Origin of the sequence: Pseudomonas sp. UBA5666 (genome assembly GCF_002420785.1) — a bacterium.
In the GTDB taxonomy this organism is placed as follows: domain Bacteria; phylum Pseudomonadota; class Gammaproteobacteria; order Pseudomonadales; family Pseudomonadaceae; genus Aquipseudomonas; species Aquipseudomonas fulva.
The window spans coordinates 48,137-104,310 of sequence record NZ_DIIQ01000005.1 but is presented as its reverse complement, the minus strand read 5'-3'; the positions used below and the strand labels follow the sequence as shown (position 1 = coordinate 104,310).

Annotated in this window: 54 protein-coding genes and 2 pseudogenes (1 of these 56 cut by a window edge); 33 read left to right on the top strand and 23 right to left on the bottom strand. The window is 60.3% G+C overall.

The annotated features are described in order from the left end of the window. A protein-coding gene (locus tag B2Y33_RS04035; RefSeq protein WP_069553525.1) for a site-specific integrase crosses the window boundary here: on the bottom strand, window positions 1-845 show its 5' portion. It extends 394 nt beyond the left edge of the window; the window shows 845 of its 1,239 coding nt (coding positions 1-845); it begins with the start codon at window positions 843-845; its stop codon lies off the left edge, out of view. Window positions 846-1,284: 439 nt separating this feature from the next. On the opposite strand from B2Y33_RS04035, the gene B2Y33_RS04030 reads away from it, so the two are divergent. Then, a complete protein-coding gene (locus tag B2Y33_RS04030) occupies window positions 1,285-1,497 on the top strand; it encodes a YebG family protein (RefSeq protein WP_181074086.1) in 213 nt (70 codons plus the stop codon). Between the two features lie 37 nt (window positions 1,498-1,534). Here B2Y33_RS04030 and B2Y33_RS04025 read toward each other — a convergent pair whose 3' ends face one another. Beyond that, window positions 1,535-2,554 carry a Glu/Leu/Phe/Val dehydrogenase family protein gene (locus B2Y33_RS04025; RefSeq protein WP_027914413.1) on the bottom strand — a complete coding sequence of 340 codons (1,020 nt, stop codon included), beginning with the start codon at window positions 2,552-2,554 and terminating at the stop codon, window positions 1,535-1,537. Between the two features lie 123 nt (window positions 2,555-2,677). Between B2Y33_RS04025 and B2Y33_RS04020 the strand changes: the two genes are divergently transcribed. Beyond that, the gene (locus B2Y33_RS04020) at window positions 2,678-3,484 is read left to right on the top strand and encodes a SirB1 family protein (protein WP_206405965.1); all 807 of its coding nucleotides are present in this window, start codon (window positions 2,678-2,680) and stop codon (window positions 3,482-3,484) included. A 159-nt stretch (window positions 3,485-3,643) separates the two neighbouring features. Further along, on the top strand, window positions 3,644-3,985 hold the full coding sequence (locus B2Y33_RS04015; RefSeq protein ID WP_027914411.1) for a hypothetical protein: 342 nt from the start codon (window positions 3,644-3,646) through the stop codon (window positions 3,983-3,985). A 40-nt stretch (window positions 3,986-4,025) separates the two neighbouring features. Here the strand turns inward: B2Y33_RS04015 and maiA are convergent, their stop codons facing one another. The 3 genes from maiA to hmgA are packed head-to-tail and all read right to left on the bottom strand — an operon-like array spanning window position 4,026 to window position 7,265. After that, entirely contained in the window at window positions 4,026-4,655 is a 630-nt protein-coding gene (gene maiA / locus B2Y33_RS04010) for a maleylacetoacetate isomerase (protein ID WP_206405966.1), read from the bottom strand. A 12-nt stretch (window positions 4,656-4,667) separates the two neighbouring features. Further along, window positions 4,668-5,960 carry a fumarylacetoacetase gene (fahA, locus tag B2Y33_RS04005; RefSeq protein ID WP_206405967.1) on the bottom strand — a complete coding sequence of 431 codons (1,293 nt, stop codon included), beginning with the start codon at window positions 5,958-5,960 and terminating at the stop codon, window positions 4,668-4,670. Between the two features lie 3 nt (window positions 5,961-5,963). After that, complete coding sequence (hmgA, locus tag B2Y33_RS04000) at window positions 5,964-7,265, bottom strand: homogentisate 1,2-dioxygenase (RefSeq protein WP_206405968.1); 1,302 nt, start codon at window positions 7,263-7,265, stop codon at window positions 5,964-5,966. Window positions 7,266-7,434: 169 nt separating this feature from the next. On the opposite strand from hmgA, the gene B2Y33_RS03995 reads away from it, so the two are divergent. After that, a complete protein-coding gene (locus B2Y33_RS03995; protein WP_206405980.1) occupies window positions 7,435-8,217 on the top strand; it encodes an IclR family transcriptional regulator in 783 nt (260 codons plus the stop codon). 250 nt (window positions 8,218-8,467) lie between these two features. On the opposite strand, the gene B2Y33_RS03990 is transcribed toward B2Y33_RS03995, so the two are convergent. Together B2Y33_RS03990 and B2Y33_RS03985 are read right to left on the bottom strand one after the other, a co-directional pair. Then, window positions 8,468-9,370, bottom strand: coding sequence for an alpha/beta fold hydrolase (locus tag B2Y33_RS03990; RefSeq protein ID WP_028687625.1), 903 nt, complete (start codon window positions 9,368-9,370; stop codon window positions 8,468-8,470). A 224-nt stretch (window positions 9,371-9,594) separates the two neighbouring features. Next, window positions 9,595-10,050: a flavodoxin gene (locus B2Y33_RS03985; protein ID WP_028687624.1), complete on the bottom strand. Its 456-nt coding sequence runs from the start codon at window positions 10,048-10,050 to the stop codon at window positions 9,595-9,597. Between the two features lie 111 nt (window positions 10,051-10,161). Here B2Y33_RS03985 and B2Y33_RS03980 point away from each other — a divergent pair, with 111 nt between their 5' ends. From B2Y33_RS03980 to B2Y33_RS03955, 6 genes are all read left to right on the top strand, one after another. Next, window positions 10,162-10,590, top strand: coding sequence for a PAS domain S-box protein (locus tag B2Y33_RS03980; RefSeq protein WP_027914404.1), 429 nt, complete (start codon window positions 10,162-10,164; stop codon window positions 10,588-10,590). 58 nt (window positions 10,591-10,648) lie between these two features. Further along, window positions 10,649-11,266 (top strand): hypothetical protein, encoded by a 618-nt coding sequence (locus B2Y33_RS03975; RefSeq protein ID WP_206405969.1) that lies wholly within the window; start codon window positions 10,649-10,651, stop codon window positions 11,264-11,266. 172 nt (window positions 11,267-11,438) lie between these two features. Next, window positions 11,439-11,999, top strand: coding sequence for an antibiotic biosynthesis monooxygenase (locus B2Y33_RS03970; protein ID WP_059183330.1), 561 nt, complete (start codon window positions 11,439-11,441; stop codon window positions 11,997-11,999). Window positions 12,000-12,032: 33 nt separating this feature from the next. Then, window positions 12,033-12,770, top strand: coding sequence for a dihydromonapterin reductase (folM, locus tag B2Y33_RS03965; RefSeq protein WP_027914402.1), 738 nt, complete (start codon window positions 12,033-12,035; stop codon window positions 12,768-12,770). 9 nt (window positions 12,771-12,779) lie between these two features. Beyond that, a complete protein-coding gene (locus B2Y33_RS03960; RefSeq protein ID WP_027914401.1) occupies window positions 12,780-13,076 on the top strand; it encodes a DUF1244 domain-containing protein in 297 nt (98 codons plus the stop codon). Further along, window positions 13,069-13,410, top strand: a complete 342-nt coding sequence (locus B2Y33_RS03955; RefSeq protein ID WP_110607116.1) for a HopJ type III effector protein — start codon at window positions 13,069-13,071, stop codon at window positions 13,408-13,410. Before B2Y33_RS03960 ends, B2Y33_RS03955 begins: the two co-directional genes overlap by 8 nt. Before the next feature lie 102 nt (window positions 13,411-13,512). On the opposite strand, the gene fabV is transcribed toward B2Y33_RS03955, so the two are convergent. Then, complete coding sequence (gene fabV, locus B2Y33_RS03950) at window positions 13,513-14,724, bottom strand: enoyl-ACP reductase FabV (RefSeq protein WP_027914399.1); 1,212 nt, start codon at window positions 14,722-14,724, stop codon at window positions 13,513-13,515. A gap of 287 nt (window positions 14,725-15,011) precedes the next feature. Here fabV and B2Y33_RS03945 point away from each other — a divergent pair, with 287 nt between their 5' ends. Then, the gene (locus B2Y33_RS03945) at window positions 15,012-16,190 is read left to right on the top strand and encodes an acetyl-CoA C-acetyltransferase (RefSeq protein ID WP_206405970.1); all 1,179 of its coding nucleotides are present in this window, start codon (window positions 15,012-15,014) and stop codon (window positions 16,188-16,190) included. A gap of 67 nt (window positions 16,191-16,257) precedes the next feature. Here B2Y33_RS03945 and B2Y33_RS03940 read toward each other — a convergent pair whose 3' ends face one another. Beyond that, window positions 16,258-17,130, bottom strand: coding sequence for a 5-methyltetrahydropteroyltriglutamate--homocysteine methyltransferase (locus tag B2Y33_RS03940; RefSeq protein WP_042139756.1), 873 nt, complete (start codon window positions 17,128-17,130; stop codon window positions 16,258-16,260). A gap of 228 nt (window positions 17,131-17,358) precedes the next feature. On the opposite strand from B2Y33_RS03940, the gene B2Y33_RS03935 reads away from it, so the two are divergent. After that, window positions 17,359-18,843 (top strand): methylenetetrahydrofolate reductase C-terminal domain-containing protein, encoded by a 1,485-nt coding sequence (locus tag B2Y33_RS03935; protein ID WP_206405971.1) that lies wholly within the window; start codon window positions 17,359-17,361, stop codon window positions 18,841-18,843. Here B2Y33_RS03935 and yjiA read toward each other — a convergent pair. The 3 genes from yjiA to B2Y33_RS03920 form a co-directional block, all read right to left on the bottom strand. Next, entirely contained in the window at window positions 18,803-19,780 is a 978-nt protein-coding gene (yjiA, locus tag B2Y33_RS03930; protein WP_206405972.1) for a GTPase, read from the bottom strand. The genes B2Y33_RS03935 and yjiA overlap by 41 nt on opposite strands. 144 nt (window positions 19,781-19,924) lie before the next feature. After that, on the bottom strand, window positions 19,925-20,122 hold the full coding sequence (locus B2Y33_RS03925) for a YbdD/YjiX family protein (RefSeq protein ID WP_023534469.1): 198 nt from the start codon (window positions 20,120-20,122) through the stop codon (window positions 19,925-19,927). A 13-nt stretch (window positions 20,123-20,135) separates the two neighbouring features. Continuing rightward, a complete protein-coding gene (locus B2Y33_RS03920) occupies window positions 20,136-22,202 on the bottom strand; it encodes a carbon starvation CstA family protein (protein WP_288632765.1) in 2,067 nt (688 codons plus the stop codon). A gap of 212 nt (window positions 22,203-22,414) precedes the next feature. Here B2Y33_RS03920 and B2Y33_RS03915 point away from each other — a divergent pair, with 212 nt between their 5' ends. The 3 genes from B2Y33_RS03915 to B2Y33_RS03905 all read left to right on the top strand — a co-directional run bounded on the left by B2Y33_RS03915 (window position 22,415) and on the right by B2Y33_RS03905 (window position 25,356). Beyond that, on the top strand, window positions 22,415-23,149 hold the full coding sequence (locus B2Y33_RS03915) for a lytic polysaccharide monooxygenase auxiliary activity family 9 protein (RefSeq protein ID WP_206405974.1): 735 nt from the start codon (window positions 22,415-22,417) through the stop codon (window positions 23,147-23,149). A 61-nt stretch (window positions 23,150-23,210) separates the two neighbouring features. Then, on the top strand, window positions 23,211-23,576 hold the full coding sequence (locus tag B2Y33_RS03910; protein ID WP_027914394.1) for a PilZ domain-containing protein: 366 nt from the start codon (window positions 23,211-23,213) through the stop codon (window positions 23,574-23,576). A 262-nt stretch (window positions 23,577-23,838) separates the two neighbouring features. Beyond that, a complete protein-coding gene (locus tag B2Y33_RS03905) occupies window positions 23,839-25,356 on the top strand; it encodes a nucleobase:cation symporter-2 family protein (RefSeq protein WP_027914393.1) in 1,518 nt (505 codons plus the stop codon). 62 nt (window positions 25,357-25,418) lie between these two features. On the opposite strand, the gene radA is transcribed toward B2Y33_RS03905, so the two are convergent. Beyond that, window positions 25,419-26,789, bottom strand: a complete 1,371-nt coding sequence (gene radA / locus B2Y33_RS03900; protein WP_023534442.1) for a DNA repair protein RadA — start codon at window positions 26,787-26,789, stop codon at window positions 25,419-25,421. 179 nt (window positions 26,790-26,968) lie between these two features. On the opposite strand from radA, the gene mscL reads away from it, so the two are divergent. After that, on the top strand, window positions 26,969-27,379 hold the full coding sequence (gene mscL / locus B2Y33_RS03895; protein ID WP_023534347.1) for a large-conductance mechanosensitive channel protein MscL: 411 nt from the start codon (window positions 26,969-26,971) through the stop codon (window positions 27,377-27,379). Window positions 27,380-27,457: 78 nt separating this feature from the next. On the opposite strand, the gene B2Y33_RS03890 is transcribed toward mscL, so the two are convergent. After that, window positions 27,458-28,234, bottom strand: coding sequence for a ferredoxin--NADP reductase (locus B2Y33_RS03890; RefSeq protein WP_197874394.1), 777 nt, complete (start codon window positions 28,232-28,234; stop codon window positions 27,458-27,460). Window positions 28,235-28,439: 205 nt separating this feature from the next. Here B2Y33_RS03890 and B2Y33_RS03885 point away from each other — a divergent pair, with 205 nt between their 5' ends. Both B2Y33_RS03885 and B2Y33_RS03880 read left to right on the top strand, forming a co-directional pair. Beyond that, window positions 28,440-29,147, top strand: coding sequence for an autoinducer binding domain-containing protein (locus B2Y33_RS03885; protein WP_027914391.1), 708 nt, complete (start codon window positions 28,440-28,442; stop codon window positions 29,145-29,147). 97 nt (window positions 29,148-29,244) lie between these two features. Continuing rightward, window positions 29,245-30,369, top strand: coding sequence for a methyltransferase (locus B2Y33_RS03880; protein WP_206405975.1), 1,125 nt, complete (start codon window positions 29,245-29,247; stop codon window positions 30,367-30,369). Between the two features lie 75 nt (window positions 30,370-30,444). Here the strand turns inward: B2Y33_RS03880 and B2Y33_RS03875 are convergent, their stop codons facing one another. The 3 genes from B2Y33_RS03875 to B2Y33_RS03865 are packed head-to-tail and all read right to left on the bottom strand — an operon-like array spanning window position 30,445 to window position 33,056. Continuing rightward, complete coding sequence (locus B2Y33_RS03875) at window positions 30,445-30,597, bottom strand: DUF2474 domain-containing protein (protein WP_033695023.1); 153 nt, start codon at window positions 30,595-30,597, stop codon at window positions 30,445-30,447. Window positions 30,598-30,608: 11 nt separating this feature from the next. Beyond that, window positions 30,609-31,616 carry a cytochrome d ubiquinol oxidase subunit II gene (gene cydB / locus B2Y33_RS03870; protein ID WP_027914389.1) on the bottom strand — a complete coding sequence of 336 codons (1,008 nt, stop codon included), beginning with the start codon at window positions 31,614-31,616 and terminating at the stop codon, window positions 30,609-30,611. 3 nt (window positions 31,617-31,619) lie between these two features. After that, on the bottom strand, window positions 31,620-33,056 hold the full coding sequence (locus tag B2Y33_RS03865; RefSeq protein WP_027914388.1) for a cytochrome ubiquinol oxidase subunit I: 1,437 nt from the start codon (window positions 33,054-33,056) through the stop codon (window positions 31,620-31,622). Window positions 33,057-33,411: 355 nt separating this feature from the next. Here B2Y33_RS03865 and B2Y33_RS03860 point away from each other — a divergent pair, with 355 nt between their 5' ends. The 6 genes and pseudogenes from B2Y33_RS03860 to B2Y33_RS23135 all read left to right on the top strand — a co-directional run bounded on the left by B2Y33_RS03860 (window position 33,412) and on the right by B2Y33_RS23135 (window position 40,366). Continuing rightward, entirely contained in the window at window positions 33,412-34,632 is a 1,221-nt protein-coding gene (locus B2Y33_RS03860) for an MFS transporter (RefSeq protein ID WP_027914387.1), read from the top strand. A 201-nt stretch (window positions 34,633-34,833) separates the two neighbouring features. Further along, window positions 34,834-36,129: an NCS2 family permease gene (locus tag B2Y33_RS03855; RefSeq protein WP_027914386.1), complete on the top strand. Its 1,296-nt coding sequence runs from the start codon at window positions 34,834-34,836 to the stop codon at window positions 36,127-36,129. After that, entirely contained in the window at window positions 36,126-37,211 is a 1,086-nt protein-coding gene (trmA, locus tag B2Y33_RS03850; RefSeq protein ID WP_197874396.1) for a tRNA (uridine(54)-C5)-methyltransferase TrmA, read from the top strand. The genes B2Y33_RS03855 and trmA overlap by 4 nt, the downstream gene beginning before the upstream one ends. A 148-nt stretch (window positions 37,212-37,359) precedes the next feature. Beyond that, a complete protein-coding gene (gene ypfJ / locus B2Y33_RS03845) occupies window positions 37,360-38,241 on the top strand; it encodes a KPN_02809 family neutral zinc metallopeptidase (protein ID WP_027914384.1) in 882 nt (293 codons plus the stop codon). A 205-nt stretch (window positions 38,242-38,446) separates the two neighbouring features. Further along, window positions 38,447-39,511, top strand: a pseudogene (locus tag B2Y33_RS23140) (methyl-accepting chemotaxis protein); the annotation flags it as partial. Further along, window positions 39,503-40,366: a methyl-accepting chemotaxis protein gene (locus B2Y33_RS23135; protein ID WP_371259666.1), complete on the top strand. Its 864-nt coding sequence runs from the start codon at window positions 39,503-39,505 to the stop codon at window positions 40,364-40,366. The pseudogene B2Y33_RS23140 and the gene B2Y33_RS23135, both read left to right, overlap by 9 nt. 132 nt (window positions 40,367-40,498) lie before the next feature. On the opposite strand, the gene ggt is transcribed toward B2Y33_RS23135, so the two are convergent. From ggt to B2Y33_RS03825, 3 genes are all read right to left on the bottom strand, one after another. Next, the gene (gene ggt / locus B2Y33_RS03835; protein WP_027914382.1) at window positions 40,499-42,166 is read right to left on the bottom strand and encodes a gamma-glutamyltransferase; all 1,668 of its coding nucleotides are present in this window, start codon (window positions 42,164-42,166) and stop codon (window positions 40,499-40,501) included. A gap of 110 nt (window positions 42,167-42,276) precedes the next feature. Then, window positions 42,277-43,182 carry a LysR family transcriptional regulator gene (locus tag B2Y33_RS03830; protein WP_111475203.1) on the bottom strand — a complete coding sequence of 302 codons (906 nt, stop codon included), beginning with the start codon at window positions 43,180-43,182 and terminating at the stop codon, window positions 42,277-42,279. Window positions 43,183-43,264: 82 nt separating this feature from the next. Beyond that, a complete protein-coding gene (locus B2Y33_RS03825; RefSeq protein ID WP_206405976.1) occupies window positions 43,265-43,855 on the bottom strand; it encodes an NAD(P)H-dependent oxidoreductase in 591 nt (196 codons plus the stop codon). A 155-nt stretch (window positions 43,856-44,010) separates the two neighbouring features. On the opposite strand from B2Y33_RS03825, the gene B2Y33_RS03820 reads away from it, so the two are divergent. Further along, entirely contained in the window at window positions 44,011-44,325 is a 315-nt protein-coding gene (locus tag B2Y33_RS03820) for a putative quinol monooxygenase (RefSeq protein WP_023534467.1), read from the top strand. Here the strand turns inward: B2Y33_RS03820 and B2Y33_RS03815 are convergent. Further along, a complete protein-coding gene (locus tag B2Y33_RS03815) occupies window positions 44,315-45,079 on the bottom strand; it encodes a sulfite exporter TauE/SafE family protein (RefSeq protein ID WP_206405977.1) in 765 nt (254 codons plus the stop codon). The two genes, B2Y33_RS03820 and B2Y33_RS03815, sit on opposite strands and share 11 nt — an antisense overlap. Window positions 45,080-45,156: 77 nt before the next feature. Here B2Y33_RS03815 and B2Y33_RS03810 point away from each other — a divergent pair, with 77 nt between their 5' ends. The 7 genes and pseudogenes from B2Y33_RS03810 to B2Y33_RS03780 all read left to right on the top strand — a co-directional run. After that, complete coding sequence (locus B2Y33_RS03810; RefSeq protein ID WP_049696529.1) at window positions 45,157-46,044, top strand: LysR substrate-binding domain-containing protein; 888 nt, start codon at window positions 45,157-45,159, stop codon at window positions 46,042-46,044. A 113-nt stretch (window positions 46,045-46,157) separates the two neighbouring features. Beyond that, window positions 46,158-46,763, top strand: a complete 606-nt coding sequence (locus tag B2Y33_RS03805; RefSeq protein ID WP_027914376.1) for a CDP-alcohol phosphatidyltransferase family protein — start codon at window positions 46,158-46,160, stop codon at window positions 46,761-46,763. 30 nt (window positions 46,764-46,793) lie between these two features. Then, window positions 46,794-48,548 carry a bifunctional alpha/beta hydrolase/class I SAM-dependent methyltransferase gene (locus B2Y33_RS03800; RefSeq protein WP_206405978.1) on the top strand — a complete coding sequence of 585 codons (1,755 nt, stop codon included), beginning with the start codon at window positions 46,794-46,796 and terminating at the stop codon, window positions 48,546-48,548. Next, complete coding sequence (locus B2Y33_RS03795) at window positions 48,549-48,980, top strand: hypothetical protein (RefSeq protein ID WP_206405979.1); 432 nt, start codon at window positions 48,549-48,551, stop codon at window positions 48,978-48,980. Window positions 48,981-48,990: 10 nt separating this feature from the next. Next, window positions 48,991-49,614 carry a lysophospholipid acyltransferase family protein gene (locus B2Y33_RS03790; protein ID WP_027914373.1) on the top strand — a complete coding sequence of 208 codons (624 nt, stop codon included), beginning with the start codon at window positions 48,991-48,993 and terminating at the stop codon, window positions 49,612-49,614. 1 nt (window position 49,615) lies between these two features. Next, entirely contained in the window at window positions 49,616-50,548 is a 933-nt protein-coding gene (locus tag B2Y33_RS03785; protein WP_023534414.1) for a phosphatidate cytidylyltransferase, read from the top strand. Between the two features lie 155 nt (window positions 50,549-50,703). After that, window positions 50,704-50,910: pseudogene (locus B2Y33_RS03780) on the top strand (cupin domain-containing protein); the annotation flags it as partial. Window positions 50,911-51,046: 136 nt separating this feature from the next. Here B2Y33_RS03780 and gmtX read toward each other — a convergent pair. Further along, entirely contained in the window at window positions 51,047-51,679 is a 633-nt protein-coding gene (gene gmtX / locus B2Y33_RS03775; protein WP_049696531.1) for a gamma-mobile-trio protein GmtX, read from the bottom strand. Then, complete coding sequence (locus B2Y33_RS03770; protein ID WP_159971676.1) at window positions 51,669-55,313, bottom strand: VPA1269 family protein; 3,645 nt, start codon at window positions 55,311-55,313, stop codon at window positions 51,669-51,671. Before B2Y33_RS03770 ends, gmtX begins: the two co-directional genes overlap by 11 nt. Window positions 55,314-55,593: 280 nt before the next feature. Here B2Y33_RS03770 and B2Y33_RS03765 point away from each other — a divergent pair, with 280 nt between their 5' ends. Further along, window positions 55,594-55,938, top strand: a complete 345-nt coding sequence (locus B2Y33_RS03765; RefSeq protein ID WP_080992906.1) for a cupin domain-containing protein — start codon at window positions 55,594-55,596, stop codon at window positions 55,936-55,938. Window positions 55,939-56,174: the final 236 nt, after the last annotated feature.

Genomic DNA, 56,174 nt, shown 5'->3' with positions numbered 1-56,174 from the left:
TCATCACCAGGACTAAAATAAAGCCGCCTACCAAAAGTTTTAACAAGTGGATTATTGGGAGCTCGCGGATCAGAATAATCTGCCCCTCTATCCTCTATGCGGATAATTTCCAAAAAAGGATATAAACCAGTCAGATCAATATCCACTAGGCGTAATGCTAACAACTCGCCTAGCCTTAATCCAAACCTTCTAACTAAGCGCCACATGATGTAGTTTCTTAGATTCAAGCCGCGAGTCACGTTCGCACTTGAAAGCTGCCCTACTAAAAACCCCTCTATTTTTTTCAATTCATCGTCCGTCAGGTCATGCGCGATTAGCTCTTTTCTGCCGCTCACCATTACACTAGACCAAACTTTCTTATGGCTTTCAATTAAACGAATATAGCTAACATTGACGTCAATACCGGTAGCAAACAAAGGTGTATAGTTCTCAACAAACCAAATTGAGAAAGTGCTGCAGCTTTGTAAGATCTTACAAACATATTTGTTTATCTGGGTCCCATCAACCGGCGGCGATATAATCTTCTCAAGCCAATTGGCAAATTTTCTTACACATCTAAAATCTAGTCCTTTCCCCTCAAGCAGCATGCGCTCGATATCGAGCCCAGTTATGTTTCCCCATGTGAATAAAAAGGCAACGTGGTAGAGCACTGTACGAATACTCGCCTTATAGCGACGATTACCCATTGAATACGCTACTTCGTACAGACTAGCGCTAAGACAAGGTACAAACGTTTCTACTGCCACCAACTGGTACCTAGCTACGTGTTGATGTGAAAACTTAAGAACCTTGTACTCTAACCCTACAGTCCTAACTGATTTAGTTCTTCTAGTTAGTCCAGGCATGAGACATCTCCTTCAGCATCAGTTGCAGAAGTTGTCTTCGAATGAATTTTATCAGCCTGCGACCAAAGCGACTTTAATAAGCCATCCCCAATCGAGTAGTTTGATCTTAACTTAAGACAGCTAGTTGACTTATAATCAACTAGCACGGACAGCAATTGATAACCGGTGAGAATTTCAAACAAAAAACGTATAAATATATTTTTGCCGCCCATATATCCGCACCTTGACATTAGTTTATGTCTTAAAGGTACAGATGCTGGGCCGCGGATAACTCCGTCGTCTGCCAACTATCTAACAACCTACGGTGCTACATTGGCACATTTTTAACGTAAACCAGTTGACTGGACTAATCAAGACCTTACGTCGCAGGTCTGACGGGACGCGGGGCTGCGGAGCTCTCATCCCCCCGCTATCTAGGCACTTTGAGGTCAGATAAATCATGGATAAAGCCGAAGCAGACCGTCACGACAAGATGCTCGAACTGGCTGAGCGCCTGGCAGAGGTGCTGCACAAGGCCGTGCCATCATTGAGTGAGCAGCAGGTAGAAGAAGCTGGTATCTACATGGCGAAGAACCGCGACGTGTTTGCCAGGGCGTTCAAGAGCCAGCCTGACGCGCTGGGTGAACTGCTCGAGGGCGATGCTGCTCAATAGCGATCGCTGGTGCCTTGATTGCCTAAGGGCGCGGAAATCACGCGTACAGCAAACGTTCCGCCAGCGCCTGCGCCACACGTGCAGGTGAACGCTTTTCAGCCTGGGCATGGCCGAACACTTCGGTGAGTCGGGCAGGTATACGGGCAATATGGGCGGTGATCGCCTCCGCTCTTTCGCCCTTGTGAGCCAACGCCGAGTAGATCAGGGCGCCTGCGTTGATCACGTAATCAGGCGCATAGAGAATTCCTCGCCCCTCCAACTGATCGGCAACATGCAGCGATGCCAGCTGATTATTCGCAGCGCCTGCCACCGCCGCGCACCTCAACTGCATCACACTTTGCCCATTCAATCCCGGGCCTACGCCGCATGGGGCGAAGATGTCGCACGGTGTACTGGGTAGCGCATCGTGGGCAATCGGTTGTGCGTCGAACTGCTCCACTGCAAGTCGCACCCGGCCTGGCTCCAGGTCGCTGACCAGCAGGTCTGCACCGGATGCATGCAGATGTTCGGCCAGCGCATACCCCACGCTCCCCAGTCCCTGAACGGCAACACGCAGCCCTTCCAGGTTGTGGCTGCCCAGCCGTGCATGGGCGGTGGCGCGCAGGCCCGCGAATACCCCCATCGCCGCATGTGGGGCAGGGTCACCCAGCGCCGTCGTGCTGACAACATGGGGGGTGCCCTGCGCCAGGCAGTCCATGTCCAGCGTCGAGGTGCCGCTGTCCAGGGCAATGAGCAGTCGCCCTTGCAAGCTATCGATGCAGCGGCCGAGTGCCTCGAACAGGGCGGCGCGGTCGTTCACATGCGGACTGCGCAAAATGACCGCCATGCCGCCCCCGAACGGCAGGCCCGCCATTGCCGCTTTGTAGCTCATGCCCTGGGCCAGGGTGACTGCATCGGTGATGGCACTCTCATGATCGGTGTAGGCCAGGTAGCGACAACCGCCCATGGCCGGCCCGAACCGCTCGCTGTGAATGACCACGACGGCTTCTAGGCCTGTCTGCGGATCGTTGAACACATGCAGTGACTGAGTACGGGTGCTTTGCATCAGTGCGAACATGGCCTGGCTCCCCCATGAGGTGCAGCATCCAGTATAGGCACCTGAACCGGGCAGGCCGGGCTACCGGACAACTGGACGAAACCGCTCTGGCCGGCTATTACTCAAGGGTGAGTGGAGAAGCCCATGAAGCCACGTCAAGCCTGCCTGGCCTGCCTTGAAAACAAGCCTGCCGCCCTGCTGCAAGCTGCGCTGTGGATCGCCGTCGAACATGACCCAAGCGTCGACCCTGATGCCTGCCAGGCCATCTGCCAGAACATGCAGCACACCATCAGCATTCACCTGCCCATGGTGGCGGCCACTGAACTTGCCCAGCCGCTTTTGCGCCAGCTCAACGCGTTGGGTTTCCAACAGGATGAATACCTGCCGCTGCGTCCGCACGCTGCCTTGATGAACCATGTGCTGACAAGGCGACGCGGCCAACCGTTGGCCTTGGCCATCCTGGCACTGGAGTTTGCGCAACGTTTGTCCATTCCACTCGAAGGTGTCAGCTTCCCGGGGCACTTCCTATTGCGCGTGCCGGGTGCCGACCATTTGCTCGACCCCTGCGGCGGTCGGCGTCTTTACCCCAATGATTGCCGGGAGCTGCTGATCCGCCAGTACGGCCCTGGCACCGCGTTGAGCGCCGAGCACCTGCGCCCGGCCAGCGCGATGCAGATGCTGCAACGGCTGTCACGCAACTTGCGCCACCTGCACACCAGTAATGATGCCCCACTCGCGGCGCTGATCGATGCCGAGCGCGTCATGCAACTGGGGCCCGCCCAGGTTGGCGACTACCTGGCCCGGGCAAGCCTGTACAGGCAACTCGATTGCCCGCACGCCGAACGCTTCGACCTGGAACATGCGTTGCTGCTCACGGAAGACCCTGTGCAGCGACTGGCAGTGAGCGAGCGACTGGGTCAGCTGCCTTCGATCAATCGCTCGATTCACTGACGGCAGATGAGCGGGGGCTAACGTCTTTCTAAAAGTAATGGCGCAGGGGCACAAGTAACTGGATTGGATCACCAGAATTAGTGATGATCTGGCACAACGGACTATCTGCAATGCGCAACCTCACAGGCTCAGCGCACCCATTAGCAAGGAAAGCAAGCTTTGAACATACCGACTCGCATAACTGCCATAACCACTTTGACGCTGACTTTCATGGGATTGCCAGGGTGCGGACAGACGACACAGAGCGAACAGCCGAAAGTGTCTAACGTTCAACTCAGAAAGATCGCCAGTCAACTTGTGGAAGCCAATGCCACACTCAAGGAGCTCAAGGAAATACAGGCTCAAAGCATGGTTATGCAACAGGCTCAGCTTGCAGCTCAGCTATCGCTTAACCAAATCCTCCTGCAGTCGCTCAACGACAGGGCCTACAGGAGCGCAACCAAGGAACGCAAAGCCGATGCGCATGATGAGGCGCCTGAGCAGTCATCCAAGCCACGCTAGGCAATGAACGACTTCTCAGATCAACCGCGGCTTGGTGCGCTCACCGCGGTGTATCGGACTGACGCGAAGGATGAGCCTGCATGAACGCCGGATGCTGCTCCGCCAACGCCGCCACTCTGCGGATGCGCGGGTAACGCCCCAGGTCGATCCCGAATCGCTCGGCGGCATAAAGCTGCGGTATCAGATAGACATCCGCCAGGCCGGGCGTATCGCCCAGGCAGTAGCCATCATCGCCGATCGCCTGCTCGACAGCCCCCAGCCCCTGGCTTATCCAATGACCGATCCATTGGTTGATCTGCACTTCATCCTGGCCCGCTTCACGCAGGCGGTTGAGCACGCTGACGTTGTGCAGGGGGTGGATGTCGCAGCCGATGATCGCCGCCACCCCGCGGGCCTGGGCGCGCTGCGCTGCACCTTCCGGTAGCAGGGCGGGCTGCGGGTAGGCCTCTTCCAGGTACTCGATGATCGCTGGGGATTGCACCAGCAGCTCTCCACCGTCTGTACGCAGGGTGGGTACCCGGCCCTGGGCATTGATACCCAGGTAACCGGCTTGCCGATGCTCGCCTTTCAGCAGGTTGACGGGCAGTGCACGGAAGCTCAGCCCTTTGAGGGCCAAGGCAATCCGCACCCGGTAGGACGAGGTGGAACGGTAATAGGTATACAGCTCCATGCCTGCGTCTCCTCAGTTGGCCGCGATGACCCGGCCACGGCACTCGCCGAACCCGATGCTCACCTCGCCGTCGCACACACCCCGTGCCCGCAGGATGACTTCGTCGCCGTCCTCCAGAAACTTGCGCACTTCGCCATTGGGCAACTCCACCGGGTGCTTACCGCCCTCGGTGATTTCCAGCAAGCTGCCATAGGACCCTGGGGCGGCACCTGACAGGGTGCCGGAACCGAACAGGTCGCCGGGTTGCAACTGGCAACCGTTGACACTGTGGTGCGCCACCAGTTGGGCCACCGTCCAGTACATGCTGCGGGTGTTGCTCAGGGCCAGGCGGTGCGGTGTAGCACCGTCCTCGCGCATGCGCTCGGTGAGCAGCAGCACCTCCAGTTCGATGTCGAATGCACCGGCTGCCTGATCACGCTTGTCGAGCAGGTAGGACAGCGGCTGGGGATCCCCGTGCGGCCTGGCCGGCTGAGCGCAGCGCAAGGGCGCCAGCGCCTCGGCCGTGACGACCCAGGGCGAAATCGTGGTCACGAAGCTTTTGGACAGGAACGGCCCCAGTGGCTGGTATTCCCACGCCTGGATGTCTCGCGCCGACCAGTCGTTGAGCAGGCACAGGCCCGCGATGTGCTCGGCGGCATCGCCGATGGGGATGGCCTGGCCCATGTCATTGCCCTGCCCGATCCAGATGCCCAGCTCCAGCTCGTAGTCCAGCCGCGCACAGGGGCCGAAGCTCGGTTCGCTCTGCCCGGCGGGCAATGTCTGGCCCTTGGGCCGGCGAACATCCGTCCCGGAGGGGCGAATGGTCGATGCACGGCCGTGATAGCCGATGGGCACGTACTTGTAGTTGGGAAGCAAGGGGTTGTCGGGGCGGAATAACTTGCCGATGTTGCGGGCGTGCTCGATGCCCACGTAGAAGTCGGTGTAATCGCCGATCTGGGCCGGCACGTGCATCTGGCAAGTGCTGGCGGGGTAAAGCGCCCCTTCCAGCATTGCCTGGTGCTCGGACTGCTCACCGAGCAACTCGAGCAGCCGTTCACGCAGCGCCACGCGCGCTCCGCGCCCCAGTGCGAAGAACCCATTCAAGGTGCCGCCCTGCGTAGCGAGTACCGCCGCCTTGGCCTGACCTTCGAACAAACCCAAGCCCAGCACCGCCTGAAGGTCGAGGATGGCATCGCCGATGGCCACGCCACAGCGTCTGGCCTCGCTGCCACGACTGAAGATACCCAAGGGCAGGTTCTGCAGCGGGAAGTCACTGTGCCCATTGGCATGGCTCACCCAACTGCGGGCGATAGCGTGTTGGTTCATGGGTTATCTCCGGTTCGGGTTGAAGGTGCTGGGCAAGGTGGCCCAGCAGCTGTCGTAGTCGGTCTGCAACTGCGGGCAGGCCATGGCGTACTGGCTCGGGCGCAGCACCTGGCTGGTCTCGAACATGAACGCCATGGTGTTCTCGATCTTGTGCGGGGCAAGCTCGGCGGCGATGGCCCTGTCGCACGTCTCGGCATCCGGGCCATGGGCGCTCATGACGCTGTGCAGGGAGGCGCCACCGGGCACGAAGCCTTCGGCCTTGGCATCGTAGGCACCGTCGATCAGCCCCATGAACTCGTTCATCAGATTGCGGTGGAACCACGGTGGACGGAAGGTGTTCTCGGCCACCATCCAGCGCGGCGGGAAGATCACGAAGTCCATGTTGGCAAGGCCGTGCACACTGGTCGGTGAGGTGAGCACGGTGAAGATCGAGGGGTCCGGGTGGTCGAAGCTGACGGTGCCCAAGGTATTGAAGCGGCGCAGGTCGTATTTGTAAGGCACGTTGCTGCCGTGCCAGGCCACCACGTCCAGCGGCGAATGCTGGAGTTCACATGCCCAGTGCTCCCCCAGGAATTTCTGTACCAGCTGCACCGGCCCGGTGGTTTGTTCATAAGCGGCCACCGGCGTTTCGAAATCGCGAGGGTTGGCCAGGCCATTGCTGCCGATGGGCCCCAGGTCCGGCAGGCGCAGGGGCGCGCCGTGGTTTTCGGCAAGGTAGCCACGCGCCTGGGCATCGACCAGCTCGACGCGAAATTTCATGCCGCGGGGAATCACTGCAATTTCAAGCGGGCCGACCTGCATGACACCCAGCTCGGTGGCGATGCGCAGGCGACCTTGCTCAGGCACCAGCAACAGCTCACCGTCGGCGTTGAAGAACACGCGCTCCATGGAGCGGTTGGTGCAGTAGATGTAGATGCTCACACCGCCAGGCGAATGAGCAGGGCCATTGGCCGCCATGGGCACCCAACCCTCGATGAAGTCGGTCGGCGTTTGCGGGATGGGCTGCGAGTTCCAGCGCAGGCGGTTGGGCGTAATCGTACCCAACGCCTCGCTCAGAGGCTGGCGCGCAAGGCGCTCGAAACGCGGGTGAGCGGCCGACGGCCGGATGCGGTACATCCAGGTGCGGCGCAGCTCATGACGGGCCATGGTGAACGCTGTGCCGGAGAGCAGCTCGGCATAGAGCCCATAGGGGGTTTTCTGAGGCGAGTTCTGCCCGACCGGCAATGCGCCTGGCAACGCTTCGCTGGTGAATTCGTTGCCGAAACCGCTGAGGTAGTGAAGGTCAGGTGCAGGGTCGCGATTCATCGATGCCTCCGGGCCGGGGCGGCCTGTGGGAGCAGTTGCTGCTGCCCGAGGGAACGGCGGCGCATCTGCATTGTTTTTATCGTAATCAGATTACGAATAACGTAATTTGCTCTGCGCCAGGCGTCAAGCTATAAAGGCGCGACTCGATGACTCGCGGATGACCCTACCGATGGCCAAAGCCAGCTCCCCTACCGACAACGGCAAGCAGAAGGTCCGCTCAGCCGAGGTGGGCACCGACATCCTCAAGGCATTGGCCGAACTCTCGCCTTCTACGTCACTGTCCAGGCTCGCAGAGCATGTCCAGATGCCGGCGAGCAAGGTGCATCGTTACCTGCAAGCCTTGATTGCCAGCGGGTTCGCCGAACAGAATGCGGCCACCAATCATTACGGTCTGGGGCGCGAAGCATTGCGCGTGGGCATGGCCGCGCTGGGCAGCATCGATGTACTGAAAGTCGCCGCGTTGCCGCTCTCCCATCTGCGTGATGAATTGAACGAGAGTTGCTTCATTGCGGTGTGGGGCAACCAGGGGGCGACCGTGGTAAGCATCGAACCGGCCGTGCGCGCCGTCACCGTGGTGACGCAGATCGGCTCGGTATTGCCGCTGCTGACCTCGTCCACCGGGCTGGTGTTCGCGGCCCATTTGCCTGAGCGGGAAACCGTGGACCTGATGGCGCGCGAGCTGACCCAGCTCAAGCAGCGGCCTGATGATTATCAGCAGGTACTGGCAGGTATACGTGAACGCGGCCTGCACCACATCCACGGGCTGCTGATGCCGGGTGTGGATGCGCTGTCGGCACCGATCTTCAACGCCATGGGGCAGATCGCTGCGGTGATGACGGTGGTGGGGCCCACGTCGATGTTCCAGGCCGATGAACAAGGCCCTGCGGCGCAGCGGCTACTGGCTGCCACGCGCGAGACAAGCTGGCGCATGGGGCACTGCCCAGCGCCTTGAGTACTGCAGACTGTTGCCTGGTATGTAACGGTGAATGTCGCCGTATGCGGTTTTTCCAGCGGATTCAATTGCTTATTATCGGATCACTGGCTGCCACCGAGGGCTCTCCCCCCGCTCGCGGTGTCAGCCAGGTGTATCGACGTAGATTTTGAAGCTCCTTGATCTGACGTCTCGATTGACCGCTGCGAAAGGCAGCGGTTTTTTTTGCCTGCGATTTAGTGCTCAAGGGCCTGGTTGCCGCTTCAACGGGTCAGGACTGGGCCACCTTGAGCGAGCCGAACGCCTGGGCGGGCTCCCTGAACGCCAGGTAATGACGCAACACCTGTTGCGGCGCTTCGGTATGCGGATGATGACCAATACCCTGCAACAGCACGGCATCGGCGGTCGGTACGTGCCGACGGTAGTGTTCGACCATGTGCGCGCCATAAAGGGGATCGACTGCGCCCGCGATCAGACGCAACGGCACCGTCCCTTGCAGCGCCTGTGTCCAGCGATCACGGTGGCGCATGCGTTCAGGCACGTAACCGGCAAGCCTGTGCAGCACGCGCGTGCCGCGATTGGCAGCCAGCATGCTCCAGAAGTCGTCGAGCACGCTTTCGCTCGGGTGGGTACACGGCCCGTAGACACGGGTCAGGTGACGCACCAAGTCATCACGGCTGAACGAACGCGCCACCAACCACCCCAGGTGGCTTAGCAGCAGCTTCTGCAGCAGCAGCATGCGACAGCCTTCAGGAAACAGGCCGCTGTTGAGAAAGACGCAGCTGGCGATACTGGCACGCTGTTCATGATGCCGAGCCAGCAGTTCCTGAGCCACGTTACCGCCGTAGTCATGAGCCAGCACATCCACCGGCTGCTCGATCTGCAGGTGAGCCAGCAAGGCCTGCTGCAAGTCGGCCTGCTCCATTAGGCTATAGACGTGATCAACCGGTTTGGCCGAATCGCCGAACCCTAGCATGTCGCAGGCCACCACCCGATAGCGCTGGGCCAGAGGCCCCCACAGGTAATGCCAGTCCCAGCTCCCTGTAGGAAAACCATGTAGCAAAAGCAGGGGCGTTCCTTGCCCTGCGGTCCAGTAGCGGATGCTCTGACCCCGGAATGTGAAACTCTGTCCCCGGGTACGCCAGACGCACAATGGAATTTCGGCCATGGGCATCGGAAGGCACCGGGTTAAGGAATATGGACGCGATAGGGCAAGGCTGCTGTCATTGCATGTCACCTCGGCACTTTCATGTGCTCTCTATGTCGAGACACAGTCTAGCCAGCGGCCGAGGCGCTTGAACTTGCGTTGCCAGCCAGCTTGATGACTGAGCGAGTCACCTGCACCAGCGGTAGGCGCAGCCTGTCTGGTTGCCGGCTGCGTTCCCGTCCTGCAAAACGTCAGGCGTTCAGTGCCTGGGCCAGTTCAGCCAGCCACGGCTCGGCATCGGTTTCCGGTGTCACGCTCTCGCTGGCATCGAGCCGCAGCATGGGCACCACCTCGTGCACGCCAAGTTCGGCAAACAGTTCGCGCATCTGTTCGCCGCCGCCGCAATACGTATCGCCATAACTGGAATCGCCCAAGGCGATGACTGCACCCGGCAGGCCACGCCAGGCGGCCGGCAGGGTGTCGCGAATGGCGCTGTAGAGGGGCATGAGGTTGTCGGGCAGCTCGCCCATGCCGGTGGTGGAGGTCACCGCCAGCACTGCCTGCGGGCCGAACGCCTGCAGGTCGGGCAAAGAGGCTCGGTTGGCGTGCCAGGCCTCCAGGCCAGCAGCCTTGAGCAGCGATTCGGCGTGACGGGCGACTTCTTCGGCGGTGCCGTACACCGATCCGGAAATAATGACGACTTTCATCAGGGAAAAGGTTTCCGATACTGAGTGAAATCGTAGGATACTAGCACCCAGCGCTGGCACAAGGCCGTGGTAATGCCCGTGGCCCTCATCCCTTCACTGCATGACCTACACATGATCACTGCGCAGTTGCTGCAATCGATGGTCGATGCCTCGGACGACGGTATCGTGGTCGCCGAACAGGAAGGCGACGACACCATCCTCATCTACGTGAATGCGGCTTTCGAGCGCCTCACCGGCTACAGCCGAGATGAAATCCTGTACCAGGACTGCCGATTCCTGCAGGGAGACGACCGCGACCAACTGGGCCGCGCGCGCATCCGCAAGGCGTTGGCAGAGGGCCGGGCCTGCCGTGAAGTGCTGCGTAACTACCGCAAGGATGGCACCGCGTTCTGGAACGAGCTTTCGATTACCCCGCTAAGGCATGCGGCTGACCAGCGCCTGTACTTCATCGGCATTCAGAAGGACGTTACCCGGCAAGTGGAAATGGAACGCGAATTGGCCGAGCTGCGCGTTCGTCAGAAAGCCGGTGACCAGACCTGAACCCCGGTTGTTTTTTGGAGTCAACTGAGTTGTAGAACCATCCACATCGAGTTTCGAGATGCCCCCCGACACGCTTTTGACCCAGGATGAGCTGGACTATATCCAGGATGTCCAGCACTCCCCGCAGTTCGACATGGCCGAAGCCATGACGAGCCTCCTGGTCAATGGGGACAGCCGCATCCAGGGCCTGTTGACGCGCCTGGTCGCGCATGAGCAAGTCACCTTGCAGGCCCATGTCGACAACCAGCAAATCAGCATTCCGCTGCAGCTGATCGAAGACGAGTTCCATACGCTGCAATTGCAACTGGGCGCGCCCGACATTTTCGAGATAGGCCCCAGGCTGCGACCCTGGCGACTGACCCTTGATCCGCCCTGTGCGCTGCTCGACGCCCATGGTGACGACAGCGGGCTCTGGGTGTGTGACATTTCTGTCAAAGGTGTGCTTGTGCAAGCGCGCGACCTACCTGACGCCCCTGATGTCTTCACGCTCCGATTCGCCCCGGACGGGGTCTGCCCAATCGAGCTTCACGGCAAGCTCGGCCGGCGTATCGACGGATCGAAGGCCGCTTATGACCTGAGTGGCACTGCCCAGGATGACATCGAACGCCTGCGCGATTTCATTCTCCACAAGCACCGGCTGGCTCACCCTGAGTTGCATACGCAAATGCCCGGCTGAAGCCCACACCCGACGAACGCGCCGTGTTTACCCACCCTATGACTTACGCCTGCCCGGGCGATACGCCATAATCCGCGCCCACTTCTTGCATGCCTAACTGAGTCGACCACCACCCCGGCCGACACAGCCAAGGGGCCAGCTACCCGCCAGCCTCGTCGTCAGGAGATACACGATGTCTAGATCCCCCGTCACCTTGATGGTGTCGCGGCGCGCCGCCGACGGCCGCTACGAAGAATTGCTGGCCTGGCTCCATGAGGGCGAACAGCTGGCCACCGACTTCCCCGGCTACCTGGGCTCAGGGATTCTCGCACCGCCGCGCGACGGCGATGAGTTTCAGATCATCTTCCGCTTCAGTGACGAGCCGACCCTGCATGCCTGGGAACATTCGGCTTCCCGGCGCGCCTGGCTCAAGCGGGGCAACGGGCTGTTCGAGCGCCCCAGAGAGGCACGGGTCAGTGGCATAAACGACTGGTTCGGCACTGCCTTGGTGCGTAAACCACCCCGTTGGAAGCAGGCCACGGCGATCTGGCTGGCGTTCTTTCCGGTGTCACTGGCTTTCAATATGCTGTTCGGTCACTGGTTGGCAGGCATGGACCTGTTGCCACGCGTGCTTGTGAGCACCCTGGCGCTCACCCCCCTGATGGTGTACCTGTTCATCCCCCTTTCAACGCACCTGCTGGCGGGCTGGCTGCAGGGTTCGTCAACACGTGAACACGCCTGGCGTAGCCGGTAGGCGCAGGCCTCACACGCGCTGGGCAGTTGGGGTATGCTGGGCGGCAACCCTCGACAGATACAGTTGACCGCCCCGAACATGAACAGCCCTATCCTGATAACCGGAGCCAGCCAACGCGTCGGGCTGGCCCTGGCCATGGAACTGGCCCAGGCCGGCCATACGGTAGTCAGTGCCAGCCGCAGCGTCCAGCCGCAATCGCCACACCCCAACATCATCCCGTTCACGGCAGACTTGTGCCAGGTGGCCGATCGCCAGGCATTGGTCGACTACCTCTACAGCCATTACGATGGCCTGCGCGCCGTCATCCACAACGCTTCGCTGTGGCTCGACGATGGCCTGGCCAACCTCGAGACCATGTTCCGCCTTCATGTCGAAGCGCCCTATCATCTCAACCTGGCCTTGGGCGAGCTGTTGGCCAAGGTCGACAAGGCTGACATCATCCACGTCTGCGACGAGACATCCTCGCGCGGCAGCAAAAGCCACATCGGCTATGCCGCCACCAAGGCCGCGCTGCAGAACATGGTGTTGTCGTTCGCCGAAAAGTACGCGCCCACGGTGCACGTCAACGGTATTCTGCCTGGGCTGCTGATCCTCAAGGAGGGCGGCGACGAAGCCTATCGCCAACAGACACTGAAGAAGGCACTGCTGGAATTCGAACCGGGCGCCGGGCCGCTGATCGAGACGGTCAAGTACCTGCTTGCCAGTCAGTACAGCACCGGCAGCCAAGTGGTCATCAATGGTGGCCGCCACCTGAAAAACCGCATTATTTGAGAGAAGCCCATGACCCCACAGCAACAGCTCGAACTGGAAGCCGCCGCTTTCCGCCGGCTCGTGGAACACCTGCGTTCACGCACCGACGTGCAGAACATCGACCTGATGAACCTGTCCGGGTTCTGCCGCAACTGCCTGTCCAAGTGGTACAAGGCGGCAGCCGACGAGCGGCAGCTGGACCTGAGCCTGGACGAGGCGCGCGAAGCCGTCTACGGCATGCCTTACGGCGAGTGGAAGGCCCAGTACCAGAAAGAGGCCAGCCCCCAGCAGCAGGCCGCATTCGAACAAGGAAAACCCCGTGACTGATCTGACTACCCTGCGCGCCAGCCTGGACAGTGGTGAACATGTGTTCGCCGACACCCTGGCATTCATTGCCGAACACTATGCCTATCAGCCCCGGGCCTTCAGCAACGGTGACGTCGAAAACGCAGCCGGGCAGAACGAAGGTTCATGCAAGACCTTGGGCTTGGCGTTGCTCGAGGGATTGAGTGATCGTGAAGCGCTGCTGGCTTTTGGCGAGCATTATCGAGATGTGCAGGCCACACCCGAGGGCCAAGACCATGGGAATATCCGTGCGCTGATCGCGTATGGCCTGGCAGGCGTCAAGTTCGAGACACTGCCGCTGTCGCGCAAGGCTTGATGAGGGGCTGCCATCCAGTGGACTGCGCCCTGGAGGTCGGCATCGCAGCATGAATACCGGGGCTGCCTGGCAGCCCCGGTAATCTGAACCCAGAGCGCTCGATTACAGCTGGACGCAATCGAACTGCACGTCGGTCGCCACATCTGCGTCGTAGTCGACGTCAGTGCGCTCGAAGCCGAACAGGTTCAGGAACTGCTTCTTGTAACCGGCATAGTCGGTCAGCTCGAACAGGTTCTCGGTAGTCACCTGTGGCCACATGGCCTTGCAGGCGTCCTGCACGTCGTCGCGCAGTTCCCAGTCGTCCAGGCGCAGACGGCCTTTCTCGTCGACCTGCGCTGGCGCGCCGTCGGTGCGATACATACGGTCACGGAACATGCGATCGAGCTGATCCTGGGTACCTTCGTGGACGCCCTTCTCCTGCATGATCTTGAACACCATCGACAGGTACAGCGGCATCACCGGGATGGCCGAGCTGGCCTGGGTCACGACCGACTTGAGCACAGCCACATTGGCGCCGCCCTTTACGTCAGCCGCCAGCTTCTGGTCCAGGCGCAGAGCAGTGTCGTCCAAGTCCTGCTTGGCCTTGCCCAGGGCGCCGTGCCAGTAGATGGGCCAGGTGATTTCGGTGCCGATGTAGCTGAAGGCGACGGTGCGGGCGCCTTCGGCCAGCACATCGGCACCGGCCAGGGCATCGATCCACAGCTGCCAGTCCTGGCCACCCATGACGGTCACGGTGTCGGCGATTTCCTGCTCGGTGGCCGGCTCGATGCTGGCCTCGATGATGGCGTCCTTGTTGGTGTCGATGGCCGTCGACTTGTACGGCTGGCCAATCGGCTTGAGCGCCGAGCGCACCAGTTCGCCTGTCTGTGGCAGCTTGCGCACCGGTGAGGCGAGCGAATAGATGACCAGGTCGACCTTGCCGCCCATGTCGTTCTTGATCAGCTCGATGACCTTGGCCCGCGCTTCGTCGGAGAAGGCGTCACCGTTGATCGACTTGCTGTACAGGCCCTCGGCCTTGGCGAACTTGTCGAACGCCGCCGCGTTGTACCAGCCGGCGGTGCCGGCTTTGGTTTCGGTGCCTGGCTTTTCGAAGAACACGCCCAGGGTGTCGGCCTTGAAACCGAAGGCGGCAGTGATGCGCGCCGCCAGGCCGTAGCCACTGGAGGCACCGATGACCAACACCTTCTTCGGACCATCCTCGCGTACGCCCCGTTTGCGGGTGGCTTCGATCTGGTCACGGACGTTGAGCTCGCAGCCCTTGGGATGAGTCGTGGTGCAGATGAAACCGCGGACCTTAGGATGAATGATGGCCAATGTCTGTACCTCGTCTGGTTTATGCACGATAACGCCACGCAGGGCGTTTTCAAAAGTGGACTGAGGGGTAAGACTCACCCCGCAGGTCAGGCGACACATCTTAAGGGTTGAGCGCAGCGATGCAAAATCGGTGGCCGACTGGCGACGGAGCGCCCTGTCCGGACGCCCTCTTCCTGCGCCTAGGCATTGATTCGGTTTTCCTATCAATAGGCAACAAAAACAAACTTAACAAATGAGCAAAATGCGCCGATGCTGGGTGCCCTCACCTTCAGACGGAGAACAACAACATGAACGAAGTGGTGATCGTCGCCGCGACCCGCACCGCCATCGGCAGCTTCCAGGGCGCCCTGGCTGGCGTCCCGGCCGTCGACCTGGGGGCAGCCGTGATCAAGCATCTGTTGGAGCAAACCGGGCTGGATCCGGCGCAGGTCGACGAGGTGATCATGGGCCAGGTGCTGACGGCCGGCGCCGGGCAGAACCCTGCTCGTCAGGCAGCCATCAAGGCAGGCCTGCCGTTCAGCGTGCCTGCCTTGACCCTGAACAAGGTCTGCGGCTCGGGGCTCAAGGCACTGCACCTGGGCGCCCAGGCCATTCGCTGCGGCGATGCCGAGGTGGTGATCGCCGGCGGCCAGGAAAACATGAGCCTCGCCCCTTATGTCATGCCTTCTGCCCGCACCGGCCAGCGCATGGGCCATGGTCAGTTGATCGACAGCATGATCAGCGACGGCCTGTGGGACGCGTTCAACGATTACCACATGGGCATCACTGCCGAAAACCTGGTGCAAGAATACGGGCTGAGCCGCGAACAGCAGGACGCTTTTGCGGCCGAGTCGCAGCGCAAGGCGGTGGCAGCCATCGCCGCTGGCCGCTTCGAGGCTGAAATCACCCCGATCCTGCTGCCCCAGAAAAAAGGCGAGCCCAAGGTTTTCGCCCAAGACGAACAGCCACGCTCGGACACCACGGTCGAATCCCTCGCCAAACTGCGTCCTGCCTTCAAGAAGGATGGCAGCGTGACGGCAGGGAATGCCTCCAGCCTCAACGATGGGGCTGCGGCAGTGCTGCTGATGAACGCTGAAAAGGCCCAGGCATTGGGCTTGCCCGTGCTGGCCAGGATCACGGCCTATGCCAGCGCTGGAGTCGACCCTGCCGTAATGGGGATCGCCCCTGTCTCTGCGACTGAACGCTGCCTGGGCAAGGCAGGCTGGCACTTGGCCGACCTGGATCTGATCGAAGCCAACGAGGCGTTTGCGGCCCAGGCGCTGGCGGTTGGCAAGGCGCTTGCGTGGGATGCTTCGCGGGTCAACGTGAACGGTGGGGCGATTGCGCTGGGTCATCCCATCGGTGCATCCGGATGCCGCGTGCTGGTCACCTTGCTGCACGAGATGATCAAGCGCGATGCCAAGAAAGGCCTGGCCACGCTGTGTATCGGTGGTGGACAAGGCGTGGCCCTGGCGATCGAGCGCTGATCAACCGAGCCACGGGCACCCGGGGCCGCTAAGCACGCCAGTGCGCAGCGGCACCTGCCATGCACGATCAGGCGCTGGCCACCTGCAGGGCATCGAACGTGGGTGGCGTCGCCTTGATCGGGTCATTGAGCGCCTTGGCCAGCCGGGCGACATCCTCACAGGCCTGCACGGCGACGCCCAGCGGGCTGTGCAGCAGTGAACAGGCCGTACCGATCCACAGTCGCTCCCCCAGACGCTCATTGGCTTCACACAGCCAGTGCCACTTGCTGTCCAGGGCATGCTGGGCATCGTTTTCTGCATCGACCAGGCCCAGCGACAGCACCTTGTAGGCAGGCAGACGGTCCAGGGTGGTCGTCAGCTGTTCAGGGTCACTCACCAGGTCGATGTGCAAGCCGTCCACCGGCAAGTTCGCGGCCAGGCCAAGGTTGCCCTGCAAGCCACCGGCCCATGTCGCGATCAGCTTCTTCAACGGGGCACGCTGCAGAATGTTGTAAACCCGCTCGTAGGCGTTTTTCCAGTCCTGCGGCAGCGCCTGGGCAAGGATCGGTTCATCGATCTGCACCCACTGCACGCCTAGTTCGGCCAGACGATTGAGAACGTCGTCATAGTGCGGAAGCAGTTCGTCTACACATTCCAGCACCAGGCTGTGCCCGTCTTGCGCCGCGCTTTGCCACAAATAGGTCAAAGGGCCGACAAGAACAGGTTTGACGGTGTGGCCAAGCGCACTGGCCTGGGCCACTTCCTTCAGCAGCTGATCGGCAAGCTGGGTGAAAGGCTGCGTCACTGGCGTGCGAGGGTCGCGCACGGCCCCACCCTGCCAGTCCACATCGCCCACAGGCAACAGCTCGATCCCGGCGTCTTTCTGCATTTGCCAATGACGTGCGCGCAGCGCGTGGTCGTTGCCAGTGCGTGGAAAGCCCAGGTTGTGCGCCAGTGCCATGTGTGTTCCCCAGTGTGCAGAAATGATGGCGGCATTTTCAGATCGATTGGCGTTTGAAACAAACTCAATAAATTTGAGATCAACCCAAGTTTTTCTCATGTTCACTCACATTGGGCGCGCCCGCGGCTCATTGCCATGTCTTGATCAGATCAGTGCCCTGCGCACCCGGGCATGACCCGCTCGCAGGGCTGGCGCACAATGCCAGCCTGCCCACACCCGGTGTCCGTCATGAGCGTGCTCAAAACCGCCCTGCAAGAGCAGCAATTCGCTTGCGTCATGGAGTTCGTTCCCAAACCGTCAGCAGAGCGTTTTGCGGCGATGGACGCAATAATGGCCCGTGGGCAAGTGTGTGGCTGGCCGATGACACTTGCCATCGGTGACCGAGTGAGCAGCCCGCTGGACATGTCTCCCCTGGACGCCTTGGCCTGTTTCGAGCACCCGGTGCCCGCCCTGCCTCACTTCTCCGGCAAGGACCGGGAGCGCCACCATTTGCTCGCCCAGATGCGGCGCATGGACGCTGCAGGCCAGCACCAGCTGCTGATGCTGACAGGGGATCGCCTGCCAGGCCATACGCCAGGCGAGCGCCCGGTGCGGTACCTGGAATCGGTCGCAGCGTTGCAGATCGCCCGCCAGGCCTATCCACACTGGTGGCTGGGCGCAGCACTCAACCCGTTCAAGTACCGAGAGGAGGAAGGTGCCGCTCAGTACCTGAAGGCTGAAAAGAAATTGGCAGCCGGTGCCGACTTTTTCATCCTGCAGCTAGGTTTCGATGCCGCCAAGCATCAGGAGGCCATGCACTGGATGCGCCGCCAACGCGCGCCTAAACCCCTGCTGGCCTGTCTCATGAGCCTTACCCAAGGCCGCGCGGGCATGCTCGATCATGTCGCAGGCGTGACCGTCACCCCGTCGATGCGGCAAATGCTGGCAGCCGAGACGGCGCAATCCAAGGCTTTTGCCCAGGCGCGCAGCATCGACCGCCTGGCCCTGCAGGTCATTGGGGTGAAGCTGATGGGCTACGCCGGCGTGCACCTGTCGGGCATTCATGAGCCCAGCCAGCTGCTTGCCTTGGAGGCACGCCTTGAGCACTGGCAGGCGCACGTGACCACGCTGGAGCAATGGGCGCCTGCCTGGCAGGCCAGCTGGCAAATGCCTGGCCTACCGGCGGTGACGTTTCATCCACCGCAGGCGGCGTGGCGCGAGGGAGAGTCACGTGTCGTGGCCACGTTTGCGCAGAAAGCCCGCTACCACGCCATGCATGGCATGCATGGCCTGCTGTTCAGCCGTAGCAATCCGGTGAGTCAGCTGTTCGGGTGGGCGGTTCGCCAGCCGATGTGGACGACAGGCCTGGGCGCCCAGGTGCTGCACAGCCTGGAGCGGGCCGTAAAGCGGCCCCTGCTTGGCTGCGACACCTGCGGTCGTTGCCGCCTTGAAGACACCTTGTACACCTGCCCCGAGACCTGCCCCAAGGGCCTGGCGAACGGGCCCTGCGGCGGTACCACGTTGAACCGGTGCGAGTTTGGCGATCGTGAGTGCATCCACAGTGCCAAGTACCGCACGGCCAAGGCGGTGCGGCAAACCGACGTGCTGGCCCAGCGCCTGATCCCTTGCGTGGAGCAGCACACCCGCCATCGAAGCTCCTGGCCGGGTTGGTTCGGCGCCCAGGCTCAGCCCGTCACTCGCCCGTCAGCGCCTCGAAGCCGGCCCGAATCGTAGCTTCGGGAAGGTCGTCGGCAATGAACACCATGACGCTCTCGCGCGGTTCGGCCTCTGCCCATTCAGCGTCCCAGTCGAACCCGTAGAGCTTGAGCACGCCCTGGAACACCAGCTTGCGGTCCTCGCCCGCGATATTGAGCACGCCCTTGTAACGCAACAACTGCGTGCCATGGGTTTCCAACAGGCCATTCATGAAGTCGCTGAGGCGGTCGATATCCAGCGCCTTGTCGGTGCGCAACACCAAGGTGGCGATACGGTCCGGGGTGGCGGGTTTGAGCACTGGACGCAGGGTGGGTTTGAAGTTGACGCCCAGGTCTGGGTTGAGGTTGAAGCCGCGTACATCGAGCAGTGCACCCAGGTCGATGCAGCCTTGTTCGACCACATGCAGGGCTGCCCGCCCATTGATGCGGGCCAGGCGCTCGCGCAGGGCTTGCACGGTGGCCGGCTCCACCAGGTCGGTCTTGCTCAGCAACAGGCGATCGGCAATGCCCACCTGGGCCTGGGCGATGGTCTGGGTCAGATGGACGTCGGCATGGGCGGCGTCGACCAGGGTGATGATGCCGTCCAGGATGTACCGCTCGCGCAGCTCTTCGTCGATGAAGAACGTTTGTGCCACTGGCGCAGGGTCGGCCAACCCTGTGCACTCGATCACCAGCCGATCAAAGGCGATTTCGCCAGCGTCGAGCCGCTCCAGCAGCAGGAACAGAGCACGGGTAAGGTCGCCATGAATGCTGCAGCACACACAGCCGTTGGCCAGGGTCATGACCTGCACCGGCTCGTCGCCGAGCAACTGGCTGTCGATGCCTGCTTCGCTGAACTCGTTTTCGATCACGGCCAGCCGCAGGCCATGCTCGGCCTTGAGCATGTGCTTGAGCAGCGTGGTTTTGCCGGCACCGAGAAAGCCGGTCAGTACGGTTACGGGAATCGGGGTCTGCACGCAGAACATCTCCTGTTCGGAAAAAACACAGGCCCCACCGCGACAGGCCTGCGTTGACCGCCAGTGGCTGCCCCCAAGGGGAGCAGGCTGGTCGATGAACGCAGGCTGCCGACAGTGAGGCCGGTACAGCTCAACGCTTGTGGCTTAACAGCATTTGGGCCCGGACTTGCCACCATAACGCGCTTCCTGGCGCTCTCGGAAGAACGCTTCGTACGTCATGACCGGTTTGTCCGGATGCGTTTTGTTCATGTGTTCGACGTAATTGTCGTAATCAGGCATGCCCACCATAAGGCGTGCAGCCTGCCCCAGGTATTTGCCCAGCCGACCCAGGTCATTGAACATCGCAGCAGTCCTCTCAAGCGTCAGGCAGTGCCTGGAACGGGGTTTCCTTGTCGGTCCGCTCTTTGCGACCCCAGGCGGCGTAACCCACCTTGATCGCGAAGAACAGAATGCTGAACACCACCAGCAGGAACAGGATGGTCAGCCCGGCGTTGGTATAAGCGTTGTAGATCACGTGCTGCATCTGCCCGATGTCCTTGGCCGGTGCCAGTACCTGCCCAGCGTCCAGCGCGGTGCTGTATTTCTTGGCCAAGGCCAGGAAACCCACGGCTGGGTTGGGATCGAACAGCTTGATCAGGCCGGCCGCCGTGGTGCAGATCAGCAACCAGGTGGCTGGCAGCAGGGTGACCCAGATGTAGCGCTGGCGCTTCATCTTGATCAGCACCACGGTGCCCAGCATCAATGCGATACCGGCCAGCATCTGGTTGGAAATGCCGAACAGCGGCCACAGGGTGTTGATACCCCCGAGTGGGTCGATCACGCCTTGATAGAGCAAGTAGCCCCACATGGCCACGCAACCGGCAGTAGCCAGCAGGTTCGCGCCCCACGACTCGGTGCGCTTGAGCGCCGGCACGAAACTGCCCAGCAAATCCTGCAACATGAAGCGCCCGGCACGAGTACCGGCGTCCACGGCGGTGAGGATGAACAAGGCCTCGAACAAAATGGCGAAGTGGTACCAGAACGCCATGGTGTTCTCGCCTGGCAACACTTGGTGAAGAATCTGCGCGATACCCACGGCCAATGTCGGCGCACCGCCGGCGCGGGCCAGAATGGTGTGCTCGCCGATGTCACGGGCAACCGCCTCAAGCTGCTCAGGCGTAATCAAGAAGCCCCAGCTGCTGACCGTCTGCGCCACCGGAACCGTGTCTGCACCTACCACGGCAGCCGGGCTGTTCATGGCGAAATACACGCCCGGCTCGATCACCGAAGCCGCGACCATGGCCATGATCGCCACGAACGATTCCATCAGCATGCCACCGTAGCCGATGTAGCGGGCGTTGTTTTCGTTATCCAGCAGCTTGGGCGTGGTGCCCGACGAGATCAGGGCATGGAACCCCGATACCGCGCCACAAGCGATGGTGATGAACAGGAACGGGAACAGCGTGCCCTTCCAGACCGGGCCGGTGCCATCGGTGAACTGGGTCAACGCTGGCATCTTGAGCTCAGGGGCGATGATCAGGATGCCGATGGCAAGGCCCACGATGGTGCCGATCTTGAGGAAGGTCGACAGGTAGTCACGCGGGGCCAACACCAGCCAGACCGGCAGCACGGCGGCGACGAAGCCGTAGCCCACCAGCATCCAGGTGATCTGTACACCGGTAAAGGTGAAAGCTGGGCCCCAGACCGGATCCGCAGCAATCTGGCCGCCCAGCCAGATGGAAGCAAGCAGCAGCACTACGCCGATGATGGAAATCTCACCAATGCGGCCGGGGCGGATATAGCGCATGTAGACGCCCATGAACATGGCGATCGGGATGGTCGCCATCACCGTGAACATGCCCCAGGGGCTCTCGGCCAAGGCCTTGACCACGATCAGCGCCAGCACCGCGAGGATGATGATCATGATCAGGAAACAGCCGAACAGGGCGATGGTGCCCGGTATGCGGCCCATCTCTTCACGCACCATGTCGCCCAGTGAACGGCCGTTGCGGCGGGTGGACAGGAACAGGACCATGAAGTCCTGGACGGCACCTGCCAGTACCACACCGGCAATCAGCCACAGGGTGCCGGGCAGGTAGCCCATCTGCGCCGCCAGTACTGGCCCGACCAAGGGACCTGCGCCGGCGATGGCCGCGAAGTGGTGGCCGAAGAGGATGTGCTTGTTGGTTGGAACATAGTCCAGACCGTCATTGTTGAGCACCGCAGGGGTGGCGCGGCGTGGATCGAGTTGCATCACCTTGGTGGCGATGAACAGGCTGTAATAGCGGTAGGCGACCAGGTAAATGGCCACTGCCGCGACCACGATCCACAAGGCATTGATCGCTTCGCCACGGCGCAGGGCGACGACACCCAGCGCGCAGGCTCCCAGGACTGCCAGCACCAGCCACGGGAGGTGGCGTAGCAGGCTGTTGTTATTGTTCATAGTTGGCTTCCAGCTGAGAGGTTGGAATGGTCAGCACACTGAGTCTAGGGCCTGCTGGTCGCCTTTACCATCTCCAATTGCATGCCGATCTACAGCGCAACTTCACGTGGTAGAGCGGTACTGCACCACCGACTACCTGGTAGTTCTGCCAGTTGTCGAGCCAGGGCCGATTGGCCGACCTTGGTACTTCCAACTCTAGCGAGGAAGTCGCCATGAACTCACTTCATCTCATCATCGCAGCCAGCCTTGCGGCGGGCAGTGTGCACGTCAATGCCGCACCTGTGGAGCCGATGCATGGCGCAGTGGAGATGCCTGTTTCCAGGCAGTACTACTGTTATCAACAGGGTGACTACAACTGGCCAGTCGACGGTTCCAACATCAAGAGCCCTGGGTGCAAGGCTGCTTACCAACATGTCTATAAAAAGTTTGGCAACAATGCGCAACAGGCTGTTTACCAGTTCAATCAATGGCATGAGGTGTCGAAGAACGTCGTTGATTTCCGCAATAAGGAGGCTGTCAAAAAAGCCATTCCAGATGGTCAGCTGTGCTCGGCAGGCAATAGCCTGACGGACACGGAAACGAAGGCTGCGCAGGTCAATGACAAGAGCGGCCTGGACGTCCCTGCCGATTGGCACGTCCAGGACTGGAAAAAAGATGACGACAACAAAGCCCACATGCGCTACAAAATCATGGCGCCGCACAACCCTAGCTACTGGGAAATCTATGTGTCCAAGCCGGACTACAACCCCACCCAGCAGCCTTTGAAATGGGATGACTTGGAGCTAGTACAGGAAATCGGAGATGTCCAGCCTGTCAATGGTTATTACGAGTTCGATGTCGATCTCAAAGAGCACACTGGCCGACGTGTGGTCTACACTCGTTGGCAACGCGATGACGCTGCAGGTGAGGGTTTCTACAACTGCAGCGACGTGAATATCGTCAAGTAGCGTAAGGACGAGTGCGGGATCATGGCTGGTCTATAGTCTGAACATCAGATGAGGACTCGCCATGACCCCGCCACCTTCCGAACGCCGCCGCTTCCAACGCATCGATTTCGACGCACCTGCCGAACTTCGCCAAGGCGAACAGCGCTGGCCTGCCAGACTCATCGATCTCTCCCTCAAAGGCCTGTTGGTCGAGCGCCCGACCGACTGGACCCCGGACCCTACCCAGAACTACGAGGCCGTTATTCAGCTCGACGCCGATACCTGGGTGAAAATGCAGGTCGAACTGCGCCATGAAGAACCCACGCGGCTGGGCTTCGTGTGCCTGTACATCGACATCGACTCCATGAGCCACCTGCACCGTCTTGTGGAACTGAACATTGCCGACAGCACCGAAATGATGCGTGAGCTGCGCGAATTGATCGAATAACAGGATCTATTAGCTGGCTATCTTCTTGACCGTTAGTGCTTTCCTGTCCATCTAGACAGCTTCCTGCCTAGTGCAGGCATCGTTGTATACACCCTTTTCTCATAAGCGCTTCGGGTTGGTATGCCTCCTGCAACAAGGATGCATACGCCCTGAGGCTTTACCCTGCGGCGCTTGGATCAAAATATTGTATACAATTTGTGTAGTACCTGTAGGCAATAACTGACTACAGTAGCTCCACAACAATAAACAGAGAGCCTGCGCCATGACTACGTCCACAAGCACGTCTCCCGCCCAGCGACCAGAGGACGAAAACCTCGGCCTGGGTGCCAACCTGGCCTATGGCCTGCAGCATGTGTTGACCATGTATGGGGGAATTGTCGCCGTACCCTTGATTCTGGGGCAGGCCGCAGGCCTCAATGGCGCAGAAATCGGCATGCTTATCGCCGCTTCGCTGTTTGCAGGTGGCTTGGCGACCTTGCTTCAGACCCTGGGTCTGCCATTTTTCGGCTGCCAGCTCCCTTTGGTACAGGGGGTGTCGTTTGCCGGTGTCGCCACCATGGGCGCCATTCTCAGCAGTGAAAGTGGGGGCGGGCTGCCGGGAGTGCTCGGCGCGGTAATGGCCGCCTCGCTGATAGGGCTGCTGATCACCCCGGTATTCTCGCGCATCACCAAGTTCTTCCCACCGCTGGTAACCGGCATCGTGATCACCACCATCGGCCTGACGCTGATGCCGGTGGCCGCGCGTTGGGTAATGGGTGGCAACAGCGCCTCACCTGATTTCGGCAGCATGGCCAACATCGGCTTGGCGGCGCTTACCTTTGCCATCGTGCTGCTGCTGAGCAAACTGGGTAGCGCGACGATATCCCGGTTGTCCATCCTGCTGGCGATGGTGGTCGGTACGCTGATCGCCTGGGCACTGGGCATGACCGACTTCAGCAAGGTTACCGAAGGCCCTGTTTTCGCCTTCCCCACGCCCTTTCACTTCGGCATGCCGGAGTTCCACATCGCGGCCATCCTGTCGATGTGCATCGTCATCATGGTGACGCTGGTCGAAACCTCGGCCGACATCCTGGCCGTGGGTGAGATCATCGGTACCAAGGTCGACTCCAAGCGCCTGGGCAATGGCCTGCGCGCCGACATGGCCTCAAGCATACTGGCACCGGTGTTCGGCTCGTTCACGCAAAGTGCGTTCGCCCAAAACGTCGGCCTGGTGGCGGTTACTGGCGTGCGCAGCCGCTACGTGGTGGCCACCGGCGGTCTGATCCTGGTCGTACTGGGCTTGCTGCCAATCATGGGGCGCATCATCGCCGCAGTGCCTACCCCCGTGCTGGGCGGCGCGGGCATCGTGTTGTTCGGCACGGTGGCAGCCAGCGGCATCCGCACCTTGTCCAAGGTCAGCTACCAGAACAATGTCAACCTGATCATCGTTGCCGCTTCCCTGGGCTTTGGCATGATTCCGATCGCCGCACCGGCCTTCTATCACCAGTTCCCCACCTGGTTCGAAACCATCTTCCACTCAGGCATCAGTTCGGCGGCGATCATGGCCATCCTGCTGAACCTGATCTTCAACCATTTCACGGCAGGCAATTCGGACCAGCAGTCGGTGTTCGCTGCCGGCTACGAACGCACCATTCGCTATTCGGATATCTCCGCACTGCGCGACGGTGACTATTTCAAGGATGGCAGGCTGTTCGATGCCGAAGGCCACGAGGTGCCGATGAGGGGCCAGGACGAGCATGGCAGTGAGCCGGTCAAGCGCGCAGCAGTCGCCGAGCACTGACCTATCACGTGGGTGTTGTACCGGGCCGATGCGCATCGTCGGCCCTTTTTTTCGCCTGTGAACTATTCGAACAAGGCATCCAGCGCCTGCTCAAGGCGCGTCACAGCGATGACCTGCAACCCTGCAGGCGCCTCCTTGGGTGCATTGCCCTTGGGCACGATGGCACGCTTGAAGCCGTGCTTGGCAGCCTCCTTGAGCCGCTCCTGGCCACTGGGTACAGGCCGCACCTCACCCGACAGGCCGATTTCCCCGAACACCAGCAGGCCATGGGCCAGCGGCCGATTGCGCAGGCTGGACATGACCGCAGCGAGTAACGCCAGGTCCGAAGCCGTTTCCAACACTTTCACACCGCCCACCACGTTCAGGAACACATCCTGATCGTGGGTCGGGATGCCCCCATGCCGGTGCAGAACGGCCAGCAGCATGGCCAGACGGTTCTGATCCAGGCCCAGGGTGACGCGGCGCGGGTTGGCCAGGTGGCTGTCATCGACCAGGGCCTGGACCTCGACCAGCATCGGCCGGGTACCTTCCCAAGTGGCCATCACGACGCTGCCAGGGACTTCTTCCTGGGTGCGATTGAGAAAGATCGCCGAGGGGTTGGAGACCTCTTTCAAACCCCGGTCGGTCATGCCGAACACGCCCAGCTCGTTTACCGCGCCGAAGCGGTTCTTCACCGCTCGCAGCAGCCGCAGGCGACCGTCGGATTCGCCCTCGAAATACAACACGGTATCGACCATGTGCTCCAGCACCCGCGGGCCTGCCAGCGAGCCCTCCTTGGTCACGTGGCCCACCAGGAAGATCGCTGTGCCACTTTGCTTGGCATAACGCACCAGCAGCGCCGTACTTTCACGCACCTGCGCCACCCCGCCCGGGGCGGATTGCAACTGTTCGGTGAAAATGGTCTGGATGGAGTCGATCACCATTACCCGTGGCTTTTCCTGACGGGCGGTGGCGATGATGGTTTCGATGCAGGTTTCGGTCATGACCTTGAGCTGGTCCTGGGGAAGGCCCAGACGCCGGGAGCGCATGGCCACCTGCTGCTGGGATTCCTCGCCAGTGACGTACAACGCCGGCATGCCGACGGCGATATTGCACAGGGTCTGCAGCAGAATCGTCGATTTGCCGATCCCTGGATCGCCACCGATCAAGACCACGGAGCCATCGACCAGGCCACCGCCCAGCACACGGTCGAGCTCGGTGCTGCTGGTGGTGAAGCGCGGTATCTCCTCGACGCTGACCTCAGCCAGGGTCTTGATCTGCGCCTGCTGCCCTGTCCAGCCGGCGCGGCCCGTGCTGGGGGCTGCGGCGCCGCCGCTCTCGATCATGGTTTCGACCAGCGTGTTCCAGGCGCCACACTCGCCACACTGGCCAGCCCATTTCGGAAAAGTCGCGCCGCACTCGGTGCAGCCATACAAGCGCTTGGCCTTGGCCATGGGTGAGTGCCTCCGGGCAAAACCTGCATGATACCCGAGCCTGACCGTGTCCCGAATGCCTTGGGATGCGACAAAACTATTCGGTGCGACAGAAGTCACTACCCCTGAATGCAGCGCATGAAGCGTTTAAGTGGCTTACACTGCGTTTACCTCACCATTTGTTACAAAGGAATCGAAACATGGGCATGATCAGTGAGTTCAAGGCCTTCGCGGTCAAAGGCAATGTCGTCGACATGGCGGTAGGTATCATCATCGGCGCGGCCTTCGGCAAGATCGTCTCGTCCTTCGTCGGCGACGTGGTCATGCCACCACTGGGCCTGCTGATCGGCGGCGTTGACTTCAGCGACCTGGCCATCACCTTGAAGGCGGCGCAAGGCGACGTCCCGGCCGTGGTGCTGGCCTATGGCAAGTTCATCCAGACCGTGATCGATTTCGTGATCATCGCCTTTGCGATCTTCATGGGCGTCAAAGCCATCAATCGGCTCAAGCGCGAAGAGGCCGTGGCGCCAAGCGTGCCGCCTGCGCCGTCGCCCGAGCAGACCCTGCTCACCGAGATCCGCGACCTGCTCAAGGCTCAGAACCGGCCCTGAATCTCACCGTTACAGGCTGCAGGAAGCGGCGAAGCTCCATGCACCGCTTCACCCCTGTAGCCTGTAGCGGCACGTCGGCTACCAGTACGTCTCGACGGCCACCTGGCCCGGCCGTTTGCTAAGGCTCAACTGCAGATGGCGGGCCTTGAGCACCTTGCGCGTTTCATCGACCATCTCAGGGTTGCCGCACAGCATGATTCGCGAGTGCTCGGGTGACAGCTCAAGCCCCGCGGCTTTTTCCAGCTCGCCGTTTTCGATCAATGTGGTGATGCGCTGATTCAGGGCGCCTGGATGTCGCTCACGCGTCACGACCGGGATGAACTGCAACTTGCCGGCATGCTCGGCCAGGTACTCACGCTGTTCCAAGCCAGCGATTTCATTCAGATAGGCCAACTCCCTGGCCTCTCGCACCGAATACACCAGTTTGATGTTGTCGAAGCGTTCCCAGGCTTCGAAGTCCTGCAGAATCGACATGAAAGGCGCAATGCCTGTACCCGTGGCCAGCAACCACAGGTCGCGTCCGTCGACAAAGCGGTCAAGGGTGAGAAAGCCGAAGGCCTGACGCTCCACCAATAGCGTATCGCCCTCACCCAGTCGGCTAAGCTCACTGGTGAACTCACCGCCCGGCACTACGATTGAAAAGAAATCCAGGTATTCATCGTGGGGTGCGCTGACCATGGAATAGGCGCGCCAAACTACACTGCCATCCGCCTTGGCCACGCCCAGGCGTGCAAATTGACCGGAGCGAAAGCGAAAACCCGCATCCCGGGTAACCCGCAGGCTGAAGAGGTTCGGCGTGAGCGGCTGAACATCGAGCAAGGTCTGGCGGGTGAATTTTTCGTCGCTGGCGGTCATGTCGGGCTCCATGTCTTGGGTCCCTACAGTGTCGCGCAAAGCGCCCGGGATAAAAACCACTGGGTTTTTGCGGCTTCGAAAGCTGTACAAAGGTAATCAGAAATACAGCACAGTTATAGCGAAAAAGATGAACACAGTTATCTGGATCTATCTACACTGGTCACGTACCCATATGGACTGGGCCGCGTCGCCCTTGGAGATTGCCATGTTTCACTGGAACCCCGAGCACCTGCACGCCCTGGTGAGCGAGCGTAGTCCTCGGAAGCTGTTCGACATCGCGGTGCATCTCGCTCAGGACATGGATTTCGAATTTTTGGGCCTCAAGCTTCGCATCCAGATCGCCACCCAGACACCTCGCCATTACTTGTACAGCAATTATCCCAAGGCCTGGATCGAACGCTACCAGCACGAAGAGTTCTACAAGCAGGACGCCGCGGCTGCGCTCAGCCACAACTCGACCAATCCTGTGGTATGGAGCGACGAGGTCTACCGCGAGGCACCGCATTTTCGCGAAGCGGCCTGCGAGCATGGCCTGCGTCATGGCTGGACCCAGTCCTTGCATGATCTGCAGCACAACGAAAGCCAAATGAGTGTGTCCCGGCCGCTACGCAAGGTCGAGACCGCCGAGCTGTTCGAAAAAGCCGGTGCCATCCAGTGGTTGTGCCATACCGTACATGCGGTGCTGAGCGCCCATCACCTCGATGCACTGTGCCCATCCCAACCCAAGATGAGCGAACGGGAACTGGAAGTGCTGAAGTGGTCTGCGGCCGGCAAGACGGCTGCCGATGTCGCCTGCATCCTGTCCCTGTCGCAGAGTACGGTGAACTTTCATATTCGCAGCGTGATCACCAAGACCAATGCCGCCAACAAGGCAGGCGCCGTCGCCATTGCCGCGTTGCGCGGCTGGATCTGACGCCAGGGCCTGCGAGCCCAGCCAAAGCCCTGTAGAATCGCTCGACCAGGCCTGCAGCGAACGGTTGCGGGCAGCTTTGTACCCGAGCCAGATTGCCATGCCCCTGTTGACCACGCCCTTCGCCGAACTCGATCTGATCCGCCAGCCAGACCAGGCCAACGACCCCTTGCAGGCCTTTGACGCCGCCGATGAGTACCTGCTTGAACAATTGCATGCCCAGGCATTGCCAGGCGGCAGCCGTGTGCTGGTGCTCAACGACAGTTTCGGGGCGCTGGCGGTGAGCCTTGCCGGACACATGCAGGTGACCAGCAGCGGCGACTCCTACCTTGCTCAACTCGCGCTAGGCAAGAACCTGGCACGTAACGGCCTGCCTGCGGACAGCGTTTCGTTCGTGCCTGCCTGCCACACCTGGCAAGGCCCCTTCGATCGGGTAGTGATCAGAGTGCCCAAGACGCTTGCCTTGCTCGAAGAGCAACTCATTCGGCTGCAAGGGCACCTGGCCCCAGAAGCGCTGGTGATCGCCGGGGCCATGATCAAGCACCTTCCCCATGCCGCCGGCGACCTGCTGGAGAAGTATGTCGGGCCTATGCAAGCCTCGCTGGCACGTAAAAAAGCCCGGCTGCTGACCGCCACGGTGGAGGCGCGTCCCGCCTTCACCTCGCCCTACCCCAGCCGCTATCGCCTGGAATCGCCACCGCTGGAACTGCTCAACCATGCCAATGTCTTCTGCCGTGAAGGCCTGGACATTGGTACGCGGGCGTTTCTTCCGCATTTGCCTGACAACCTGGGCAATGCCCGGGTCGCAGACCTGGGTTGCGGCAACGGCGTGCTGGCCATTGCCAGCGCCCTGAAAAATCCAGACGCCCAGTACACCCTGGTGGACGAGTCTTACATGGCCGTACAGTCGGCACGGGAAAACTGGCAGCTTGCGCTGGGCGATCGGCCAGCCGATTTTCTGGCCGCAGACGGCTTGGCCGGCATCGAAAAACAGTCACTGGACGTAGTGCTGTGCAACCCGCCCTTCCACCAGCAGCAAGTGGTGGGTGATGTGCTGGCCTGGCGCATGTTCCAGCAGGCCCGCGAGGCGCTGGTGGTCGGTGGCGCCTTGTATATCGTGGGCAACCGCCACCTGGGCTATCACAGCAAGCTTGCCCGCCTGTTCCGAGGCGTGGAGCAGGTGGCGGCAACGCCCAAGTTCGTGGTGCTCAAGGCACGCAAGTAACTGTCCACAGGTAGCGCACCGCACGGCGTCAGGGTCAGCAGACGCGTATAGCGCGCTACCTGTCGATGCCAGGGCTCAGTGGGTAGTCAACCCGGCTGCGCTCATGAACAGGCGCATCAACCAGGCCGCCACACCCAGCGCGGCCACACTCAACGCCCAGATCAACACCAACCAGCCCAGGCGCTGCCACAGCGGTTTCTTGCCTGCCACGTCCTGCTCATGGGTCATGGTGCAGCCTCCTAGTGATAGCCCTGGTCATGGGTGACCTTGCCGCGGAACACGTAGTAGCTCCAGAAGGTGTAACCCAGGATCAGCGGAAGAATGAACAGCGTTCCCACCAACATGAAGCCCTGGCTTTGCGGCGGCGCGGCAGCCTCCCAGATCGAGATCGATGGCGGGATGATATTGGGCCACAGGCTGATGCCCAAGCCGCTGTAACCCAGGAAGATCAGCCCCAGCGTCAGCAAAAACGGCATGTAGTTCGCGCTACGGGCTACTGCCTTGAACAGGTTGTAGAAGGTCAACAGCACCAGGATCGGCACCGGCATGAACCACACCAGGTTGGGCATGCTGAACCAGCGATCGGCAATCTGCGGATAGGCGATTGGCGTCCACAGGCTGACCACACCCATTACAGCCAGCAGCACAAGCGCCAGCGGCCGTCCAAGCTTGTGCATCTGTTCCTGAAGCGGCCCCTCGGTCTTCATTATCAGCCAGGTACACCCTAGCAGCGCGTAGGCCACGATCAGCCCCAAGCCGCAGAACAGGCTGAAGGGTGTCAGCCAGTCCAGCGAGCCACCGGCGTAATGCCGATCCACGACCTTGAAGCCTTCGATGAAGGCGCCCAGCGCCACGCCCTGGAAGAACGTTGCCACCAGAGAGCCCCAGATGAACGCCTTGTCCCACAGATGGCGACCAGCGTCGGTGGCCTTGAAGCGGAACTCGAAGGCCACGCCCCGGAAGATCAGACCGATCAGCATCAGAATCAGTGGCAGATAGAGCGCCTCGAGCACGACGGCATACGCCATCGGGAACGCGCCGAACAGCCCCGCGCCACCCAGCACGAGCCAGGTCTCGTTGCCGTCCCAGACCGGTGCGACCGTGTTCATCATCACGTCGCGGTCACGCTCGTGTTTGACGAAGGGGAAGAGCATGCCAATGCCCAGGTCGAAGCCGTCCATCACCACGTACATCATGACGCCGAAGATGATGATGCCGGCCCAGATCAGTGGAAGATCGATACCCATGGCTCAGTTCCCCTTGCTCAGGTCTGCAGTGGTGGCATCGCTGCCTTCGTCGGCGGCGGACAATGGCCGCGCCGGCGTGCGTTTGCGGCCAGGACCGCCCGGACGCTGCTGATCGCCTTCGCCGGTATGCGGGCCCTTGCGCACCAGGCGCATCATGTAGGCGAACCCTGTGCCGAACAGGGCGAAGTACACCACCACGAACGCCACCAGGGTGAACCCCAGTTGGGCATAGCTGTGGTTGGAGACGCCGTCGGCCGTGCGCATCAGCCCGTAGACCACCCAGGGCTGGCGGCCGATTTCGGTGGTGAACCAGCCGGCGAGGATTGCCAGCAATCCTGAAGGCCCCATCCAGGTCACGAAATGCAGGAACGGCCGCGAGGTGTACAGCTTGCCGCCTTTGCGCAATACAAGGCTCCACACGCCAGCGGCGATCATCAACATGCCCAGCGCCACCATGATGCGGAAGGACCAGAAGATGATGGTGGAGTTGGGCCGGTCTTCAGGCGGGAACTCCTTCAATGCCGGCACCTGCTTGTCCAGGCTGTGGGTGAGAATGAGGCTCCCGAGCACCGGGATCTCGATCTTGAACCGTGTCGTTTCAGCTTGCATGTCCGGGATGCCAAAGAGGATCAACGGGGTAGGCTCGCCAGGAGGGTTCTCCCAATGCCCTTCGATGGCAGCGATTTTCGCCGGTTGATGCTTGAGGGTATTGAGCCCGTGGAAGTCGCCGATCACTGCCTGGATGGGCGCGACGATCAGCGCCATCCACATGGCCATGGAAAGCATCTTGCGCACCGAGGGGTTGTCGCGTCCACGCAGCAGGTGCCAGGCAGCCGATGCCCCCACGAAGAAGGCGGTGGCGACGAATGCCGCCGTGGCCATGTGCATCAGGCGGAACGGGAACGAAGGGTTGAAGATGACCGCGAACCAGTCGACCGGAATCACGCGACCATCGATGATTTCGTGACCTTGCGGGGTATGCATCCAGCTGTTCGAGGCCAGAATCCAGAAAGTGGAAATCAGCGTTCCGAGCGCCACCATGCAGGTGGCGAAGAAATGCAGGCCACGGCCTACGCGGTTCCAGCCAAAGAGCATCACCCCCAGGAAACCTGCCTCGAGGAAGAAGGCGGTCAGCACCTCGTAGGTCAACAGGGGCCCGGTGACCGAACCTGCGAACTCGGAAAAACGGCTCCAGTTGGTGCCGAACTGATAGGCCATGACCAGGCCCGAGACCACGCCCATGCCGAAGTTGACTGCGAAGATTTTCGACCAGAAGTGGTACAGGTCCCGATAGACCTGCCTGTCTGTCTTGAGCCACAACCCTTCGAGCACCGCCAGGTAACTGGCCAGGCCGATAGTGATGGCAGGGAACAGGATATGGAAGGATACGGTAAACGCGAACTGGATCCGGGCAAGATCCAGTGCCTCCAGACCGAACATAGGTGCTACCTCATCAGATAATCCGGCGGTCGGGCACTCGGCCCTGTCGCCCACTGCCCCCACATAGTCGAGTACGGCGTGTTGGAATTGTTCTGTTCGATGTGCAGGGATTGCGGCCAAAGGCCGAAATCGTTGGGGATTGTTGCAAACGCAACGATTGATCCAGGTCAACGATATGAATCAAGCATAGCCCCGAATAGCCCGGTGCGAGGTGTGGTTGTTTGCCGCGTGACCGGTTGCCCCACCCCCTGTTCAGCGGCACCGAAACGGTGTCGGACACGGTAAACAGCAACTATTTGTTACATGCAGATGATAGGCTGCGGAGCTTCCCCTGCATCGAGGTCACAGGTGTCCGATGTCCGAGACTGAACCGCCGCTGTTGCGTCACCATCGCCCTTTTCTGGCGTTCTGGCTGGCACGGGTCTTCACCGCCAGCGGATTCCAGATGTTGACCGTGGCGATTGGCTGGCACCTGTATCAGCTGACCGGCAACGTGCTGGACCTGGGACTTGTCGGACTGGTGGAGTTCGCACCCCGTGTGCTGTTCATGCTGCACACCGGCCATGTGGCAGACCGCTATGACCGGCGCAAGGTTGCCGCCCTGTGCCAATGCCTGCAAGGGCTGATCGCACTGGCCCTGGCGCTGGGCAGCGCCACGGATCAGGTCAGCCGCGAACTGATTTTCGTGCTGGCGTTTCTGCTCGGCGCCACTCGTTCGTTCGAGATGCCGGCGACCCAGGCGCTGCTGCCCAACGTCGTGCCCGCGGGCCTGTTTCCACGGGCGGTCGCCGCGTCGGCCTCTGCGACCCAGTCGGCTACCATTGTGGCGCCCGCCGTGGGCGGCTTCCTGTACGCATTCGGCAGCGGCTGGGTCTACGGCCCGACCGTGGCGTTGTATGCCATAGCCTGTGTGCTGACCCTGAGCCTGCAGGCGCGAGGACAAGTCGTTCAACGGGGCCGTGCCACCGTCGAGTCGCTGCTGGCCGGCATTCGTTTCATTCGCAGCCGGCCGGATATCCTGGGCGCCATCTCGCTGGACCTGTTCGCCGTGCTGCTGGGCGGGGCCACAGCGCTGCTGCCGGTATTTGCCAAGGACATCCTGCTGACAGGGCCGCTGGGGCTCGGGCTGCTGCGTTCGGCGCCCGCAGTAGGCGCGTTACTGATGTCGGTGTGGTTGGCGCGCTTTCCCTTCGAGCGCAAGGTGGGCCGAACCATGTTCACGGCGGTGGGCGTCTTTGGCGTGGCCACTATCGCGTTCGGCCTGTCCACATCCTTCTGGTTTTCCCTGGCGGTCCTTGTGGTACTGGGCGCTGCCGACATGATCAGCATGGTCATTCGAGGCGCTTTCGTGCAGTTGCATACCCCGGACGAAATGCGCGGGCGCGTCAGCGCCGTCAACGGGCTGTTCATCGGTGCCTCCAATCAGCTCGGCGAATTCGAATCGGGGGTCACCGCGCACTGGTTTGGTACGGTGCCAGCCGTCGTCATGGGTGGGGTGGGCACCTTGGTGGTGACGGGAGTGTGGATAAAACTGTTCCCCACGTTGGCCAACCGGGACCGTTTGCACGAAGACTGAAAGGCCGCCCCAGCGGCCCTGTACGCCAGGCGCACCGGGCGCGGCCAGCCTATTCCCAGACGGCCATAGGCCCCTGCCCGGCATGCTGGTATGATGCGCGGCTTTTTTCTGCCCCATAGAAATCACGGCAGCCGGTACGGTCTGTGCTTTGCTGATGGGGTCGACATATTCATGGCGCCGGGGGCGCCTCGGGGAGCGGGCATGCTGGAAAGGCTGTTTCAACTAAAAGCACACAACACCAATGTGCGCACCGAGATACTGGCGGGCGTCACCACCTTCCTGGCCATGGCCTACATTCTCTTCGTCAACCCGAGCATCCTCGGCGAGACGGGCATGGACAAGGGTGCGCTGTTCGTCGCCACCTGCCTGGCGGCGGCCATTGGCTCGACCACCATGGGCCTGATCGCCAACTACCCGATCGCCTTGGCGCCGGGCATGGGCCTGAACGCGTTCTTCACCTACACCGTGGTGCTGCACATGGGGCACACCTGGCAAGTGGCCCTGGGTGCGGTATTCCTGTCGGCGGTGATGTTCTTCCTGCTGTCGATCTTCCGAATCCGGGAATGGATCGTGAACAGCATTCCCCTGCCCCTGCGCTCGGCCATTGCTGCGGGCATCGGGTTGTTCCTAGCGCTGATCGCGCTGCACAATGCGGGCATCGTCGTCGATAACCCTGCAACCCTAGTGGGCATGGGCGACTTGCGTCAGCCGGCACCGATTCTGGCCACACTGGGCTTCTTCCTGATCGTTGGCCTGGAAGCGTTGAAGGTGCGCGGCGCCGTGTTGATCGGCATCCTGGCCGTGACCGTGGCAGCCATTGCCATGGGCGTCACGCCATTCGGGGGCATCGTGTCCATGCCGCCTTCGCTGGCGCCGACCTTCCTGCAACTGGACATCGCCGGCGCGCTGGACGTGGGCCTGGTGAGCGTCATCTTCGCCTTCCTGTTCGTCGACCTGTTCGACAACTCCGGCACCCTGATCGGCGTGGCCAAACGTGCAGGGCTGATGGGCAAGGATGGCCACATGCCGAAGATGGGCCGTGCCCTGATTGCCGACAGCACCGCCGCCATGGCCGGCTCGCTGCTGGGCACCTCGACCACCACCAGCTATATCGAGTCGGCGGCTGGCGTGAGCGCCGGGGGCCGTACGGGCCTTACGGCCATCGTGGTCGCCGTGCTGTTCCTTCTGGCCCTGTTCTTCGCACCGCTGGCTGGCAGCGTACCGGCCTTCGCCACCGCGCCGGCGTTGCTGTTCGTCGCCGTGCTGATGGCTTCGGGCCTGGCGGAAATCAATTGGGACGACGTCACCGAAGCAGCCCCAGTGGTGGTCACCGCGTTGGCCATGCCGCTGACCTATTCGATCGCCAACGGCATTGCCTTCGGCTTCATTGCCTGGACCGCCGTGAAACTCATTTCCGGGCGTCGCCATGACCTGAACGCGGCCCTGGTGATTCTTTCCATCCTGTTCGTCATCAAACTGGGTTGGTTCAACGCATGAGTGCTGCATTCGACCCTAGCGCCTATGACGCGCAACTGCAGGATAAGACCACCCGCCTGCGCGAGCTGCTCGCACCTTTCGGTGCGCCGGAGCCCGCCGTCTTCGACTCGCCGCGCGTGCACTATCGCCTGCGTGCGGAATTCCGCCTCTGGCGCGAGGACGGCCAGCGCCACTATGCGATGTTCGCCCCGGGCGAGAAGCACAAGGCTATCTTGATCGACGACTTCCCGATTGCCAGCCAGCGCATCAACGACCTGATGCCGCGCCTGAAGGCGGCCTGGCAGGCCAGCGAGGCTTTGAGCAATCGCCTGTTCCAGGTGGAATTCCTCACCACCCTGGCGGGTGATGCGATGGTCACGCTGTGCTACCACCGCCCACTGGACGAAGCGTGGGAAGTGGCCGCGCGGCAACTGGCCCAAGATCTGGGCGTGAGCCTGATCGGCCGCTCCAAGGGCAAGCGCCTGGTCATCGGCCGTGACTATGCGGTTGAAAAGCTCGACGTGGCCGGCCGTGTGTTCAGCTATCGCCAGCCTGAAGGCGCATTCACCCAGCCCAACGGCGCCGTGAACCAGAAGATGCTGAGCTGGGCCTTCGAGGCCATGGGCGATCGCGATGACGACTTGCTGGAACTGTACTGCGGCAACGGCAACTTCACCTTGCCGCTGGCCACCCGCGTGCGCCAGGTGCTGGCTACCGAGATCAGCAAGACCTCGGTCAACGCCGCACTGAGCAACCTGGCCGAGAACGCTGTGGATAACGTGCGCCTGGTGCGCTTGTCGGCTGAAGAGCTGACCCAGGCGCTGAACGAAGTGCGCCCTTTCCGCCGCCTCGAAGGCATCGATCTGAAAAGCTACGCATTCGGCACGGTCTTCGTTGATCCGCCGCGCGCCGGCATGGACCCGGACACCTGCGAGCTGACCCGACGTTTCGAGCGGATCCTGTACATTTCGTGCAACCCGGAAACACTCGCGGCGAACATTGCCCAGCTCCACGACACCCACCGGATCGAACGCTGCGCGTTGTTCGATCAATTCCCCTACACCCACCACATGGAAAGCGGTGTGCTGCTGGTGCGGCGCTGAGCCTGGACCCTGTGCAGGCCGGGGACGATGAAATTGAATTCAGGCGCCCCGGCCATCTCCAATGCGCTAGACAGCCGCAGGTGCCCTGACACCTGAGGCTGTGTTGAACTAATATTTGTCTTCTTGTTTCACGCTCTGGAGAGCACTCATGGAATGGCGAAAAGGCCGGCGTAGCGACAATGTGGTCGATGCACGGGGTGCAGGTGGCGGTGGCGGTGGTATGCGCTTTGGCGGTGGCAAAGGACTGGGACTTGGCGCCATCTTGCTGATTGTCGGGATCGGCTGGCTGACGGGCCAGGACCCTTTGCAGATCCTTGGTCAATTGACCGGCCAGATGCAGCAGCAAGCGCCTGCCGTGACCGATGGCAAGGCGCCTCCGGCCAATGACCAGCAGGCGGAATTCGTCGCCTCCGTATTGGGCGACACCGAAGACACCTGGCAAGCATTGTTCGCCCAGTCCGGCAAACAGTACAAGGACCCCAAGCTGGTGCTGTTCAACGGTCAGGTGAATTCTGCGTGCGGCTTTGCCACAGCGGCGGTCGGGCCGTTCTACTGCCCGGCGGATCAGCAGGTGTACCTGGACATGTCGTTCTTCCGTGAAATGGAAACACGCTTCTCGGCTGCTGGCGACTTCGCCCAGGCGTACGTGATCGCCCATGAAATCGGCCACCATGTGCAGACGCTGCTTGGCGTGTCGGCCAAGGTGGACGCGGCACGGCGTAGCGGCCAGCGCATGGAAGGCAGCAATGGCCTACTGGTGCGCCAGGAACTGCAAGCCGACTGCTTTGCTGGCGTGTGGGCCTACCAGGCACAGAAACGCCTGAACTGGTTGGAACCTGGCGATGTGGAGGAAGCGCTCAATGCCGCCAACGCCATCGGTGACGACCGACTGCAGCAGCAGGGTCAAGGGCGCGTGGTGCCGGACTCGTTCACCCATGGCACCTCGGCCCAACGCGTGCGCTGGTTCAAGGCCGGGTTCGCCGAAGGCGACGTCGACAGCTGCGACACCTTCAGCGCGCGTACTCTCTGAAGGTGCTCAGCGTTGCGTCCTGATTGATTCGTCCATTGCAGCACCTGTGGTCGCTGAAACGCGCCGTATCGCCCCTACGGCTGAAAAAGCGTTTCAGCTTCCTCGCCAACGGCCGATAACTCCAGCACGATTGAGCGGGCAGCCAGAATAACAACGCCTTGCGATCGGAGATCAAGAGAGCGAAAACAACTTCTGGAGTGCGTGCATGAACAGCTGGTTTGCCAATATCAGCGTCAACCTCAAACTCGGCCTGGGCTTCGCCCTGGTGCTGATCCTGACCGGCCTGCTGGCCCTGGTGGGCTGGACGAGCCTGGGCGGTCTCATCGACCGCAGCAACTGGATGAGCGACATCGGCCAGTTAAACAAGGACCTTACTGACCTGCGTATCGCCCGCCTGCAATACATGATCGCCAACGGCGATGATGCCGCGGCTGCCAATACCCTGGCCAAGCTCGATACCTTCAGCAAGCAGCAAGCTTACCTGGAGCACACGTTCAAGAGCCCCGAAAACGTCAAGCTGCTGGGCGAACTGGGCGACATCATCAGTGCCTACAAGGTATCGCTGTCCAAGATGCGCCAGGGTTACGACGCCAGTCGTGCCGCACGCGCCGCCATGACCCGCGCCGGTAGCCAGGCGGACCAGGCCATGGAAGCCTTGAGCCAGGAAGTCATGGCTCGGCCCGAGGCCGACAGCGTGCGCCTTGCGCAGTACCAACTGATCAGCAAGGCCCGCCAGCAATTGATGCAGGTGCGCATCGATGTGCGCGGCTACATCGCCGACAACACGGCGGACAATGAACAGGCGGCTCTGCGCCAGCTCGATGCGGCGCTCGCGGTGGTCGATAGCCTCAAGCGCGAGCTGTCCGGCCCGAGCGACCGGGTGCAACAGCTCGAGCGCGCAGTCACCGACTACCGTGAAGCTACGCGTCAATTCCGCGATGCCGTGACCACCATTACCGGTGCTCGCGCCGAGATGACGGTCCAGGGCGCGGACATCGTCAAGCACAGCGATGCGCTGTACAAGATCCAGCTGGAGCGTCGCGATGTCGAAAGCAGCCAGGCGCGCACCTTGCAGACCATCGCTACCCTGCTGGCGTTGCTGGTGGGTATCGTGGCCGCCGTCCTGATCACCCGGCAGATCACCCGGCCGTTGCAGGACACCTTGGCGGCGGTCGAGAAAATCGCCAGCGGCGACCTGACCCAACAGTTGCATGTCACCCGCCGCGACGAGTTGGGGGTGCTGCAGCAAGGCATTGCCCGCATGGGCACGACCCTGCGCGAGCTGATCGGCGGCATTCGCGATAGTGTGACCCAGATCGCCAGCGCTGCCGAGGAGCTGTCGGCCGTGACCGAACAGACCAGTGCCGGTGCCAATAGCCAGAAAGTCGAGACCGACCAAGTGGCCACCGCAATGCATGAGATGGCCGCCACGGTTCAGGAGGTGGCACGCAATGCCGAACAGGCTTCGCAGGCGGCGACAGGTGCCGATGGCGAGGCGCGGGCCGGGGATCGGGTGGTGGGCGAGGCGATCAGCCAGATCGAGCGCCTGGCGCAGGACATGCACCGCTCCACCGAGGCCATGACTGCGTTGCAGCAGGAAAGCCAGAAGATCGGCAGCGTCATGGACGTGATCAAATCGGTGGCCGAGCAGACCAACCTGCTGGCCCTCAACGCGGCCATCGAGGCGGCACGTGCAGGCGAAGCCGGACGCGGTTTTGCCGTGGTGGCAGACGAAGTGCGCGGGCTGGCTCAGCGCACGCAGAAGTCGACCGAGGAAATCGAGGAGCTGATCGCCAGCCTGCAGCACGGCACCCAGCAGGTAGCCAATGCCATGCAGGGCAGCCGCGCCTTGACCGACAGCAGTGTCGACCTGGCGCGCAAGGCCGGTGAGTCGCTGGAGAACATCACGGGCACCGTGTCGAGCATCCAGTCGATGAACCAGCAGATTGCCGCCGCAGCCGAGCAGCAGAGCGCGGTTGCCGAAGAGATCAGCCGCAGCATTCTGAATGTGCGTGATGTGTCGGAGCAGACGGCCTCGGCCAGCGACGAGACGGCGGCGTCGAGCGTTGAGCTGGCGCGCCTGGGGGGCGAGTTGCAGATGCTGGTCAGCCGGTTCCGCGTTTGACCTGAGGCAGTGGGTTGGGCGGGGTGGCCCGTAGCAGAGGCCGCACAACGGCCTCTGCTGTTGCCGCAAGCCTCAGCCATTGGCTGAGTGCTCGCACTTCGGCGCGCCAGCAACCGGCGCGCCATCAGCCCTTCACTTCACCACCATCCCTACCCCACGGCCACGCGGGTCGGACGCGGTCTCAAGCGTCTGTCCGTTGACCCGAATGGCCTGGATGTCGCCCATCTCCCAGCCTTGGTCCTCCAGCACGTAACCCATCTTTTTCAGATCAGCAGCCACCTGCCCGGTCAGCGGTGCATAGCTGTCGAAATAGATCGTGTCCTTGGGCAGCAACTGGTGGTGGACCCGCTGCGCAGCCACTGCCTTGTCCAGCGGCATGCCGTAGTCATACAGGTTGTTCATCACCTGGAAGATCGAGGTGAAAATGCGCGACCCACCCGGTGTGCCGATCACCAGCTCCACTTTGCCGTCACGGGTCATGAGGCTGGGGCTCATGGAAGACAGCATGCGCTTGCCCGGCTCGATGGCATTGGCATCGCCACCGATCACGCCGAACGCATTGGCGGCACCCGGCTTGGCGCTGAAGTCGTCCATCTCGTCATTGAGCAGGAACCCGGCACCTTTGACCACCACGCCACTGCCGTAGTCGAGGTTGAGCGTGTAGGTGTTGCTGACCGCATTGCCGGCCTTGTCGACGATGGAAAAATGCGTGGTCTGGTGCGGCTCCAGCCCGGGCTTGACCTGATCGGTAGCGGAAATGGCCTTGGGATTGACCTGAGCCGCACGCTTGGCCAGGTAATCCTTGGCCACCAACTGATCCACGGGCACTTTTGTGAAAGCCGGGTCACCGAGGTAGTCGGCCCGGTCGGCGAAAACGCGTTTTTCAATCTCGGCCAACAGGTGGATGTACTGCGCAGAGTTGTGCGCCACACCCTTGAAATCGGCGGCACGGTCCTCCTTGATGCCCAGCAGCTGGGCCAGGGCAACGCCACCGGAACTTGGCGGGGGCGCGGTGTACACGACATTGCCGCGCCAGCTGACGGCCATGGGCTCACGCCACACGGCCTTGTAGTCCTTGAGGTCCTGCTTGGTGATCAGCCCCTTGTCGGCCTGCATCTGCGCCACCAGCAGGTCGGCGGTCTTGCCCTGGTAGAACTCGCTCACGCCCTTGTCGGCGATGCGCTCGAGGGTCTGGGCCATCTCGGGTTGCTTGAACAGCTCGCCCACCTTCATGCTGCCGAAGTAATCGTTGAAGTTGGTAGCGGTCTTGAACATACCTTGGGCATCGTTGCGGTACTGATACTGCTTGTCGGCGACCTTGAAGCCGTTTTTGGCGTAGCCGATGGCCGGTGTCAGCAGTTCGCTCCAGGGTAGCTTGCCGAACTTGCGATGGGCCTCCCACAAGCCCATCACCGTGCCTGGCACGCCTGCAGCACGGGCACCCACCAGGCTCAGGTTCTCGATCACTTCGCCTTTGTCATCCAGGTACATGTTGCGTGTGGCCGCCTTGGGCGCCACTTCACGGTAGTCAAGGAAGTAGGGCTTGCCGTCCACGAACAACGTCATGAAGCCCCCACCGCCAATGTTGCCGGCTTCGGGGTAAGTCACTGCCAGCGTGAATGCGGTGGCTACCGCGGCATCGACCGCGTTGCCGCCTTTTTTCAGGATATCGGCGGCTACCTGGGCGCCATACTGATCAGGCGCGGCGACAGCCCCGCCCTCCAGGGCAACGGCGTACACCGATGAGCTGCCCAACAGCGCGGCTGCCAGAGCCAGGTACTGGAAAGGGACGCTACGCATGACACATTCCTTGGGTGTTGTTCTTGTGGGACCGTCAGTAAGACCCAAGCGTCAGGCCTGTGCAATCTCATCGTCCATGACGCGCCGCCCCTAGGCAGCAGATGTCGCGTTCAGGCAACTGAACAGGCGTAGATGGCCAACTTGCGCTGGATGAAATCCAGGAAGCATTGAATGCGCAGGGCCAGCTGGGTATTGCGGTAGTACACTGCATGGATGGGCTGACGATGGCCGTTATTGGCCTGGGACAGCACGACCTGAAGGCGGCCGCTGCGAATGTCTTCGTGGGTCATGAAGTGCGACAGGCTGACGATGCCCTCCCCGGCCAGCGCCAGCTGTCGCAGCGTCTCGCCGCTGGAAGCGACCAGCGTAGGCCGAATGGTCCAGTGTTCGCCCTGGGCATGGCGCAGGGGCCACTGGTTCAGCGTCTCGGGTTGACTGAAGCCAAGCAGGCAGTGATCGGCCAGATCCTCGACCCGCTGGGGGGTGCCGTAACGCGCCAGATAAGCCGGGCTGGCGAGCACCTGCACCGGGCTGCAACCCAGGTTGCGCGCGTGCAGGCTGGAATCGGCCAGCTCACCGATGCGGATGGCCACGTCGGTACTGTGCTCAAGCAGGTCGATGATCAAATCGTCGGTGTTGAGCTCCAGGTCGATGCCGGGGTACTGCTGCCGGAACTCGCCTATCCAGGGCACGATGGCGTGAAGCATGAATGGCGTGGCCGCGTTGACCCGCAGGCGACCGATGGGCGTCTGCCGGTTCATCGCCAGGCGCTCTTCCAGCTCGTCCATCTGCCGCAGCACCTGCCTTGCCTGTTCGAGAAAGAACCGCCCCTCCTCGGTCAGGTCCATGCGCCGGGTGGTGCGGTTGACCAGCGTGGTGCCCAGCTTGGCCTCAAGGCGCGCCAAGGTTCGGCTGACCGCCGAGGGCGTCTGGCCCATTTGCGCGGCCGCTGCAGAGATCGACCCACAGTCGATGACGGCGACGAACACCTGGAGTTCTTCGGATCGGGTTTTCACATCAAGGCCTGCGGGTAGAGTTGCCAGGGTCTAGATAGCCGCTTGCGCAAGGGAAGTCCAGCAGAGCCATCAAGGCAGAGGTCTACCGAGCCCTGCCAAACACCCGCTCCAGGTGCACTTGATAGGCCGCCAGCGCTGCCGGGACATCCGGGCGCTTCATGACGTCGGTGGCCAGGAAGGTCGGCAAGCCGCTCATGCCCAGGAACTGCTGCGCCTTGTGGAAGGGGAAGTACACCGCATCCACACCTTTGCCCTCGAAGAAGTTGTCAGCCTCGTCGAACGCCTGCTGCGGTGCATTCCACGTGAGCGACAGCATGTACTGTTTGCCTTGAATGAGCCCACCACTGCCGTACTTCTGCGTGTGATCCGAGCGGGTACGACCATCGCTGGCATACAGGCTGCCGTGCCCGGCAGTGAAGACCTCATCGATGTACTTCTTGACGGTCCAGGGCGCGCCCATCCACCAGCCTGGCATCTGGTAGATCACCACGTCAGCCCAGAGGAATTTCTCCACCTCCTCCTGGACGTCATAGCCCCCATCGATGAAGGTCTGGCGCACGTCGAAACCTGCACGGTCAAGGTGCGCCAGTGCGGCCTCATGCAGGGTGCTATTGAGCTGGCCTGCGGAATGGGCAAACTGTTTGCCGCCGTTGAGTAGCAAGATGTTTTTCATGGAGGCCTCCCGGACCTGGTCACTGATTGCCGGCAGGTTAAGGTCAGGCGCAGTTGGGAAACAGCCAATCAACGGCAAAATACATTTGACTCAAGATCACGAATCGACCGGGATTATTGCTTTAATCTTTGGCACTCACAAAGCAGGAGAACCTCATGAACGAGCAATACGCCTTCATTCTCAAAGCCAAGACACGCCCGGAAATGGCAGAAGCCTTCGAGCAATTGTTCCGGCCCTATGTCGAGCCCAGCCGCCAAGAACCCGGCTGTATCGAATACCACATGCTGCGCGATCAGCAGGACCCGAGCCTGTTCGTGTTCTTCGAAGTCTGGGCGAACAAGGCGGCACTGGATGTGCACTCGGCCCTGCCGCACATGGCCGCTTTTTTCGACCGGCGCATGGATTACCTGGAGCGCGACTTCGAGGTCCAACGGGTCGACATGCTCAGCGGCTCATCCGCTAACCGTTGATCAGCAAATGCACGCCCAGCAGCATCAGGCCCACGAAGAAACAGCGGCGGAACACCTGTGCGCTGACGCGTCGACGCAGCCACTGGCCCGCCTGCATGCCAAGCAGGGCGGGCACCACCAGCAGTAAAGAAGCACCCAGCGCCGGGCCGCCGAGTGCGCCTTGCCCGGCAAGGCCCACGGCCAGCGCCAGGGTGGACACCGTAAATGCCAGCCCAAGCCCCTGAATCATCTCGTCACGGCTAAGCCCAAGGCTTTGCAGGTACGGGACTGCCGGCATCACGAACACACCCGTGGCCGCACTGATCACCCCGGTAGCCAGGCCGCAGACAGGGCCGAGCCACCCCTCCCGTTTCCGGGCAATGCGCAAGGCCGGCCCAGCCAGTCCATAAACGGCATAGAGAACCAGTGCGCCTCCCAGTGCATGCGCGGCCCAGGGGCCACTGCTGATGCCCAGCCACGCACTGCCCAGCAAGGTGCCGATAAAGATCATGGCCAGCATCGGGCCCAGCCTGCGTAGCAACGCTCGCAAATGCCCTCCTGCCGCCAATTGCCAGAGATTGGTCACGGTGGATGGGACGATCAGTAACGCAGCAGCCTGCGCGGGCGGCAGAGCCAGGCCCAGCAGCCCCATGGCCACGGTCGGCAGGCCGAGCCCGATCACGCCCTTGACGGCACCTGCCAGAACAAAGGTGGCAAACACCAACGCAGTCAGCAGCGGGCCAAGGTCTTGGTAAAACGCTGTAAATGTCATCATGTGCCCATCATGGCCAATGCATGACGCGCTGAACATCTGTCATATTCGTGGTCAGCCTCTTGCCTGGACAGAGCCACGTGCATTTTGATCTTGTTGACCTGACCCTATTCCGGCACGCCGTCGAGTGTGGAAACATCACCGCCGGTGCTGGGCGTAGCCACTTGTCGCTGCCAGCAGCCAGCGCCCGGATTCGTGCCATGGAGGCGTCCCTGGGCGTTGCGCTCCTGCTGCGCAATCGCCGAGGTGTCAGCCCCACGCCCGCCGGGCAGGCATTGCTGCAACATGCCCGGCTCATCGCCCAGCAGGTCGAGCGCTTGCAATTCGACCTGGGTCAGTACGCGCAGGGGCATCAAGGCCAGGTGCGCTTGCTGTGCAACACCGCGGCCCTGACCCAATACCTGCCCGAACTGCTGGCGGCCTACCTTGCCCAGAACCCAGGCATGAGCGTGGATGTGCAGGAGTACCCGAGCTTGCGCATCGTGCAGGCCATCACCCAGGGCATGGCCGACCTGGGCATCATCTCCAGCGCAGCACCTAGCGAGCATCTACAGACGCAGCCCTTTCGCGACGACCCGTTGGTACTGGTGACGCCAACGGATCACCCGCTCGTCAACCTTCCCTCGCCGCGCTTCGTCGACAGCCTGGCCCATGGTCACGTCGGCCTCGGGCCGGCCAGTGCCCTGGCGCTTTACCTGGAAGAGCAGGCGCTGCGTGCAGGCCAGCGCATGCGCGTCAGGGTTCGTGCCGAGGGCTTCGAAGGCGTGTTGCGCATGGTCGCAGGCGGTGCCGGCGTCGGGGTCGTGCCCTTGGCGGCGGTGCAGCGCTGGCAAGGGGTGTTGCCGCTGCGGGCCATGGCACTGCAGGAACCCTGGGCTAACCGGAAGTTGCTGTTGTGCGCGCGCGACTTTGCGGCCCTGCCAGGCTACGCAGCGGCATTGGTCAGCGTATTCGCCGGGTGTGCCTGAAACTTCTTGTCGCGCAGCCAGGTCAGTGGCAAGAGCGCCGGTGCCTGCGGCTTTACCGGCCACCAAGACTGCAACAGAATGCGCGACAACGCCCCACCAAAAAGGACTTGCCAGTGGCCTCGATCTACCAGCTCAAACCCCGTTTCCAGGCCCTGCTGCGGCCTCTGGTGCAGCGCCTGTACGACAGGGGCGTGACGGCCAACCAGGTCACGCTCACCGCTGCCGTCATCTCCGTTGCGCTAGGGCTGCTGCTGGCGGCCCTGCCCCACCTTCACGGGTTGTTCATCCTGGTGCCCATATGGATGCTGCTGCGCATGGCGCTCAACGCCATCGACGGCATGCTGGCACGGGAATTTGGCCAGCAATCCACCCTTGGCGCCTATCTGAACGAGCTGTGCGACGTGATCGCCGATGCCGCCCTGTACCTGCCGTTCGCCCTCTTGGTAGGCGTGTGGCCGCCGCTGGTGGTGATGGTGGTGCTACTGGCGACGATCAGCGAATACGCTGGCGTGATGGGGCCCTTGGCAGGTGCCTCGCGCCGCTATGACGGGCCCATGGGCAAGAGCGACCGCGCCTTCGCCTTTGGTGTACTGGGTACCGGTGTCGCCCTGGATGTGCTTGACGGTACCTGGATCAATGGTTTGCTGCTTGTGGTCCTGGCGCTCTGCCTCTATACCCTCTACAACCGGGTGCGTCGCGGGCTGGCTGAAACCCGCTGAGTCTTCGCCCGTCGCATAAGGATATCGACCATGCGCCAAGCGCAAAGCCTGCATTTTTCCACCCATGACGGTGTCGAGCTGCATTACCGCCACTGGCCCGCCACGCGCAACGAACACCAGCCGCGTCGGGCGGTGGTGATGTTCCACCGTGGCCATGAACACGGCGGGCGAATCGCCCACTTGGCCGATGAGCTGGACATGCCGGGCTATGACTTTTTCGCCTGGGATGCCCGCGGTCATGGCCTGTCGCCCGGCGCACGCGGGGACAGCCCGAGCTTCGCGACCAGCGTGCGCGACGTGCAGACGTTCATCGAGCACATTCAGGCCCGTCACGGGCTGGCCGAACAGGACCTGGTGGTGCTGGCGCAGAGCGTCGGCGCGGTGCTGGTGGCCACCTGGGCGCATGACTATGCACCCAAGGTGCGTTGCCTGGTGCTGGCGTCTCCGGCGTTCAAGGTCAAGCTGTACGTCCCCTTGGCACGCCCTGGCCTGAAGCTGCTCAAGGCCGTGCGCGGCAATTTCTTCGTCAACAGCTACGTCAAGCCACAACTGCTGACCCATGACCCGGAACGGGTCATGTCGTACAAGGCAGACCCGCTGATCAGCCGGCCCATTTCGGTGACCATGCTGCTAGGGCTGTACGAAGCCGCCGATCGTGTGGTGGCCGACGCCCAGGCCATCCAGCTACCCACGCAACTGCTGGTCTCCGGTACAGACCTGGTGGTCGAGCGAGCACCCCAGCAGCGCTTCTTCGACCGTCTGGGCAGTGCGCGCAAGGAGATGCACGTGCTGCCGGGGTTCTTCCACGACACCTTGGGCGAGCGCGAGCGCGCACACGCTTTACGGCGTATCGAGCGTTTCGTCGAGCACTGCTTCGCCTGCCCTGCCGAGCGGCCTTCGCTGCTCGATGCGGACAAGACCGGCGCCAGTTGCGCCGAGGCCGAAAGCCTGGCCGCGCCCTTGCCCCGCCACTCGCTGCGCGGGCTTTACTGGCGCGCCACCCGAGCCGGTCTGCGCCTGGGCAGCAAGGTAGCGGACGGCGTGCGGCTAGGCTTCGACACGGGTTTCGATTCGGGCAGCACACTGGACTACGTGTACCGCAACCAGCCTGCAGGCAAAGGCGCGCTGGGCCGCCTGGTCGACCAGAACTACCTCAATGCCATCGGCTGGCGTGGCATTCGCCAGCGCAAGCTGAATGTGGAAGCACTGCTGCGCCTGGCCATGGATCGTCTACGCGAGGCCGGCCGACCCGTGCACATCGTGGATATCGCAGCCGGCCATGGCCGCTACATTCTCGAAGCCCTGCAACAGGTCGATCAACGCCCAGAATCAATCCTGCTGCGCGATTACAGCCCGCTCAACGTGCAACAAGGCACCGCGCTGATCCAGGAAAAGGGCCTGGGGGACATTGCCCGTTTCGTCCAGGGCGATGCCTTCGACCGCCCTAGCCTGACGACGCTGGAACAGTCTCCGACGCTGGCAGTGGTATCAGGCCTGTACGAACTGTTCGCCAGCAACACCCTGGTGAGCAACTCATTGGCTGGCCTGGCACAGGCAATGGAGGATGGCGGTTACCTGGTCTACACCGGTCAACCGTGGCACCCGCAACTGGAGATGATTGCGCGTGCCTTGACCAGCCACCGGGGTGGCGAGGCCTGGGTGATGCGTCGTCGCAGCCAGGCAGAAATGGACCAGCTGGTGGAGGCGGCAGGCTTTCGCAAGGTGACCCAGCGCATCGACGAGTGGGGAATTTTCAGTGTCAGCCTCGCTCAACGGGTGCGCTGAGTGGACCTTGTGTTGGTCGCCAGCCTGCTGCGCCGGGGCCGGCAACTGGCAGGGCTCTCGGACGGCATGACCCTGCTGGCGCTCGGGTTCGGCCTGGTGCCGCTGCTTGGCGCGGCGCTGTCACCCTGGTCGCTTGTGCCGTGCCTGTTGCTCATCGGCCTGGGCATGCTGCACAAGTACTGGGCCATCCGCGTTGCACTCGATGCCGACCTGTTCGCGCACCTGGCCAACAGCCAGGACCTGGCAGCAGACACCCAGGTACTGGACCGCGCGTTGTTCGACCACGGGCTCAAGCCGCAGCCAGTCGATGCGCGCACCTGGCCGGTCCGCAGCCGGGCTGCGCTTGCTCTGCTGCGTCGCCAGGGCCTGTGCCTGGGCCTGCAACTCACGGTGGCCTTGGCTACCCTGCTGATACTGTCTATCAAAGGATGATGAACGTTCCATGCTCGCCAACCTGACCGCCTACCTGATCACCTCGGCCGCGCGCCTGATTACCGGGGCGCGAGCCCTCTGGCTGGGGTGCACGCCCCTTCCGGTGCAGCGCCTGTACTTTGCCAATCACAGCAGCCACGGCGATTTCGTCCTGCTATGGGCATCGCTGCCCCAGACGCTGCGGCGTCGCACTCGGCCGGTAGCCGGTGCCGACTACTGGGCCAAGCCGGGGATTCGCGATTTTCTCATCCGCAAGGTATTCAATGGCGTGCTGATCCAGCGACATCGCGACGAAGGCCAGGGCCACCCCTTGCAACCGGTACTCGACGCCGTGGCCCAGGGCGATTCGCTGATCTTCTTTCCGGAAGGCACGCGCAACCTCAGTGATGAGCCCTTGTTGCCGTTGCGAAGTGGCCTGTATCACCTGGCGGCGGCCCACCCGCAGGTCGAGCTGGTGCCGGTATGGATCGCCAACCTCAATCGGGTGATGCCCAAGGGACGCGCCTTGCCGTTGCCGTTGCTATGCACCCTGAGTTTCGGCGAACCCTTGCACCTGCAGGCCGACGAAAGCAAGCAAGCCTTTCTGGAGCGGGCTGGCCAAGCCCTGCTCGATCTAGCCCCCAAGGACGTTTGACATGCACGACAATACCCTCGCGCTGTTCGCCGGCATCGGCGCCCTGCTGCTGCTCGCCAGTGTGATCGGCCGTGTGCTGAAGTGGCGCGCAGGCCCCGGGCCCCATGCGGTGATCGACAACCTCAACGCCCGCATCAATGCCTGGTGGGTCATGGTGCTGGTAATCGGCATCGCCTTCGTCTTCGGCAAATACGGCGTGATCGTGCTGTTCTATGGTGTGTCGTTCTATGCCTTGCGCGAGTTCATGACCCTCACGCCCACCCGGCGCAGTGACTACCCCGCCCTGGCGGCGGCGTTCTACATCGCGCTGCCCGTCCAGTACGTGCTCATCGCCATGGACTGGTATGGCCTGTTCAGCATCTTCATTCCGGTCTACCTGTTCCTGTTGCTGCCGATCCTGGCCAGCCTTGGGGGCGACACCACGCGCTTTCTGGAGCGGGCTTCGAAGGTCCAGTGGGGCTTGATGATCGCGGTGTACTGCGTATCGTCGGTGCCGGCGCTGATGACCCTGGAGATCCCCGGCTTCGAGGGGCGCAACCTGTTGCTCATCGCCTGGCTGATCGTGGTGGTGCAGCTCAGCGATGTGCTGCAATACGTGTGCGGCAAGCTGTTCGGCAAGCGCAAGGTGGCGCCCAACTTGTCGCCTTCCAAAACCCTCGAGGGCCTGGTCGGCGGCGTCGCACTGGCCACGCTGATCGGCGCGCTGCTGTGCTGGATCACGCCGTTCAGCTTCTGGCAGGCCGCCTTGATGGCCCTGGCGGTCAATACCATGGGCTTCTTTGGTGGGCTGGTGATGTCGGCGATCAAGCGCGACCGTGGCGTCAAGGACTGGGGGCACATGATCGAAGGCCATGGCGGCATGCTCGACCGCATCGACTCGGTCTGCTTCGCTGCACCGGTGTTTTTCCACTTCGTGCGCTACTGGTGGGCTTGAAACGGCGCCAAGGCCTGGTAGCGCGTTAGCCGGTAGTTTGGGCTGACCCTGCGCGAACAGCGCGGCCAGACACCTGGACGTCGACTTCAGGCAACTGCGCGGGCGCTTCAACACCTATGGTGACGGGTCATTCAACCAGTCACAGGAGTTGTGCCATGTCCGATTTCATCACCGTGCTGCGTGAAACCTGCCCCACCCCGGTCGTGGACGCGACCAAGTGGAAACGCATCGGGGGCGACCCGCACACCGTGAACCTGAACGCCTACCTGTCGGCCGACGGCAGCAAGATCATGGGCACCTGGATCTGCACCCCGGGCAAGTTCGAAGTCAACTACGACAAGTGGGAATACTGCCACTTCCTCGCTTAGTTAAACCAAAAATATCCCAAAACCACCAAAAATACGTTATCAACTTGTTTTTCTTGAGCTTTTTTTGGGAAGAATTCTAGGATACCCAAACGTCCTTTTCCTAAATCGAAGCCACCGGTAAGGCCCTTTGCTACTCTCCCCTCTCCAAGGTCAACACTTTTTCAATCGCATCTCTGAATCCCGGTTTTTGAATGATGCGGCCCTTGGAGTCCGAAACCTCGCCACGAGGCCCGATTATCTGTCCCATCTGACGCAGATTATCCTCATCGATTGCAAACCTCAGCGCCGATATTTCAACCTCCCTCAGCCGAAAGTATGTTTCAGGTGTTTTTCCTTCAACCGCACCTAAAAAAATGGGCGTCATGCCACTAGAAAGCTGTCGACGCATCTTTGATTTTAACGCCTTCAACTCCTTTACCAGCAAAGAAACATTTAACTTCAGCACCGGATCTTCGATACTCAAGACCCAAGATAATGCATCAGAGAATTGATGCGTTGGAGCTGGCATCGATGCTTGTTTCCAAGCATGGATTAGCAATCTGTAATGTTCCCCTGTCGGATTCACAATCGATTTTTCACTGGGTACTGCCAACCCGCGAGCTTGTCCCATAGCCAGCAGAGCTCTGTATGAGAAGTCCTTTACCTCAAGGCTCGCAGCAATCTTACAAGCTTCGTTGATCGCCTCCAGACTTCGACGACGTCGAGAGTCACTTGCTTCGAATATCAACCTTTCAAATACCACTTCTGGAAGCTCACTCGTCATTCTCGTCTCCATGCGCACCAGAGGTAAGCGATACGTAATTCGAAAAAATCGCCTTGATTTCGGATGTTATGGGAGTCAAACCAGCTTGATATTCATCAACATCCAATATCATTAACTTCCCTGAGATCAAATTATCGATTCTTTCCCAAGAATGCAGACGACTCATCAGCAACGAATTTAACTGATTGCATGCAGCAAGCTTTTGCGCATTTGTAAGCTTATACATTGCTGGCCGCAACCCGTTATTAGCTGCCATCCTGTCGATCATTTCTGAAATCAATGGTAAGGCACGAGATGGGTTCGCAGATCTGTAAATAGTTGCATTTTGACAGATTTCGGATAGCAGATGGTAGGTCGACTCTGAGGCCCTGAAGCTCATCTCCTTCAGGTCTTCCGAGACAACTAACTTAAGCTCTGCCTCACTATTTTCTGACTCAGTGTGATCTATTGCTTTTACGCAATCCATTACGTAGCGATTAACAGCCCCATAGTCACGTAACAACACTTCGAGCTTTGCTGCACTTTGTTGCTGTTGAGCGACTGAACGTTTACGGTCCAGCTCCCGATCAAAAGATAGATCTTTGATGCTCGCATCGTACCAGGCGCTTTCCAACTCATCCAGTTCAGCTGTATAAGCTTGATATCTACCGCTTTCATCATGAATTTCAAGAGCCATCTCATTCGCCAATGAAACCAATCCTCCTAAGAATGCTATCCCTGAAACAAAGAAACGGCAACGAGGACAATTTTTCTGTCCTAAATACCCAGCTTCAACTGCGGCATATACATTCTCAATGAGATCACCACCTATATTGCAGGCGGCAGCCGACATCGGGCATATTCCCCAATCAAAAATTACGTTTGCAGATTTTGTCGATGATTTTTCGAAAAAAATTCTATTCCCGTCAGTTGCAATCAAATTCCTAGCTTGCGATTGCAAGCCATTGGCAAGCACGTTTCGCACCAAATCATCACAGGCGGTATATTCAGCACGCTTCTCGGCCTCTTGCATAGGCCTCCGCATTTGGTGTTCCTTAAGACTCACATAGTGAATGGTCATGACGAGCGCTGCATGCCCAACCAGCTTCGACACTATATGTATCGGCGCATCCCCGTCCGCTATATAGGCGGTGATGAGGCTAACCCTCAAGCAGTGAGGAGTGTAGTCACTTAGGTAACGAGGTCCGTACTGACTGTTTTTCCTGGCTAGATCTTCCCCACCCCGTTGAATGAGATAAAGTAGCTTAGGCAATGTGGTCTGGAAGGCCGTTGCCGTTGTAATAGGCTGACCCGTTTTATCTTGTCGAAAAAGAAAGCATTGGCTACCCCGAGATTTCAAAATCTCACTATTGACCTCTGTGTGTGTTTTTATCGAAGTCCATGGCGTTGGGTAATCAAGCGGTGCATATCTTTCCTGCCAGTCCCTCAATACCAACAACCAATACGCCAAATCCTCTGGAATCCATTCGACTTCGTATCCTTTATCACGAGCACCAGTTTTATTGGTTGTGCAATAGAACTTCGGATATCCATTTACTCCTTTTTGAACTGCCGCCTGAGGTGTACTGTTCCTGGTGCCACGCGAAGCAAGATGCCCAGTATTCTTCCTCCACTCAATTGTACCAGTTTCCATGTCAACAACTCCTACCTCTCGGTCAGCCTCTCCGCTATCCAGCCACAGAATCTGTTGCCCCCGTAAGGGAAACCTTAGCAAGGTATAAAGCGCTACAAATCGAACCGGAGACCATACCTGATACACAACTACTCTACGCCGTTTCCCATCAACAACCCGCTCAATTCGCTCAAGCTTTCGCCATACCGTATGAGGATCATCGACATCAATTTTCGAAAATTGGACATCAAGCCAATCTCCGCGGCTATCGAAGAACTCTTGGAGATGCTCTAACTGGCTTAGGGACACGCGTCGTGATAGGGACATCTCATAATCAGGAACGAGGTAGTTTCTAGCTCTCAAAATATACTCGTAACCAAGCGAGGGTTTATTCGTCTGACCTAGTTTAGAATAGCCCAAACCTTTGGCAAATCCGGCTAGGATGCTAGAAAACGGATTTCTGAAGTCGTTTAGTACGACGCTCTCATACCCATCGACATCTGTACATTCTTCGTCGAGAACCCACTGAAAAAATGTCGAAATTGACGTGTGTATCTGCTGCCTCAGCGACTCTGCCTGAGACTCAATCAATGATATATACAGCGCAGCATTAAACTTATTAGCCCTTAATAATAAAAATTTTGGATCATCAGGTAAATTTAATTCGTGGAAATATCCGTTTATCAGCACCCTCAACGCCATGCGACGTATTGCATAATTTGTTTGAAATCTCAAATATTTCTCATATACATCGCACAAGCATGGGTAGCTATCTGAATAATCAGGAGCTATTTCCAGCGAAAGAAAGTCTTGTATACTGATCCAGCCTTTGTGCTTGAAGGCTCGATAGGGAGCACTCGGCAGCCGAGGATCCTGCTTATATCCGTCTCTATACTCGGCATATGACTTAAATCCAAAATTTGCGACAGCTTTTTTTGCTTCTTCATATGTTTTGTAATTCCTGTCGCGCTCAACCCCAAGGAAATTTGGCCATCCTGGCCATGGAAGAAAGTGACTCTTAGGATCGCACGGAAGACGAGTATCCAGTTTATATTTAGCTCTATAGTCAGACGCACTTATTATCCCCAACCGCTTAGCAGCGGCGCTAGCCTCGGCCAAATCACTATAAAAAAGCGGCTTAAAGAAACGAAACAAAAACTTCCAACTGACCCAGCCTTTAGAAGCGTACTCCGACCAAGGCGCACAGGGTAATTTTTTGTCTTCCTTACGCCTAACCAAATACTCTTTTTTACTCGTAATTCCCAATTTATGCACCGCCTGCTCCATCTCTGAATAGGTCGGATAAAATTTAGACTTCTGCCTATCAAAAAAATCATACCAATTAGTCCAGCCGCGGCCAGAATAAGCCTTTTCAGGGCTAGATGGGAGCCGGGGATCTTCGTAATATCTTTTCCGATAATCCGGAACACTCACAATCCCCAGCTTTTTTGTCGCTTGCTTAGCCTCTTCATAGCTCGCGTATATAGCAACCAGCTCATCTGAAAGGAACGCCCCCCACCCTTCCCAACCTGTTTTCGCGTAGACTTCATTTGGATTACACCTCAGTTTTTTATCGGCTAAGTAACGGTTTTTATATTCTTTCCTGTTGTGTACGCCTAGCCTTCTAGCTGCGCTTTTTGCTTCTTCATAGGTTGGATAAGCTTTCTCATAATCGTCCTGGAAGAAATGCCTCCAAGATTTGCATTCATCGTAATACCGTACGGGATCTGAAGGCAGGCGTGAGTCTTCCTTATAACGAGCCACGTATTCTTGCTGAGTTGAAACACCTAGAAACCTCGCTGCAGCCTGAGCTTGCGACAACGATTCGTATAAGTCTGGCTTTGCCTTATTCAGAAACACATACCAACAATCCCATCCTTTCCCCGCAAAGAAAACTGGGGGATTTGATGGCAATCCCGGATGCTCCTTGTATCGACTCCTATATTGACCGGCAGTACATATGTCAAGCGCGGCAATTATTTGACAAGCCTCATCATAGCTACAATAAGATTCTTTCGGCATCTTTACTCTCATGCACTTTAGTTTATTGCGGCGGTGAACGTAAAGCGTAGTTCAATATATCGCCACTTTCCACCACTCTCAGACCATTTGTAAATGGCAGGCTAGAAACATCGACCATCTGAGCTGATAACCAGATAAAAATACAGCTTAATGTTCACCTTCATTTGGATAGCCCCAGACAGAGATTCGCAAACAGGCATATTAATGTCGGGCACAGACATCTCTCATCTGACGTATTTTGTGATGCTACTAAAACATCATCACCACACGAACATATTCTATGAAAGACCTAATCGTTGTACTGCGCGACACCTCCCCTTTACCAGTTCTTGACGCATGCACCTGGGAACGGCTATCAGGCGAACCTCACACTGTCAATCTGAACTCGTACACATCGGAAGATGGATCGAAGATAATGGGCACATGGATATGCACGCCCGGTAAATGGCGCGTGGCCTATACCAAATGGGAGTACTGCGACTTCCAAGAAGGTTATTGCGTGATTACCCCCGATGGTAAGCAGCCACTTCACCTCAAAGCAGGCGACAAATTTATTATTGAGCCTGGCTTTTCCGGAACTTGGGAAGTAGTAGAGACCGTACGCAAATATTTTGTATTCTCTTAAATGTCAAATGGCAGCGCCGCGCCATCGCGTCGGCGCATGACCATGATCGCGGATCTGAAGGACGAACAGACGTCACGCCTTCGAATTCTGCCAAGCGGGACATAGATGCGGAAGACTTTGTGCGGTGCAACCTCACGACTGGCTCAGTGTTGAGTGAAGATGGCCCGGGAGGAACAGGGCGATCTTCTGGAGCTGACTCAAGCCTGAGGAGGCCTGTTGTAAACCACTTTTTTTCA

Bases quoted from the DNA above. Each gene is read 5' to 3' on its own strand.
- mscL (WP_023534347.1), top strand. From the start codon at position 26,969: ATGGGCATGATCAGTGAGTTCAAGGCCTTCGCGGTCAAAGGCAATGTC.
- B2Y33_RS03800 (WP_206405978.1), top strand. From the start codon at position 46,794: ATGCGCCAAGCGCAAAGCCTGCATTTTTCCACCCATGACGGTGTCGAG.
- B2Y33_RS03905 (WP_027914393.1), top strand. From the start codon at position 23,839: ATGACTACGTCCACAAGCACGTCTCCCGCCCAGCGACCAGAGGACGAA.
- B2Y33_RS03985 (WP_028687624.1), bottom strand. From the start codon at position 10,050: ATGAAAGTCGTCATTATTTCCGGATCGGTGTACGGCACCGCCGAAGAA.
- B2Y33_RS03765 (WP_080992906.1), top strand. From the start codon at position 55,594: ATGAAAGACCTAATCGTTGTACTGCGCGACACCTCCCCTTTACCAGTT.
- B2Y33_RS03920 (WP_288632765.1), bottom strand. From the start codon at position 22,202: ATGAACAATAACAACAGCCTGCTACGCCACCTCCCGTGGCTGGTGCTG.
- B2Y33_RS04030 (WP_181074086.1), top strand. From the start codon at position 1,285: ATGGATAAAGCCGAAGCAGACCGTCACGACAAGATGCTCGAACTGGCT.
- B2Y33_RS03790 (WP_027914373.1), top strand. From the start codon at position 48,991: ATGCTCGCCAACCTGACCGCCTACCTGATCACCTCGGCCGCGCGCCTG.
- B2Y33_RS03860 (WP_027914387.1), top strand. From the start codon at position 33,412: ATGTCCGAGACTGAACCGCCGCTGTTGCGTCACCATCGCCCTTTTCTG.
- gmtX (WP_049696531.1), bottom strand. From the start codon at position 51,679: ATGACGAGTGAGCTTCCAGAAGTGGTATTTGAAAGGTTGATATTCGAA.
- maiA (WP_206405966.1), bottom strand. From the start codon at position 4,655: ATGGAGCTGTATACCTATTACCGTTCCACCTCGTCCTACCGGGTGCGG.
- B2Y33_RS03855 (WP_027914386.1), top strand. From the start codon at position 34,834: ATGCTGGAAAGGCTGTTTCAACTAAAAGCACACAACACCAATGTGCGC.
- B2Y33_RS03815 (WP_206405977.1), bottom strand. From the start codon at position 45,079: ATGATGACATTTACAGCGTTTTACCAAGACCTTGGCCCGCTGCTGACT.
- folM (WP_027914402.1), top strand. From the start codon at position 12,033: ATGCTGGGCGGCAACCCTCGACAGATACAGTTGACCGCCCCGAACATG.
- ggt (WP_027914382.1), bottom strand. From the start codon at position 42,166: ATGCGTAGCGTCCCTTTCCAGTACCTGGCTCTGGCAGCCGCGCTGTTG.
- B2Y33_RS03945 (WP_206405970.1), top strand. From the start codon at position 15,012: ATGAACGAAGTGGTGATCGTCGCCGCGACCCGCACCGCCATCGGCAGC.
- B2Y33_RS03975 (WP_206405969.1), top strand. From the start codon at position 10,649: ATGCCCCCCGACACGCTTTTGACCCAGGATGAGCTGGACTATATCCAG.
- B2Y33_RS04020 (WP_206405965.1), top strand. From the start codon at position 2,678: ATGAAGCCACGTCAAGCCTGCCTGGCCTGCCTTGAAAACAAGCCTGCC.
- hmgA (WP_206405968.1), bottom strand. From the start codon at position 7,265: ATGAATCGCGACCCTGCACCTGACCTTCACTACCTCAGCGGTTTCGGC.
- B2Y33_RS04025 (WP_027914413.1), bottom strand. From the start codon at position 2,554: ATGTTCGCACTGATGCAAAGCACCCGTACTCAGTCACTGCATGTGTTC.
- B2Y33_RS03925 (WP_023534469.1), bottom strand. From the start codon at position 20,122: ATGTTCAATGACCTGGGTCGGCTGGGCAAATACCTGGGGCAGGCTGCA.
- B2Y33_RS03990 (WP_028687625.1), bottom strand. From the start codon at position 9,370: ATGCCCATGGCCGAAATTCCATTGTGCGTCTGGCGTACCCGGGGACAG.
- B2Y33_RS03770 (WP_159971676.1), bottom strand. From the start codon at position 55,313: ATGCCGAAAGAATCTTATTGTAGCTATGATGAGGCTTGTCAAATAATT.
- cydB (WP_027914389.1), bottom strand. From the start codon at position 31,616: ATGGGTATCGATCTTCCACTGATCTGGGCCGGCATCATCATCTTCGGC.
- B2Y33_RS03980 (WP_027914404.1), top strand. From the start codon at position 10,162: ATGATCACTGCGCAGTTGCTGCAATCGATGGTCGATGCCTCGGACGAC.
- ypfJ (WP_027914384.1), top strand. From the start codon at position 37,360: ATGGAATGGCGAAAAGGCCGGCGTAGCGACAATGTGGTCGATGCACGG.
- B2Y33_RS03820 (WP_023534467.1), top strand. From the start codon at position 44,011: ATGAACGAGCAATACGCCTTCATTCTCAAAGCCAAGACACGCCCGGAA.
- B2Y33_RS03890 (WP_197874394.1), bottom strand. From the start codon at position 28,234: ATGACCGCCAGCGACGAAAAATTCACCCGCCAGACCTTGCTCGATGTT.
- B2Y33_RS03935 (WP_206405971.1), top strand. From the start codon at position 17,359: ATGAGCGTGCTCAAAACCGCCCTGCAAGAGCAGCAATTCGCTTGCGTC.
- B2Y33_RS03785 (WP_023534414.1), top strand. From the start codon at position 49,616: ATGCACGACAATACCCTCGCGCTGTTCGCCGGCATCGGCGCCCTGCTG.
- B2Y33_RS03940 (WP_042139756.1), bottom strand. From the start codon at position 17,130: ATGGCACTGGCGCACAACCTGGGCTTTCCACGCACTGGCAACGACCAC.
- B2Y33_RS03995 (WP_206405980.1), top strand. From the start codon at position 7,435: ATGGCCAAAGCCAGCTCCCCTACCGACAACGGCAAGCAGAAGGTCCGC.
- B2Y33_RS03970 (WP_059183330.1), top strand. From the start codon at position 11,439: ATGTCTAGATCCCCCGTCACCTTGATGGTGTCGCGGCGCGCCGCCGAC.
- fahA (WP_206405967.1), bottom strand. From the start codon at position 5,960: ATGAACCAACACGCTATCGCCCGCAGTTGGGTGAGCCATGCCAATGGG.
- B2Y33_RS03960 (WP_027914401.1), top strand. From the start codon at position 12,780: ATGACCCCACAGCAACAGCTCGAACTGGAAGCCGCCGCTTTCCGCCGG.
- B2Y33_RS03875 (WP_033695023.1), bottom strand. From the start codon at position 30,597: ATGACCCATGAGCAGGACGTGGCAGGCAAGAAACCGCTGTGGCAGCGC.
- B2Y33_RS03910 (WP_027914394.1), top strand. From the start codon at position 23,211: ATGACCCCGCCACCTTCCGAACGCCGCCGCTTCCAACGCATCGATTTC.
- B2Y33_RS03885 (WP_027914391.1), top strand. From the start codon at position 28,440: ATGTTTCACTGGAACCCCGAGCACCTGCACGCCCTGGTGAGCGAGCGT.
- B2Y33_RS03915 (WP_206405974.1), top strand. From the start codon at position 22,415: ATGAACTCACTTCATCTCATCATCGCAGCCAGCCTTGCGGCGGGCAGT.
- B2Y33_RS23135 (WP_371259666.1), top strand. From the start codon at position 39,503: ATGGGCACGACCCTGCGCGAGCTGATCGGCGGCATTCGCGATAGTGTG.
- B2Y33_RS03880 (WP_206405975.1), top strand. From the start codon at position 29,245: ATGCCCCTGTTGACCACGCCCTTCGCCGAACTCGATCTGATCCGCCAG.
- B2Y33_RS03865 (WP_027914388.1), bottom strand. From the start codon at position 33,056: ATGTTCGGTCTGGAGGCACTGGATCTTGCCCGGATCCAGTTCGCGTTT.
- trmA (WP_197874396.1), top strand. From the start codon at position 36,126: ATGAGTGCTGCATTCGACCCTAGCGCCTATGACGCGCAACTGCAGGAT.
- B2Y33_RS03825 (WP_206405976.1), bottom strand. From the start codon at position 43,855: ATGAAAAACATCTTGCTACTCAACGGCGGCAAACAGTTTGCCCATTCC.
- radA (WP_023534442.1), bottom strand. From the start codon at position 26,789: ATGGCCAAGGCCAAGCGCTTGTATGGCTGCACCGAGTGCGGCGCGACT.